General features: G+C 48.4%; 57 protein-coding genes, 2 tRNA genes, 1 pseudogene and 1 other annotated feature (1 of these 61 cut by a window edge). Of the genes and pseudogenes, 15 read left to right on the top strand and 45 right to left on the bottom strand.

Going from position 1 to position 56228, the window contains the following annotated elements; all coding sequences use genetic code 11:
* Positions 1-527 carry the 3' portion of an alpha/beta fold hydrolase gene (locus KJY73_RS18820; RefSeq protein ID WP_214345194.1) on the top strand. The gene continues 250 nt to the left of window position 1, outside the view, so only the last 527 of its 777 coding nucleotides appear in the window; its start codon lies beyond the left edge, outside the window; its stop codon occupies positions 525-527.
* Positions 528-607: 80 nt separating this feature from the next.
* Here the strand turns inward: KJY73_RS18820 and KJY73_RS18815 are convergent, their stop codons facing one another.
* Positions 608-1048 carry an Hsp20 family protein gene (locus KJY73_RS18815; RefSeq protein ID WP_214345193.1) on the bottom strand — a complete coding sequence of 147 codons (441 nt, stop codon included), beginning with the start codon at positions 1046-1048 and terminating at the stop codon, positions 608-610.
* Positions 1049-1215: 167 nt separating this feature from the next.
* On the opposite strand from KJY73_RS18815, the gene KJY73_RS18810 reads away from it, so the two are divergent.
* On the top strand, positions 1216-1848 hold the full coding sequence (locus KJY73_RS18810; protein WP_214345192.1) for a DUF924 family protein: 633 nt from the start codon (positions 1216-1218) through the stop codon (positions 1846-1848).
* 119 nt (positions 1849-1967) lie between these two features.
* Positions 1968-3104: a 1-acyl-sn-glycerol-3-phosphate acyltransferase gene (locus KJY73_RS18805; protein WP_214345191.1), complete on the top strand. Its 1137-nt coding sequence runs from the start codon at positions 1968-1970 to the stop codon at positions 3102-3104.
* A 36-nt stretch (positions 3105-3140) separates the two neighbouring features.
* Here KJY73_RS18805 and KJY73_RS18800 read toward each other — a convergent pair whose 3' ends face one another.
* From KJY73_RS18800 to hisG, 11 genes are all read right to left on the bottom strand, one after another.
* Positions 3141-3800: a 2OG-Fe(II) oxygenase gene (locus KJY73_RS18800; RefSeq protein ID WP_332874231.1), complete on the bottom strand. Its 660-nt coding sequence runs from the start codon at positions 3798-3800 to the stop codon at positions 3141-3143.
* 138 nt (positions 3801-3938) lie between these two features.
* Entirely contained in the window at positions 3939-4514 is a 576-nt protein-coding gene (locus KJY73_RS18795; protein ID WP_214345190.1) for a YceI family protein, read from the bottom strand.
* A 17-nt stretch (positions 4515-4531) separates the two neighbouring features.
* Entirely contained in the window at positions 4532-5005 is a 474-nt protein-coding gene (locus tag KJY73_RS18790) for a cytochrome b (protein ID WP_214345337.1), read from the bottom strand.
* A 175-nt stretch (positions 5006-5180) separates the two neighbouring features.
* Positions 5181-5807: a bifunctional phosphoribosyl-AMP cyclohydrolase/phosphoribosyl-ATP diphosphatase HisIE gene (gene hisIE / locus KJY73_RS18785; RefSeq protein ID WP_214345189.1), complete on the bottom strand. Its 627-nt coding sequence runs from the start codon at positions 5805-5807 to the stop codon at positions 5181-5183.
* Between the two features lie 26 nt (positions 5808-5833).
* Positions 5834-6607: an imidazole glycerol phosphate synthase subunit HisF gene (hisF, locus tag KJY73_RS18780; RefSeq protein WP_214345188.1), complete on the bottom strand. Its 774-nt coding sequence runs from the start codon at positions 6605-6607 to the stop codon at positions 5834-5836.
* On the bottom strand, positions 6607-7344 hold the full coding sequence (gene hisA / locus KJY73_RS18775; protein WP_214345187.1) for a 1-(5-phosphoribosyl)-5-[(5-phosphoribosylamino)methylideneamino]imidazole-4-carboxamide isomerase: 738 nt from the start codon (positions 7342-7344) through the stop codon (positions 6607-6609). Before hisA ends, hisF begins: the two co-directional genes overlap by 1 nt.
* A 67-nt stretch (positions 7345-7411) precedes the next feature.
* On the bottom strand, positions 7412-8002 hold the full coding sequence (hisH, locus tag KJY73_RS18770) for an imidazole glycerol phosphate synthase subunit HisH (protein WP_214345186.1): 591 nt from the start codon (positions 8000-8002) through the stop codon (positions 7412-7414).
* Positions 8002-9072, bottom strand: a complete 1071-nt coding sequence (gene hisB, locus KJY73_RS18765) for a bifunctional histidinol-phosphatase/imidazoleglycerol-phosphate dehydratase HisB (RefSeq protein WP_214345185.1) — start codon at positions 9070-9072, stop codon at positions 8002-8004. The genes hisH and hisB overlap by 1 nt, the downstream gene beginning before the upstream one ends.
* The gene (hisC, locus tag KJY73_RS18760; RefSeq protein WP_214345184.1) at positions 9069-10151 is read right to left on the bottom strand and encodes a histidinol-phosphate transaminase; all 1083 of its coding nucleotides are present in this window, start codon (positions 10149-10151) and stop codon (positions 9069-9071) included. The genes hisB and hisC overlap by 4 nt, the downstream gene beginning before the upstream one ends.
* Positions 10148-11440 (bottom strand): histidinol dehydrogenase, encoded by a 1293-nt coding sequence (gene hisD, locus KJY73_RS18755; protein ID WP_214345183.1) that lies wholly within the window; start codon positions 11438-11440, stop codon positions 10148-10150. The genes hisC and hisD overlap by 4 nt, the downstream gene beginning before the upstream one ends.
* A 2-nt stretch (positions 11441-11442) precedes the next feature.
* A complete protein-coding gene (gene hisG, locus KJY73_RS18750) occupies positions 11443-12342 on the bottom strand; it encodes an ATP phosphoribosyltransferase (RefSeq protein WP_214345182.1) in 900 nt (299 codons plus the stop codon).
* A 30-nt stretch (positions 12343-12372) separates the two neighbouring features.
* Positions 12373-12496, bottom strand: a sequence feature (His leader region).
* Positions 12497-12755: 259 nt separating this feature from the next.
* Between hisG and KJY73_RS18745 the strand changes: the two genes are divergently transcribed.
* Positions 12756-13019 carry a hypothetical protein gene (locus tag KJY73_RS18745; protein WP_214345181.1) on the top strand — a complete coding sequence of 88 codons (264 nt, stop codon included), beginning with the start codon at positions 12756-12758 and terminating at the stop codon, positions 13017-13019.
* 44 nt (positions 13020-13063) lie between these two features.
* Here the strand turns inward: KJY73_RS18745 and dsbB are convergent, their stop codons facing one another.
* Both dsbB and nhaB read right to left on the bottom strand, forming a co-directional pair.
* A complete protein-coding gene (gene dsbB, locus KJY73_RS18740; RefSeq protein ID WP_214345180.1) occupies positions 13064-13591 on the bottom strand; it encodes a disulfide bond formation protein DsbB in 528 nt (175 codons plus the stop codon).
* A 49-nt stretch (positions 13592-13640) separates the two neighbouring features.
* Positions 13641-15212, bottom strand: coding sequence for a sodium/proton antiporter NhaB (gene nhaB / locus KJY73_RS18735; protein WP_206594749.1), 1572 nt, complete (start codon positions 15210-15212; stop codon positions 13641-13643).
* A gap of 359 nt (positions 15213-15571) precedes the next feature.
* On the opposite strand from nhaB, the gene fadR reads away from it, so the two are divergent.
* Complete coding sequence (gene fadR / locus KJY73_RS18730; RefSeq protein WP_214345179.1) at positions 15572-16282, top strand: fatty acid metabolism transcriptional regulator FadR; 711 nt, start codon at positions 15572-15574, stop codon at positions 16280-16282.
* A 58-nt stretch (positions 16283-16340) separates the two neighbouring features.
* Here the strand turns inward: fadR and KJY73_RS18725 are convergent, their stop codons facing one another.
* A complete protein-coding gene (locus KJY73_RS18725; protein ID WP_206594752.1) occupies positions 16341-16922 on the bottom strand; it encodes a Fe-Mn family superoxide dismutase in 582 nt (193 codons plus the stop codon).
* Positions 16923-17166: 244 nt separating this feature from the next.
* Between KJY73_RS18725 and KJY73_RS18720 the strand changes: the two genes are divergently transcribed.
* Positions 17167-17523, top strand: a complete 357-nt coding sequence (locus KJY73_RS18720; protein WP_332874230.1) for a Grx4 family monothiol glutaredoxin — start codon at positions 17167-17169, stop codon at positions 17521-17523.
* 58 nt (positions 17524-17581) lie between these two features.
* Here KJY73_RS18720 and bfr read toward each other — a convergent pair whose 3' ends face one another.
* Both bfr and KJY73_RS18710 read right to left on the bottom strand, forming a co-directional pair.
* Positions 17582-18058 carry a bacterioferritin gene (gene bfr, locus KJY73_RS18715; protein WP_214345178.1) on the bottom strand — a complete coding sequence of 159 codons (477 nt, stop codon included), beginning with the start codon at positions 18056-18058 and terminating at the stop codon, positions 17582-17584.
* Positions 18059-18169: 111 nt separating this feature from the next.
* Complete coding sequence (locus KJY73_RS18710; protein ID WP_188697032.1) at positions 18170-18364, bottom strand: bacterioferritin-associated ferredoxin; 195 nt, start codon at positions 18362-18364, stop codon at positions 18170-18172.
* Between the two features lie 269 nt (positions 18365-18633).
* Between KJY73_RS18710 and KJY73_RS18705 the strand changes: the two genes are divergently transcribed.
* Positions 18634-19239, top strand: coding sequence for a peroxiredoxin (locus tag KJY73_RS18705; RefSeq protein WP_206594754.1), 606 nt, complete (start codon positions 18634-18636; stop codon positions 19237-19239).
* A 57-nt stretch (positions 19240-19296) separates the two neighbouring features.
* Here KJY73_RS18705 and KJY73_RS18700 read toward each other — a convergent pair whose 3' ends face one another.
* Both KJY73_RS18700 and rnt read right to left on the bottom strand, forming a co-directional pair.
* Positions 19297-20175 (bottom strand): universal stress protein, encoded by an 879-nt coding sequence (locus tag KJY73_RS18700; RefSeq protein WP_232848729.1) that lies wholly within the window; start codon positions 20173-20175, stop codon positions 19297-19299.
* A 77-nt stretch (positions 20176-20252) separates the two neighbouring features.
* Positions 20253-20891, bottom strand: coding sequence for a ribonuclease T (gene rnt, locus KJY73_RS18695; RefSeq protein ID WP_214345177.1), 639 nt, complete (start codon positions 20889-20891; stop codon positions 20253-20255).
* A gap of 154 nt (positions 20892-21045) precedes the next feature.
* Here rnt and KJY73_RS18690 point away from each other — a divergent pair, with 154 nt between their 5' ends.
* The gene (locus KJY73_RS18690; protein WP_214345176.1) at positions 21046-21912 is read left to right on the top strand and encodes a flagellar protein MotY; all 867 of its coding nucleotides are present in this window, start codon (positions 21046-21048) and stop codon (positions 21910-21912) included.
* A 34-nt stretch (positions 21913-21946) separates the two neighbouring features.
* Here KJY73_RS18690 and glpQ read toward each other — a convergent pair whose 3' ends face one another.
* From glpQ to KJY73_RS18675, 3 genes are all read right to left on the bottom strand, one after another.
* On the bottom strand, positions 21947-22945 hold the full coding sequence (gene glpQ / locus KJY73_RS18685; RefSeq protein WP_214345175.1) for a glycerophosphodiester phosphodiesterase: 999 nt from the start codon (positions 22943-22945) through the stop codon (positions 21947-21949).
* Positions 22946-22952: 7 nt separating this feature from the next.
* Positions 22953-23333 (bottom strand): lactoylglutathione lyase, encoded by a 381-nt coding sequence (gloA, locus tag KJY73_RS18680; protein WP_214345174.1) that lies wholly within the window; start codon positions 23331-23333, stop codon positions 22953-22955.
* A gap of 439 nt (positions 23334-23772) precedes the next feature.
* Positions 23773-24933 carry an alpha/beta hydrolase-fold protein gene (locus KJY73_RS18675; protein ID WP_214345173.1) on the bottom strand — a complete coding sequence of 387 codons (1161 nt, stop codon included), beginning with the start codon at positions 24931-24933 and terminating at the stop codon, positions 23773-23775.
* Between the two features lie 93 nt (positions 24934-25026).
* Between KJY73_RS18675 and KJY73_RS18670 the strand changes: the two genes are divergently transcribed.
* Positions 25027-27297 (top strand): winged helix-turn-helix domain-containing protein, encoded by a 2271-nt coding sequence (locus tag KJY73_RS18670; protein ID WP_214345172.1) that lies wholly within the window; start codon positions 25027-25029, stop codon positions 27295-27297.
* Between the two features lie 279 nt (positions 27298-27576).
* Here KJY73_RS18670 and KJY73_RS18665 read toward each other — a convergent pair whose 3' ends face one another.
* Positions 27577-28476, bottom strand: coding sequence for an alpha/beta hydrolase (locus KJY73_RS18665; RefSeq protein WP_214345171.1), 900 nt, complete (start codon positions 28474-28476; stop codon positions 27577-27579).
* A 96-nt stretch (positions 28477-28572) separates the two neighbouring features.
* Between KJY73_RS18665 and KJY73_RS18660 the strand changes: the two genes are divergently transcribed.
* Positions 28573-29448: a helix-turn-helix domain-containing protein gene (locus tag KJY73_RS18660; RefSeq protein ID WP_214345170.1), complete on the top strand. Its 876-nt coding sequence runs from the start codon at positions 28573-28575 to the stop codon at positions 29446-29448.
* 86 nt (positions 29449-29534) lie between these two features.
* Here the strand turns inward: KJY73_RS18660 and KJY73_RS21840 are convergent.
* The 11 genes and pseudogenes from KJY73_RS21840 to KJY73_RS18610 form a co-directional block, all read right to left on the bottom strand.
* Positions 29535-29701 (bottom strand): annotated as a pseudogene (locus KJY73_RS21840) (endonuclease III); the annotation flags it as partial.
* A gap of 100 nt (positions 29702-29801) precedes the next feature.
* Complete coding sequence (locus KJY73_RS18655) at positions 29802-30491, bottom strand: hypothetical protein (RefSeq protein ID WP_232848728.1); 690 nt, start codon at positions 30489-30491, stop codon at positions 29802-29804.
* Positions 30492-30601: 110 nt separating this feature from the next.
* Positions 30602-31234 carry an endonuclease III gene (gene nth / locus KJY73_RS18650; protein ID WP_214345169.1) on the bottom strand — a complete coding sequence of 211 codons (633 nt, stop codon included), beginning with the start codon at positions 31232-31234 and terminating at the stop codon, positions 30602-30604.
* Positions 31235-31307: 73 nt separating this feature from the next.
* The gene (locus KJY73_RS18645) at positions 31308-32003 is read right to left on the bottom strand and encodes an electron transport complex subunit E (RefSeq protein WP_214345168.1); all 696 of its coding nucleotides are present in this window, start codon (positions 32001-32003) and stop codon (positions 31308-31310) included.
* Complete coding sequence (rsxG, locus tag KJY73_RS18640) at positions 31996-32655, bottom strand: electron transport complex subunit RsxG (protein ID WP_214345167.1); 660 nt, start codon at positions 32653-32655, stop codon at positions 31996-31998. Before rsxG ends, KJY73_RS18645 begins: the two co-directional genes overlap by 8 nt.
* A complete protein-coding gene (gene rsxD, locus KJY73_RS18635) occupies positions 32652-33719 on the bottom strand; it encodes an electron transport complex subunit RsxD (protein ID WP_214345166.1) in 1068 nt (355 codons plus the stop codon). The genes rsxG and rsxD overlap by 4 nt, the downstream gene beginning before the upstream one ends.
* Positions 33716-36046: an electron transport complex subunit RsxC gene (rsxC, locus tag KJY73_RS18630; RefSeq protein WP_232848727.1), complete on the bottom strand. Its 2331-nt coding sequence runs from the start codon at positions 36044-36046 to the stop codon at positions 33716-33718. Before rsxC ends, rsxD begins: the two co-directional genes overlap by 4 nt.
* A gap of 94 nt (positions 36047-36140) precedes the next feature.
* A complete protein-coding gene (rsxB, locus tag KJY73_RS18625) occupies positions 36141-36695 on the bottom strand; it encodes an electron transport complex subunit RsxB (protein ID WP_214345165.1) in 555 nt (184 codons plus the stop codon).
* Positions 36695-37276 carry an electron transport complex subunit RsxA gene (gene rsxA, locus KJY73_RS18620; protein WP_206594768.1) on the bottom strand — a complete coding sequence of 194 codons (582 nt, stop codon included), beginning with the start codon at positions 37274-37276 and terminating at the stop codon, positions 36695-36697. The genes rsxB and rsxA overlap by 1 nt, the downstream gene beginning before the upstream one ends.
* A 135-nt stretch (positions 37277-37411) precedes the next feature.
* Positions 37412-37488 (bottom strand) — tRNA-Asn (locus tag KJY73_RS18615).
* A 21-nt stretch (positions 37489-37509) separates the two neighbouring features.
* Positions 37510-37586, bottom strand: a tRNA-Asn gene (locus KJY73_RS18610).
* Positions 37587-38419: 833 nt separating this feature from the next.
* On the opposite strand from KJY73_RS18610, the gene KJY73_RS18605 reads away from it, so the two are divergent.
* From KJY73_RS18605 to KJY73_RS18595, 3 genes are all read left to right on the top strand, one after another.
* Entirely contained in the window at positions 38420-39796 is a 1377-nt protein-coding gene (locus tag KJY73_RS18605; RefSeq protein ID WP_408611401.1) for an MATE family efflux transporter, read from the top strand.
* On the top strand, positions 39793-41796 hold the full coding sequence (uvrB, locus tag KJY73_RS18600) for an excinuclease ABC subunit UvrB (protein WP_214345164.1): 2004 nt from the start codon (positions 39793-39795) through the stop codon (positions 41794-41796). The genes KJY73_RS18605 and uvrB overlap by 4 nt, the downstream gene beginning before the upstream one ends.
* 134 nt (positions 41797-41930) lie before the next feature.
* The gene (locus KJY73_RS18595; RefSeq protein WP_214345163.1) at positions 41931-42845 is read left to right on the top strand and encodes a LysR family transcriptional regulator; all 915 of its coding nucleotides are present in this window, start codon (positions 41931-41933) and stop codon (positions 42843-42845) included.
* A gap of 34 nt (positions 42846-42879) precedes the next feature.
* Here the strand turns inward: KJY73_RS18595 and queC are convergent, their stop codons facing one another.
* Entirely contained in the window at positions 42880-43539 is a 660-nt protein-coding gene (queC, locus tag KJY73_RS18590; protein ID WP_214345162.1) for a 7-cyano-7-deazaguanine synthase QueC, read from the bottom strand.
* 140 nt (positions 43540-43679) lie between these two features.
* Between queC and queE the strand changes: the two genes are divergently transcribed.
* The gene (gene queE, locus KJY73_RS18585) at positions 43680-44330 is read left to right on the top strand and encodes a 7-carboxy-7-deazaguanine synthase QueE (protein ID WP_232848774.1); all 651 of its coding nucleotides are present in this window, start codon (positions 43680-43682) and stop codon (positions 44328-44330) included.
* Between the two features lie 26 nt (positions 44331-44356).
* Positions 44357-45214, top strand: a complete 858-nt coding sequence (locus tag KJY73_RS18580) for a transporter substrate-binding domain-containing protein (RefSeq protein WP_214345160.1) — start codon at positions 44357-44359, stop codon at positions 45212-45214.
* 30 nt (positions 45215-45244) lie between these two features.
* Here the strand turns inward: KJY73_RS18580 and KJY73_RS18575 are convergent, their stop codons facing one another.
* From KJY73_RS18575 to leuS, 10 genes are all read right to left on the bottom strand, one after another.
* Positions 45245-46417, bottom strand: coding sequence for a serine hydrolase (locus KJY73_RS18575; protein WP_214345159.1), 1173 nt, complete (start codon positions 46415-46417; stop codon positions 45245-45247).
* Positions 46418-46616: 199 nt separating this feature from the next.
* The gene (locus KJY73_RS18570) at positions 46617-47429 is read right to left on the bottom strand and encodes a septal ring lytic transglycosylase RlpA family protein (RefSeq protein WP_214345158.1); all 813 of its coding nucleotides are present in this window, start codon (positions 47427-47429) and stop codon (positions 46617-46619) included.
* 9 nt (positions 47430-47438) lie between these two features.
* A complete protein-coding gene (rodA, locus tag KJY73_RS18565; protein WP_214345157.1) occupies positions 47439-48554 on the bottom strand; it encodes a rod shape-determining protein RodA in 1116 nt (371 codons plus the stop codon).
* Complete coding sequence (gene mrdA / locus KJY73_RS18560) at positions 48526-50418, bottom strand: penicillin-binding protein 2 (RefSeq protein ID WP_214345156.1); 1893 nt, start codon at positions 50416-50418, stop codon at positions 48526-48528. The genes rodA and mrdA overlap by 29 nt, the downstream gene beginning before the upstream one ends.
* Before the next feature lie 21 nt (positions 50419-50439).
* Positions 50440-50910, bottom strand: coding sequence for a 23S rRNA (pseudouridine(1915)-N(3))-methyltransferase RlmH (gene rlmH / locus KJY73_RS18555; protein ID WP_214345155.1), 471 nt, complete (start codon positions 50908-50910; stop codon positions 50440-50442).
* A 6-nt stretch (positions 50911-50916) separates the two neighbouring features.
* Positions 50917-51234, bottom strand: coding sequence for a ribosome silencing factor (gene rsfS / locus KJY73_RS18550; protein WP_206594779.1), 318 nt, complete (start codon positions 51232-51234; stop codon positions 50917-50919).
* 76 nt (positions 51235-51310) lie between these two features.
* Positions 51311-51955: a nicotinate-nucleotide adenylyltransferase gene (nadD, locus tag KJY73_RS18545; protein WP_214345154.1), complete on the bottom strand. Its 645-nt coding sequence runs from the start codon at positions 51953-51955 to the stop codon at positions 51311-51313.
* The gene (gene holA, locus KJY73_RS18540) at positions 51952-52986 is read right to left on the bottom strand and encodes a DNA polymerase III subunit delta (RefSeq protein WP_214345153.1); all 1035 of its coding nucleotides are present in this window, start codon (positions 52984-52986) and stop codon (positions 51952-51954) included. Before holA ends, nadD begins: the two co-directional genes overlap by 4 nt.
* Complete coding sequence (locus tag KJY73_RS18535; protein WP_214345152.1) at positions 52986-53477, bottom strand: LPS-assembly lipoprotein LptE; 492 nt, start codon at positions 53475-53477, stop codon at positions 52986-52988. The genes holA and KJY73_RS18535 overlap by 1 nt, the downstream gene beginning before the upstream one ends.
* The gene (gene leuS / locus KJY73_RS18530) at positions 53477-56059 is read right to left on the bottom strand and encodes a leucine--tRNA ligase (RefSeq protein WP_214345151.1); all 2583 of its coding nucleotides are present in this window, start codon (positions 56057-56059) and stop codon (positions 53477-53479) included. Before leuS ends, KJY73_RS18535 begins: the two co-directional genes overlap by 1 nt.
* Positions 56060-56228 lie beyond the last annotated feature (169 nt).

Below are 56228 nucleotides of genomic sequence, written 5' to 3'. Positions count from 1 at the left end.
TATGCGCTCATTCTTTTGGTGGTGCTGTAGCGCTTAAACTTGCTCACGAACGGCCTAATGCGGTGCTGTCGCTTAGCTTGTTCGAGCCGGTCGCTTTCCATTTACTGTCACACGAATCTGCAGGTTGGCTTGAGGTGCAGGAGCTGGGGAAAAAGGTCGCGCACTTGGATGCGGCGCAGGCGGGGGCTTGCTTTGTTAACTACTGGAATGGGGCGGGCTATTTTGAGTCTATGCCGTTGGCGGTTCAGCAGGGTTTTGCTGGACAGGTTAAAAAGGTCAGAATGGACTTTATTGGCCTGACCAGCGAAGCCTACCAGCTTGCTGATTACGCCCAAATTCAATGCCCTGTATTGCTGTTAAGCGGAAAACAGTCCCGCAGTTCAGCGCTGGCTGTTGCAGATGCTCTGGTTGAGTATTTACCTAGAGTGCAGCGCTTATGGGTATCTGGTGGACACATGTCACCCATCAGCCATAGTAAAGAAGTAAATAAGCTGTTGATCGATTTTCTGGTTAAGCAGATTGTCTGAAGGTCTGTTGAGCGAGCTTGAATTATAAAAAAGCGGCTCATAAGAGCCGCTTCCAGGGAGAGAGGAAAGGGCTTTAGGGCTTAGCCTTTGTTTTCCAACAGACTGCTACCTATTTCAATCTTGCGAGGCTTTTTCGCCTCGGGGATAACACGCTCAAGGTCAATGTGCAGCAGGCCATTTTTCAAATCGGCACCCAGCACTTTGACATGGTCACCAAGCTGGAACTTACGCTCGAAGTTACGCTCTGAAATTCCTTTATGCAGGAAATTGCGCGCTTCCTCTTTTTCCGCTTTGTTGCCGGTAACATGTAAAGTGTTCTCTTCAACCTGGATTTCCAGTTCTGACTCAGCAAAGCCCGCTACCGCCATGGTGATGCGATACTTGTCCTCACCCAGCAATTCAATATTGTAGGGGGGATAAGAAGGCTGCTTTTCGTTACGGCTGGCGGCATCAATCATAGATGCAAGGTGGTCAAAACCGATGAAAGAACGATAAAGTGGAGACAGATCAATATTACGCATAGTCATATCCTCGTAAGCAATATGGGTTGTTGTAGCCCCGCAACGCGGCGGCTGATTTAATTTGTCGACCCCTCAGGCATCGACAATATCTATATAGGGTTGGCCAAGTTGCTTTCAATACAAGATCTTGAGAAATTTCAGAAAATATATCTAAGTGATTGAATAATATGAGTAATAATTTTGAGGAAACAATTCCGGAAGAGGCAGATGGGATCCTGATGTACTGGTTCGGTGAGATTCGGGATGGATTAGCTGAGTCGGGTAAGTCAGGTATCTGGTATGGCGCAGATCCCCAGACTGATAAGCATATCCGCAAGGCGTATGCCAGCCTGCTTGAACAGGCTTATCAGGGTAAACTGGATAACTGGCTGCAAACTGCCAAAGGACGGTTGGCACAGATCCTTTTGTTTGACCAATTCAGTCGAAACATTCACCGTGGGACAGCTCAAGCCTTTGCCTATGATGAAAAGGCTCTGGGACTTTGCCTGGAGGGAATAACCCTTGGTCATGATCAGCAATTATCACTAATAGAGCGGATATTCTTCTATCATCCATTGGAACATGCAGAACAACAGGATATACAGGCCTTGTCTGTGCAACAGTTTTCGCTGCTCGCCTCCCTGTATACTGAGGGCGAGCAGTTGCAAATGGCCTCAAATGCTCTGCGCTATGCCATAGAACACCGAGATATCATTGCCAGATTTGGGCGTTTTCCACATCGTAACCAGGTATTGGGGCGTGTTGCTAGTGAAGAAGAACAAAACTACCTGCAGCATGGTGGTAAACGCTTCGGCCAATAAAAGTAAGATAGTGGTATTAAACTGCTCTGTGTTAACAAAAATTTACCATACAAGGCATTGAGCTTCTGCTTGTCTACAGGTAAATTGGCGCGTTTTTTTATGGCGTGAATCGATTGTTCATGGATACCTTTGCTCAAATCCGTCCTTATCAGGACGATGAAGTTCAGACTGTGCTGCAGCGCTTGTTCAACGATCCTGAATTGTTGGATGCTTTGGTGCGTTTTCGCTTTGCCAATTGGCCTAAGTGGTTGGGTAAGCCTTTGGCGGTGGCTTTGCGCTGGCATTTGAAAAGGCGCTTTGGTGCTATTCGAACGGTACGTGATTTTCAGAAACAGCTGGAGCCTTTTATCCAGCGCATGATCGACACCAGTACGACTGGGCTGAGTATTCATGGTTTGGAGCAGCTCGACCTGACGCGTCCTTGTTTGTTTATCTCCAATCACAGAGATATTGCGCTGGACCCAGCGTTTGTCTGTTGGGCGCTGCATTTAAAGGGGCAGGATACGGTTCGTATCGCCATTGGTGACAATCTCTTAACCAAGCCTTGGGTGTCAGACCTGATGCGTTTGAACAAGAGTTTTATCGTTAAACGTTCTGTACCAAGCAAAAGGGAAAAACTGCAGGCCAGTAAAGAGCTCGCTGCCTATATCCAGCATTCCTTGCATGAAGAAAATGCGCATATCTGGCTGGCACAGCGGGAAGGCCGGGCCAAAGACGGCGTGGATAAGACCAACCCGGCGATTATTTCCATGTTGATGCTCAATAAACCTAAAGAGCAGGAATTTTCTGAGTACCTGAGTCAACTACGTATCGTGCCTGTGGCTATAGGTTATGAATACGATCCCTGCGATCTGGCAAAAGCCAAAGAATTGCATCAGCAAGCCATGACGGGACAGTATGAGAAGGAAGACCATGAAGATGTGGCCAGTATTTCTCGCGGCATTGTTGGTTACAAAGGCAAAGTCGAAGTGTGCTTTGGGCAACCGATAAAGGGGCCGCAGTTTGATTCAGCCAAACAGGTTGCTGAAGAAATCGATAAGCAGATTCGCGCGCTTTATCCGACTTTGACCACCACCCATTTGGCGGCTGAAAAACTGGGCTTGGATACCAGTCACGAGAACGCCCATTTTAGTGCCAGTCAGCTCAAGGTTGAACGTGAGCGCTTTGACCAGCGTTTGGCTGATGTGCCAGAAGAAATCCGTCAGCGCATGCTGAGCATGTATGCGGCACCGCTCAATCCTGAACATGCTGACTAAGCCAGACCCCCAGTCGGCTTAGTCCAATATTCCTAGCTAGCGGGCAGGGTCGATTGCGCCGCCGATACTGGCATTGACCCTGAACCAGCCAGCGATACTGTAGCGATCACGGTTGGCAGCTAGCACTTCGTGGGGGAAACGCTCACTTAAGAAGATCACCATCTGGCCAAACAGTGGGGTTAGTTTAAGAAAAGGGGCTTTTTGCTTTTTCTCATACATCAGCAGCTCACCACCGTCCTCGGTAGTCCAACCGGGGTTGAGATATAAAACCGTACTGAGTACACGGTTTGTGCGTCCTTTAAAGGCATCCAGATGCTTTTTATAGAAATCCCCTGGGCCATAGTGTGCGAAGTGACACTCATAGTCGAACAAGCCCATAAACAAGCGACGATTTAATCCCAGGCGCAATTGCTCCATTACCGTCAGAAACTCTTGCTGGGCATCTGTCTGACCGGTTAACCAGCGAATTTCGTCTGTGCGGACAAACTGGTTTTGCTGTTGTTGCTGCTCCCGGCCTATGCCAGCCGGTTGGAAATGTTGTCGACCATATTCAGACACCTCTAACAGCAGGGATTCGGTGATATGCGGGGGCAGCATTTCAGGCATTACCATGTAGCCTTTCTCGGCCAGATTGTCAGCGAGATTGTCGAGGCTGTGCTGACTAAGTTCGGTCGGTAATTGAATAAGGGCGCTCAAGGGGATCTCGGCACAAACTAAAATTGGCGCTTTTTACTCCGTTTTCGTCTGCTTGTCATCTGTTTTTGCTTGGGAGAGGGCGGGGTAGAGAAGATAAGGCAGACTTGGGTCTGCCTTAATCTAAAAGCTACGAGCGAATTACTTACGAATACCTTCTACATGCAATTCCAGCTCTACGGTGTCGGCTAGGTCGCCGAGTTTATGTTCAATACCGAATTCACGCATGCTGATGGTGGTTGAACCTTCGAAACCCACACGGTAGCCGCCCCAAGGATCTTTACCTTCGCCCACTTTTTCTACTTCGATAACCACTGGCTTGGTCACGCCGTGCAGCGTCAGGTTACCGTGGATATTCAACTCATTGTCATCATCCTTTACCACCTTAGTGCTGACAAACTTGGCGGTGGGGAACTTGCTGACATTCAGGAAGTCACCACTGCGAATATGTTTATCGCGTTCAGCATGGTTGGAATCTATGCTGGTGGTGTCGATATTTACTTCAATGGTTGAGGCTGTTGGGTTTTCAGCATCGTAGCTGAACTGACCATCAAACTTGTTGAAACGTCCGGTCAGCCAGGAAAAGCCAATGTGCTTTACCTTGAAATTTACCGAGGCGTGCGCGCCTTTGGTGTCGATCGCATAGTCGGCGGCATGTGCCAAAGGGGCCGTGCCCATCAGTGCCAACAGACTGGCTGCAAGTAATTGCTTCTTCATAAAAGGTAATCTCCTTATCAAGGTTTTAGCATTCGGGTTAAGGTGTTGTCTTTATCAATAACGTGGTGTTTGATGGCTGCCAGGGCATGCAGTACTACTAGACCTATCAAACTCCATGCCAGCCACTCGTGAATTTCACCTGCCAGATCTTCCTGATTTTCAACCCATTCACCGAAGCCGGGCACCGTGAACCAGTTAAATACATCAATACCGCGTGAGTCGGCGGTGGAAATCAGGTAACCACTGGTAAAAATGGCAAGTAGCAAAATATACATAAGCACATGAGTGAGATGGGACAGATTCACTTCCCATGGTTTCCCCTGTGCCTCAGGACGTCGCTTTTTGAAGCGCCACAAAAGTCGCAATAAGGTTGTTAAGGCCAACAGTATTCCGATACTTTTGTGTAGGTGCGGTGCTTCCCTATACCACTCACTGTAGTAATCCAGGTCTACCATCCACCAACCCAGCGCAAACAAGCCAATCACTGCCATTGCACTGAGCCAGTGTAAAATGATGCTGGTCCACCCCCAGCTGGTTTCGGAATTACGCAAATTACCTCCTTATATTCGATAGCAATAGCTTACGGCTTGTATATGAAAATTAATATGCCTGAATATCGAGGAATTATATCGATAAAATCGAATGAATAGGCGGGAAAGCCGGAGATTACTCCGGCTTTTGGTGACGACTTTGCAGTACCTGAATAACATCCTGAAGGCTAAGATTGCTGGCCTGCAGTAGAACCAGCAGGTGGTAAAGCAGATCAGCACTTTCATTCTTCAATTCTTCTAAATCGCCAACGGTGGCGGCTAACGCTGTTTCCACGCCTTCTTCGCCCACTTTCTGAGCGATCCGTTTGATCCCTTTGGCATAAAGACTGGCAGTGTAACTGCTGTCCGGGGCAGCCGATTTACGCAGGGCTAAAAGCTGTTCAAGTTCAGCAACAAAGGTCAGGCTAGGGGTAGCACCCTGATGCCAGCAGCTTGGGTCGCCGGTATGACAGGTTGGGCCGTTAGGTAAGGCCAGGGCAATCAGGGCATCCTGGTCACAATCACAGCTCAATTCCACCAAATCAAGGGTATGGCCTGAGCTTTCACCCTTGGTCCACAACCTTTGTTTGGAGCGGCTGAAAAAGGTCACATGACCGGTATCCAGACTTTTTTGCAGGGCTGCACGATCCATATAGCCCTGCATCTGAATTTTTCCCGAGATGGCATGTTGCACCACAACCGGCAACATGCCGTCCATTTTCTCCCAGGCCAGCGCGTCAATATTGTCTTGGTTGATAATCATAAATTCCTCACTCGTGTTGAACTGCGCTAGTCCCTGATGGGAATACCTTGGTCACGTAGATACTGTTTTAATGCGGGGATAGCGATGATGCCTTTGTGAAAAACCGAGGCGGCCAGCGCACCGTCTACATCTGCCTGTTCAAACACCGCCTTGAAGTGCTCCATGGTTCCCGCGCCGCCTGAGGCGATTAGCGGCACCTGGCAGCTGACACGAATGGCGGCGAGTTGGGCAATGTCATAGCCCTGACGCACCCCGTCCTGATTCATGCAGTTGAGTACAATTTCACCAGCGCCTCGCTGCTGCACTTCCTTAACCCAGTCTGCGGTTTGCCAGCCGGTGGTCAGAGTACGTTTCTCGTCGCCGGTAAACTGTTTGACCTGGTAGGTATTGGAGGACTGATCAAAATAGCTGTCGATACCAATAACCACGCATTGCTGGCCAAATTGGTCATGCAGCTTTGTGATCAGGGTGGGATCGGCTAGCGCCGGAGAGTTGATGGAAACCTTATCGGCGCCCATTTCCAGTACCTTGCCAGCGTCTTCTACCGATTTAATCCCGCCGGCCACACAAAATGGAATGTTAATGACTTCGGCAATCCGGCTTACCCAGCTTTTGTCCACCACCCGTGCATCACTGGAAGCGGTGATATCGTAGAACACCAATTCGTCAGCGCCTGCCAAAGCATATTGCTCGGCTAGCGGTACAATATCACCGACAATTTCATGGTTACGAAATTGCACGCCTTTCACCACTTTACCGTCTTTCACATCCAAGCAGGGGATAATACGTCTGGCCAGCATCAGTTTTGCTCCCATAGTGCAATGGCTTCAGCCAGTTCAAATTTGCCTTCCAGCAGGGCACGGCCCAGGATCACAGAGTCGACCTGGGTGCCTTTAAGTGCCTGAATATGCTCAAGGTTGCCTATGCCGCCGGATGCTTGCCAGATAATTTGTGGGAAGGCAGCTTTCATTTCCTGATACAAGGCCTGATTGGGGCCTTGCAGAGTGCCGTCGCAGGCAATATCGGTACAAAGTACGTGTTTGGCACCAGCTTCCAGAAATCCATCCAGTAAGGGGGCCAGTTCTACGCCACTGTCCTGTTGCCAGCCGTGCGTAGCAATGCATTTCTTGCCTTGGGCGTTAATATTAATGTCCAGTGCCAGTACGATAGCATCGCTACCGTATTCACGCAGCCAGCCCTTTACGAGCTCCGGCTGTTTGGCCGCCAGTGATCCAATCACCACGCGCTCAATACCAGTGCTGAGTAAGTCCTTTACATCCTGCTCGCTGCGAATACCGCCGCCAGCCTGAAACTTCATTAGTTTGCTGTCAGCCAGCTCGCGGATAAGACCAAGTTGGCGTTTGGCCGGGTCTTTGGCGCCGGTCAGATCAACAATATGCAGCCAACTTGCGCCAGCGCTGGCATAGGCTTTAGCTACATCCAGTGGTTGCTGGGTGTAACGGGTTTTTTGTTGGTAATCGCCCTGATAAAGGCGTACCACCTCACCATCAATAAGGTCTATGGCTGGAATTATCATATTTTCTCTCGTCTTGTTCGGGCCAAAGCCCGATTGACCAAAGGCGTTGCCAGTGGTCGAATCTGGATCAGCACTGGCTGATAAAATTGTTCAACAAACGGCTGCCTGCCTCGCCGGAGCGCTCAGGGTGGAATTGCACACCCATAAAATTGCCCTGGCCAATACTGGCACTGAATGGCATGCCGTAATCGCAGCGTGCTAGGGTGTAATCACATACCGACACGGCAAAACTGTGCACAAAATAGAAATAGCTGCCGTCTTTAATGCCATCAAATAGCGGGCTGTCTGGATTGGGTGTGATGGTATTCCAACCCATATGAGGTAAACGTAGGTTGCCGACCTGCATGCGTTTAACCTCACTGGCAATCATGCCAAGGCAAGCCACATGACCCTCTTCAGACTGACGGGTCATTAGCTGCATGCCCAGGCAAATCCCCAGTGTTGGCTGGGTAAGTTCTCTGACCACAGTGATCAGTCCTTTGGTTTCAATTTTTTGCATGGCAGCCGGCGCAGAGCCAACGCCGGGTAGAATGACTTTGTCAGCACTTTTGATAACCTCGGGGTCATCGGAGACCGTCACCGGACACCCCAGGCGCTCAACGGCAAAGCGTACCGAGGCAATATTGGCGCAGCCGGTATCTACAATCACCAGTTCCACTAGAGCGCCCCCTTGCTGCTCGGCAGCACATCACCTTGTTTAGTGATGGCCTGACGCAAGGCCCGGCCGAATACCTTAAACAGACTTTCTACCTGATGGTGGGCATTGCCTTCGGTGGTAGAAAGGTGCAGAGAGACCCCCATAGAGTCTGCCAAGGAGCGGAAAAAGTGCGATACCATCTGTGTCGACATTTCACCAACCCGTTCCTGGCTAAACTCAGCATCGAACTTTAAATAAGGGCGGGCCGAAATATCTAGCACACACTCGGCGCGGCATTCATCCATCGGCAGGGCAAAGCCAAAGCGACCTATACCGCGTTTATCACCTAGTGCTTTACGCAGCGCATCACCCAGAGCTAAGGCGGTGTCTTCCACTGAGTGGTGGTCGTCAATGTGCAGATCGCCGTTTACCTCAACCTGCATGTTAAAGCCGCCGTGGGTGGCAATTTGATCCAGCATATGGTCAAAAAAGCCAAGGCCAGTGCTAATTTGCGATTTGGCCTGATTGTCCAGGTCCACCTTAATACGGATATTGGTTTCCGAGGTGGTACGAATAACCTCGGCGATGCGGCCCTGACCTTTTAATTGTTTCTCAATGGCCAGCCAGTTGTTGTCCTGCCTGTCATAGCGAATACCGACAATTCCCATATTGTCTGCCAGTTGGATATCGGTGGGGCGATCACCAATCACATAGGAACGGGTAAAATCGATTTTGCCTTGTTGCAAATAGTCTTTAACCAGCCCCAGCTTGGGTTTGCGGCAACTGCAATTGTCTGCATCAAAGTGCGGGCAAATTAACACGTCGTCAAAGGTCACTCCCTGACTGGCGAACAGTTCCATCATTTTATTGTGCGGCGCATCAAAGTCCGCCTGCGGGAAACTGTCGGTGCCAAGGCCGTCCTGGTTACTGACGATCACCAGCTTAAATCCTGCTTGCTGCAGACGGGTTAACACTGGAATCACCATAGGTTCAAAGACCAGTTTTTCCAGACTGTCTAACTGTTTATCAATGGCCGGTTCTTCTACCAGCGTACCGTCGCGGTCGATAAATAAAATAGCTTGCTGGCTCATCTGGCCTTCTCCTCAAAAAAGCGTTGCATGGCGGCCACGAGCCGCTGATTTTGTTCTTCTGTGCCGATACTGATACGCAGGCAGTTTTCCAACCCTAGTTGCTTGGACTGATCGCGGATCAAAATACCCTGAGCGACCAGATCATCCATCAGCCCTTGTTTATATTGGCTGCGCAGTAAAATAAAGTTGGCCTGGCAGTCGCCAACCTGAACAAAGTCGCCCAGAGTTTGCAACTGATCTTGCAGCCGTTGTCTTAGCACATTCAGGACTTCGACTTTCTCCCGCATCCATGCCAGTCCTTGTGGTGACAGGGCCTGGGCGGCAATCTGGGCGACAGGCTCAGCCAAAGGATAGGGCGCGATGGCTTTGAGTAGCACCTGAATAATCTCAGGGGAGGCCAGGGTGAAGCCGCAGCGAATGCCCGCCAGACCAAAGGCCTTGGATAAGGTGCGCAGTACCACCAGATTCGGGTAATTGGCTAACTGCCCGGCCCAGCCCTGGCCTTGCGCGAACTCAATGTAGGCTTCGTCTACTGCGACCAGGGCAGAACCTGCAAAAAGCGCCAGTGCCTGCTCGATTTGTTCAGGCGCGACCTGCGTACCGGTAGGGTTATTCGGCGAACAGATAAATACTATTTTGACCTTACCGACAAATTCGGCCATGGCATCAAGGTTGAGGCTGAAATCCGCATTAAGCGGGGCTTTATTTACCTTAACGTTAAAGGTCTCGGCGCTGATGGCGTACATGCCATAAGTGGGTGGACAGATAAGAATACTGTCCTGCCCGGCATCACAGAACGCTCGAATTAATAGTTCTATACCTTCATCGGCGCCGCGACTGACCAGTACCTGCTCGGGCGTTACGCCAGCGTAAGCAGCATAGGCCTGTATGACCGCTTTAGGCTGGCAGTCCGGATAGCGGTTAAGCTTTTGACTGTCCAGGCTATACTCGCCGACAAAAGGCGATTCATTGGCATTTAACCAGTCTTGTCCGCCTGAGAATAAGCGTCGCGCCGACTCATAAGGCTTCAGATCTCTAAGGTGTTTCGCTTGTAAAGCGTCAATCAGGCCATCTGTCATTTTAAAGCATCCAATCTAAGGGCTACGGCTTGTTTGTGTGCGTCCAGACCTTCGGCGTCAGCCAGGCACATAATGGCTGGGCCAATCTGCTTTAGGCCTTCCTGGCTTAGGTCCTGAACGGTATAGCGGCGCAGAAAATCCAGCAGGCCCAAGCTTGAGGTATTTCTGGCATAACCATAAGTCGGCAGCACATGGTTAGTGCCGCTGGCATAGTCGCCAGCCGATTCTGGCGACCAGGGGCCAACAAAAATGGAGCCGGCATTGGTGAGTTTGTCCAGCCAACTGCGTGGATTCTCCATTTGAAGAATTAAATGCTCTGGGCCGTATTGATTTGATACTTCAACGGCTTCTGCCATATTCCGGGTCAGGATGTAGCGGCCGTGCTGCATACTTTGACGGGCAATCTCGGCCCGTCCTAAGCGGCTAAGCTGCTGCTCAACGGCTTGTTTTACTGCGCTGATTAGCGGTTCTGAATCACTCACTAATACCGCTTGTGAGTCAACCCCGTGTTCAGCCTGAGAGAGCAGGTCAGAGGCAACAAAAGCCGGATTGGCGAACTCGTCGGCGATAACCAGTACTTCAGATGGACCTGCTGGCATATCGATGGCAGGGCCGCCTGGAATTCGACTGACCTGCTGTTTGGCCTCGGTTACATAGCTGTTGCCCGGACCAAAGATCTTATCTACTTTGGCAATGCTTGGCGTGCCAAGGGCCATGGCAGCAATAGCCTGGGCACCGCCGCACAGATAAATTTCGTCTATTTCGCACAGGGTTGCAGCGTAAAGTATTTCAGCGGCCAGTGAACCTTGCTTGTTCGGCGGGCTGCACAGCACTTTACGCGGGCAACCTGCTACCTGGGCAGTCACGCCCAGCATCAATACCGTAGAGGGCAACGGTGCGGTGCCGCCGGGAATGTACAGGCCCACAGAAGCGATGGCTTGGTGTTTAAGCTCGCAGATGACGCCGGGGCTGGTTTCCACCTGGACATCCTGAGGGCGCTGCGCTTCATGGAACTTCCGAATGTTCTGATAAGCAAGTTCAATGGCAGCTTTACGTTCATTGCTGAGTGCGGCAATGGCCTGTTCGACAGCGACATTGGATAACCGTAGATCGGTTAGTTCAACTCCATCAAAGCGTTTTGCCAAGCTGAATAATGCCTCATCGGCCTCATTGGCAACCTGTTCGATAATGGCGGTCACGGCCTGGCTTAAGCTTTGATTATCGGCCAGCGCTGGGCGACGCAACAAAGCGGCTTGTTGTGGCGTGGCTAATTGATTCCAGTCTTGCATACTTAACCCAACATTTTTTCGATGGGGAGCACCAGAATGCTGCTGCAACCCAGGGCTTTTAGTTTTTCCATGGTTTCCCAGAACAGGGTTTCGGTGCTTACTACGTGCACAGCGACACTGGTTTCATTGCCGGCCAGAGGTAGAAGTGTCGGGTTCTCTGCACCAGGTAAAAGCTGTTTCACCTGCTCTATCTTATCCTTTGGTGCGTGCAGCATGATGTACTTGCTTTCCCGCGCTTGCATTACGCCGTTAATGCGGGTCAGTAGTTTGTCGATAAGTTGCTGTTTGCTGTCCAGCATGTCGCCACTGCGTTGAATCAGTACGGCCTTGGAGCGGAAAATGACGTCCTTTTCTACCAAGCCATTGGCTTCCAGGGTTGCGCCGGTACTGACCAGGTCGCAGATGGCATCGGCTAGTCCGGCGCGCGGGGCGACTTCAACCGAACCATTAAGCATGACGGCTTTAGCATCGACATTCTGCTCGCGGAAAAAGCGCTCCAGCAAAAAGGGGTAGGTGGTGGCGACTTTTTTACCTTGCAGAGACTGCACGTTTTGGTAATCCATTTCATTCGGTACCGCCAGGGACAAACGGCAACCGCCAAACTCTAAGCGTTCCAGGGTCTTATATTGGAACTGTTTACCCTGGGCCTGTCGCTCAAGCATTTTTTCTTCCAGCTCGTTTTCGCCGATGAAGCCCAAATCAACCACACCATCCATCACCAAACCCGGAATGTCGTCATCTCTGACTCGCAGCAGATCGATGGGCAAGTTGGTGGCATGGGCAATCAACAAGCGGTCGCGAATCGACAACTTGACGCCGATAGCTTTGAGTAACTCCATACTGCCTTCGCAAAGGCGGCCGGATTTCTGTACGGCAATTCTGAGTCTGTTGCGGTCTGTCATATTTCCTACCTTAATTTTCACGAGCCCTAAAACGAAAAACCCCCGGAAGTTGCCTTCCGGGGGTATCTAAATCTGGTTCGATATGCCACTGGAAGGTAACCATAGACCTTCCAGCACGAACCTGAAAGGTTATGCTATATGATGGTGATGATGAATCGCTTTCAGGTTCTGAGTAATCATGTTGCTAATTAATTATTCACGCTATCTTTGTTCGGCCTTTAACTTACTGCATGGCATGGTCCTAAGGCAAGTGGAAATTGGTGCAAAAATTGACATTGGTTAAAGCAAAAAAGAATAAGTTGTTAGAAATTGATGGCACAAAACCCAAAAACTCGAGTCCAATGATTAAATGTGTTTAAAATATGACCGATAAAAGAGTGACTTCAGACGAGAAAAGAGCGATGGGAGTATAGATGGTTAGCGATTTATTGTTTCCAATCTTGCCTAAGCAGGGAAAAACGAACCCAGTTCAGGATGAACAGCGTGTCGAGCAAGTCAGTAAAGAGGCCAAGCTTCGTTCGCTTGAAGAAGATGACCGAAATCTGACGGCTGAAGAGCGGCAAAGTCGGCAACAGCAGCAAGAGCAGAAGGGCAAGAAAAAAACAAAACAGGAAGCGGAAAAGCCGGTTGAAGGGGAAAACCGAGCAGGTCCCGGGCACCTGGATATTTATATTTGACCGCAAAGAAAATGGGCCAGCATTGTGTTGCCAGCCCTCAGTATTTATATGTTTTTGAATCTTGCCAGTCTGGCGACAAGTGTTGTGGCCAGTAGTGCTGTGTAAACCGCGAAAATCACGATCATCCACTGCGGCATACTCATGTCCATAAATGACCAGTCAATGTCCCCACAATCACCTGTAGCGGCGAAAACTTGCGGGATCCACTCATGCAGAGGCAACCAACTGGGAAAGTTGGGAACAATTTCGCAGACAGTAAAAAATGGGTTCGCAGCAGTTTGAATATCCACATGTTCGATAGCTATCAGTAATCCCCAAATGGCTGATACAGCCCATAGGCCAAAGGCCAACAGTCGTCCAAACCAGGCTTTGTATAGAAGCATGCCAAACAGACCGGCAAACAGCAGGCCGAATACCGCATTGCGCTGATAAATACACATGATGCAAGGCTCAAGGCCCATACCATACTGGAAGTACAGTGCAGTGAGTTCCAGTATCAAAGCTGAGATAAACAACAATGCCCAGGGCCAGCGTTTGGTTGGCCATTCTGCTATTTGAGAAAACAATTGCATACGCTCTCTTATCAAAAGTGAAAACGCCTCTTGCGAGGCGTCTGATTAGTTATTCGTGAGGCATCTCAGAAGGACTATGGTGATTAATCCACTCCATGTGATATAGCCACTCAGTCGACTCCAATAAACCAAAATAGGTTGCAGCCAGCCCGACTAGGGTAAGCACTACCGTGTAGGGCAAAGCCATATAAACCATTCGACCGTATGACAATCTTAATAATGGCGCTAATGCCGATGTCAGTAAGAATAAAAACGCAGCCTGACCATTAGGCGTAGCAACACTTGGTAGGTTAGTCCCGGTGTTAATGGCGACGGCCAGCATATCAAACTGGTCACGAGTAATATGACCGTGTTTCAGGGCGGTACTGACTTCAGTGATGTACACGGAGCCCACAAACACGTTGTCACTGACCATGGACAATAATCCGTTAGCCAGATAGAACATGACTAACTGAGTTTTGCCTTCAAAGGTTAATACCCAATCGATAACAGGAGTAAATAATCCCTGATCAATAATGACGGCCACTACAGCAAAAAATACGCAAAGTAGTGAAGTAAAGGGCAAGGCTTCTTCGAATGCCTTACCAATTTGATGCTCGTCAACAACGCCGCAGAAGGCAGTCGCCAGTACGATAACTGATAGACCAATTAAGCCTACAGCAGACAAGTGGAAAGCCAGACCAATTACCAACCACACGGCAATCAATGACTGTATCATTAACTTTGCGGTATCGCGCTTAGTGCGCTGCTTGTCTACGTGATTACTGTAGTCAGCAAGGATAGTGCGTACGGTCTCGGGAAGCTGTGCACCATAAGAGAAAAGTTTGAATTTCTCCAGCAAAATGGTGGTCAACAACCCAGCGATCAACACTGGCAAGGTAATAGGGCCCATGCGTACCAGGAATTCAACAAAGTTCCAACCAGCCTTATCAGCAATAATCAGGTTTTGTGGTTCACCCACCATGGTAGTAACGCCGCCCAGTGCCGTACCAATTGCGGCATGCATCATCAAATTGCGCAAAAAGCTGCGGAAACCTTCCAAGTCTTCTCGACTGGGCATAGGCATGCTGTCATCCGCGGTGTGATCGTGTTCGTGATGATAGTCTTTGCCAGATGCGACTTTATGGTAGATGGAGTAGAAACCGGTAGCGACACTGATAATCACCGCAATCACGGTCAACGCATCTAAGAAGGCGGAAAGTACCGCCGAAGAGAGCGTGAATGCCAGCGCAAGAGCCGTTTTGCTGCGCAATCTGATCAGAAGCTTAGTGAACAGATATAGCAACAAATCTTTCATAAAGTAGATGCCTGCCACCATAAAAATCAGCAGCAACAGCACCTCAATATTTACCACTATTTCGTGCTTGATATGTTCGGGGCTGGTCATGCCGATAAACACCGCTTCAATGACCAGCAAGCCGCCGGGTTGCAATGGATAGCATTTCAATGCCATAGCCAAGGTGAAGATAAACTCTAGTATGAGTGCCCAACCCGCTAAATACGGACTGACCTGAAAGAGCAGGGGGTTGATGATTAAAAACGCAATAATGGCCTTTTTATACCAGTCAGGCGCATTTCCGAGAAAATTTCTGAACAGTGCGACGACCATGGATTGTTGCATGCTATGTGGTCCTTTCAGTGAGTAGGGCGGATTACATGTCGGAGGTGCCATCGGCTAAGCATTAAGGTCGGATCTTCTTGTCCGCTATGCAATTCCCTGATGTATTTAGCCGCTGGGTTCCCTGCGAGGGAATCCGGCTTAGAATGTTTTAATGAGAAGTGTACAAAAAAGCAAGCCAATTCTTATGCTTACCCCTTATATTACGGTGAGTGGAAAGGGCTTCAATCTGTGTGAGGATGGCGGGAAAAAGCTGTTTTTCAGGCACTTTTTGGCGCCACAGTTAATTGGTTCAATTAGCAATGACATCTGGTACAATCAGTTGGATAACAACAATTAATCGGTGTTAAGCGAGCTTTTGCATGATCTATAAATCCCAAAGTCCAGCCGGATTTGCCGAAGAATATATTGTCGAGTCAATTTGGAGCGGCAGATTTCCTCCCGGTACTATACTGCCTGCTGAACGCGAATTGTCCGAACTGATTGGGGTGACACGCACAACCCTGCGTGAGGTTTTGCAAAGGTTAGCTCGCGATGGCTGGTTAACTATTCAGCATGGCAAACCAACCAAAGTGAATAACTTCTGGGAGACCTGTGGTCTGAATATCCTCGAAACTTTGGCTCGTCTGGATCAGGATGGCATTCCAGAGTTGGTAGATCACCTGTTGGCTGCTCGTACCAGCGTTAGTGCAGTGTTTATTCGTGGCGCCATTAAGAACTCTCCGGAGAAAGCGGCAGAAATACTTAAAGGTTATGCCGATGTAGCGGAAGATGGCCAAGCCTTTGCTGACTATGATTATCAGATTAATCATGATTTGGCGCTGGCTTCAGGTAACAAAGTTTATGTGCTGATGATGAACGGATTCAGAGGCTTATACGCTCGAATTGGTGGTTACTATTTCTCCAATAGCAAATCTCGAAACCTGGCACGAGACTACTACGCGCAACTGCTTCAGCTTGCCCAAACTGGCGCTCATGAGCAGGTTCCTGGCCTGATCCGTAAATATGGTATTGCCAGCGGCAAGATATGGCATGAGATCCGTGAGGAAATGCCACAAGATTTGGTGGACTGAGAATAAGTGCCCGTAAAAAAAGCGCCGTAAGGCGCTTTTTTTGTGACTGATTTATTGCTTAGGCGAAGTTTTGCGCAGCAAAATCCCAGTTGATCAAGGCCCAGAAGCCTTCCATGTACTTAGGACGCAGATTGCGATAGTCAATGTAGTAGGCGTGTTCCCACAGATCCACTGTCATCAGCGGGGTTACACCTGCTTCAGTCAGCGGCGTACCAGCATTGCTGGTGTTAACGATATCCAGGCTGCCGTCTGCCAATTTTACTAACCAGGTCCAGCTGGAGCCGAAGTTGTTAACGGCTTTATCGTTGAAGGCTTCTTTAAAGGCTGCAAAAGAGCCCCACTTGGCATTGATGGCGTCAGCCAGTGCACCGCTTGGCTCGCCGCCGCCGTTAGGGCTCAGGCTGTGCCAGTAGAACGTGTGGTTCCAAATCTGCGCGGCGTTGTTGAATACGCCACCTTGAGAAGTGCGAACAATCTCTTCCAGTGATTTATTGGCGAATTCTGTACCTTCAATCAGGCCGTTCAGCTTAACCACGTAAGTGTTGTGGTGTTTACCGTAATGATATTCCAGAGTCTCAGCAGAGATATGCGGTTCCAGGGCATTTTTTTCGTACGGCAGGGGCGGAAGTTCGAAAGCCATGTAAATTCTCCATGTTGGTCAAAAAGACGACACAAGGCAAAGTGCGCGATGCATCGTTGTTTATAAAGTTATTGGTTTATTAATTAGTCTAAAGCCAATAGGGGCAAATAGCCAGTTAACTCACCTTCTGAATATGAGGCTTGTCGCTGGAAAAACAAGATGTCCAAACAAAGCCATGGGCCGCCCCTTGAAAAGGGGTATAATGGCCTCAAATCGGTATTAACCTAATTAAGAGGCAGTTATCGTGGAAACATTGGAAAAAATCAAACAGCAAATCGCTGAAAACCCTATCCTGATTTATATGAAGGGCTCTCCTAAGCTGCCCAGCTGTGGATTTTCGGCGCAGGCTTCTCAGGCGCTGATGTCTTGTGGCGAGCCTTTCGCTTATGTGGATATTCTGCAGAATCCAGATATCCGTGCGGAGTTGCCTGCTTACGCCAATTGGCCGACTTTCCCTCAGCTTTGGGTTGAAGGTGAGCTGGTGGGTGGTTGCGACATTATGCTGGAAATGTTCCAGCAGGGTGAGTTACAGCCATTGGTAAAAGAAGCGGCGGCCAGAGCCAAAGCTAACAAAGATGCTGAACAAAGCGACGCTGAATAATTTTTTGCGCGGCACCGCGCCACGTAGAATAAAAAAGGGGCCTTGGCCCCTTTTTTGATTAATCATCGTCGTGCATTTGCGACTGGTTGTAGTTCTCGATACCGAGCTTGCTAATTAACTGCAGCTGCGTTTCAAGCCAGTCAACGTGCTCTTCCTGGCCATCTAGTACTTTGCCAAGTAGATCCCGGCTAACGTAATCCTGCACAGATTCTGCGTACTCAATGGCGCTGCGCAAGTCTGGAATGGCTTTATGCTCGAAGGTTAAATCGCAATTGAGCATTTCTTCGGTGTCTTCACCTATATGCAGTTTTCCCAGGTCCTGCAGGTTCGGAATACCATCTAAAAATAAAATTCGCTCAATCAAATCGTCGGCACGTTTCATTTCCCGGATAGATTCGTGATATTCCTTGTCGGCCAGGCCTTTTAAGCCCCAGTTCTTGAACATACGGGAATGCAGGAAATATTGGTTGATTGCCACCAGTTGATGACCCAGTACTTTATTCAGGTGTTTGATAAGGGACTTATCGCCTTTCATAGCCGGACTCCGTGACGTGCTGTTTTGCAGATATGCAAAAACCAGCGAGCTAAGATTTGTTCATTATAGAGAACAAAAACTTAAGCGTCACCGCACAATTCGGATTTGCTGTTAGCAGACTTCCTTGAACAGCGATTCATCAACTATGGTATTGTCGATAACCTGCTGTGCCAGTTGCACACATTTGCCACATTGACTGCCCACGCCAAACTGCTTACGTAAGTCACGCATATTTCCAACGCCTTCTTCGCGAACGGCGCGGGCAATTTGTTTGTCGGTGATACCGTGGCAGAGGCAAACGAACAAAATACAACTCCTATAACATTACAAATGATAATAATTGTTATTAGAGGTTTTGCCAAGTGATTTATTAATCATCAAACAAAATTGGCTAATGGGGAGCGTGATTTCGGGGAATGACATACCGAAGTACACTAATTGGACATTTATGCATTTAACTGTACTTTTGCTCTTGGTTTGCTGCACTACTGCCCTTATCTTGTGTTCTAGTCTTTTATTAGCTTGTATCCCATCAGGGTGACAAGCAGAACATCAACCAAGAAATGGAGAAGATGATGAGTGTATTAGTTGGTCGTCCTGCCCCGGATTTTACCGCTGCTGCCGTACTGGGCAATGGCGAAATTGTTGACAGCTATAACCTGAAAGATGCCATCAAAGGCAAGAAAGCCGTTGTGTTTTTCTATCCTCTGGACTTCACCTTTGTATGTCCTTCAGAGCTTATCGCTTTTGATAAGCGCTATGATGAGTTCAAACAGCGTGGTGTAGAAGTGATTGGTGTGTCTATCGACTCTCAGTTCAGTCACAATGCATGGCGTAACACCCCAGTTAACCAGGGCGGTATTGGTCCTGTGAAGTACACTCTGGTGGCTGACGTGAAGCACGAAATTTGTCAGGCTTATGATGTAGAGCATCCTGAAGCTGGTGTGGCGTTCCGTGGTTCTTTCCTGATTGACGAGGAAGGTAATGTACGTCACCAGGTCGTCAATGACCTGCCACTGGGCCGTAACGTTGACGAAATGCTGCGTATGGTTGATGCGCTGAACTTCCACCAGGAGCACGGCGAAGTATGTCCAGCCGGCTGGCAACAAGGTAAAGAAGGTATGCAAGCAAGCCCTGAAGGCGTTGCTAAATACCTGGCTGAGAACAGCGACAAGCTGTAATTGCCCGAAGATAAAAAAGCCGCGTTATCGCGGCTTTTTTTTGCTCTTCATCCCGACTTAGGGTTGCATGGCAATGATGTCTGTCTTCAGCAACGACAGAATATTTTCTGCCGTATTGCCCAGCAACTTGCCTTTTAACCCTTTACGCCCGACTGTACCAATGGTGACTAATCCGGCATTAATATCTGCCGCGACACTAGGGATCACTTTGTCTGGGTCGCCGGCCTTAATGTGCACATTTTCTGGATTAAGTGGAAAATCACCGGCCATTTTTTGAATCAAGGGCATATATTGCGCCTTGGCGTCACTGGCCATCTGCTTGCCACTCAGTCCCATTAAATCTTTCAATACCGGCGACATAGGCAGGCAATATACACAGTGCAATTCGCCACCAAAGTGTCTGACCCAGTCAATACCCGTGCTGAGCAGTTGTTGGTTTAGGGCCTGCTTGCTTTGCAACTTGCTGCCTAAATCCAGCGCCACCATGACATTATGCTGTTTCTTCCATTTCTTTTCTGAAACAAGCAGTACAGGTACCTGACTGGTTCTAAGCAGATGCCAATCCGTGGGGGTATAGAACATGCCTTCGCTGCGTCGCCCTGTCTTAACAATCAGGTCGTGCTTGTGCTTGCGGCTGAATTCTTCTGTCCAACTGGCAATGTTCTTTTCCCAAATCACCTGACAGGTGACTTGCTCGGGGTTGAGGTCCTGGTCCTTAATCTGGCGTTCCAGCCATTGCTGACGCTGCTCTACTAAGCTTTGCTGAATGGCCTTCTGCTGACTGGCACTGAGGTTGTCGGGTAAGTGTTTCAGTTGCTCATAGACAAAGCTAAGTACAGTTACCTTCGCATTCTGGGCATCGGCAATCAGCTTGGCTTTGGCCAAGGCCTTGGGCTTACTGCCTGGCAGATCTGCAATCACCAAAATCTGTTTCATCAGCACATTCCTTTTTGTTTTCAACCAGGTAAATCTGGCTCGGGTAGCTGAGTTATATCAGAAACAGAATCAACGGCCTAGCTTTGTTCGATGGCTAGCGGCCAGCCGCCCAATTCCCGCCATTTGTTGACGATAATACAAAATAAATCGGCGGTTTGTTCTGCATCATATAAGGCCGAATGGGCCTGTGCCTGATCAAAAGCCAAACCAGCGGCTTTACAGGCTTTAATCAGTACGGTTTGTCCAAAAGCAAGGGCTGACAGACTGGTAGTGTCAAAAGAGACAAATGGATGAAAGGGCGTGCGTTTGATCGCCGAGCGGTTAATGGCGGCATTGACAAAGCCCTGATCAAAGGCGGCGTTGTGAGCAACAATGACCGAGCGTTGGCAGTCTGCATCTTTTTGCGCTTTGCGGATTTGCTTACAGAGCTCTTTCATCACCTCTGTTTCGGGCAAGGCTCCGCGCAGGGCACAGTGAGGATCGATACCATTGAATTCCAAAGCGGCGGGTTCAAGGTTAGCGCCTTCAAAAGGGGCAACATGGAAGTGAATGGTTTTATCACGTACCAGTTGGCCATTGTCGTCCAGTTTCAAGGTGACTGCAGCAATCTCCAGCAAGGCGTCAGTGAGAGGATTGAATCCGGCGGTCTCGACATCTATAACGACAGGGAAGTAGCCCCTGAATCTTTGCTTGAGTTGTTGCGTTTCTGCTGTCATCTTTTACTCTGTTTACTCTTTGGCTACGGCATCCGCCTCATCTGGGCCGCGATTATGACAAGTCTGGCCGAGGCTATCCAGTGAATGCGCAATATGCAGGTCAAGAACCTGGCATAACGGCCGATATCTGGATAAGGAATTGGACAGAGACGCTATGAATAAACTCTTTTGTGTTCTACTAGGTTTTCTGAGCGTGCCGGCGTCAGCGGGGTTGCGTCACTATGCCGCACCTATCGAAACGTCGTCCTGGCAGCTCAGTAGCCAAAGCCGCTTGCAGTGCACCTTGAAGCACAATGTGCCCGGTTATGGCGATGCCATGTTTACCAGTATGGCCAGTAAGCAGTTGAATATGGAGTTTGAACTGGACATGCTGCAGCTCCCCAAAAACTATGGTGTGGCAGCGGTATATTCGGTTCCGCCCAGTTGGATGCCAGGTATGATGCAACGCCAGATCGCTGAAATGCCTATCCGTAAACAGTACAACGGTGATTTGCCTGAACAGGCCGCCTGGACCATTTTATCGGAACTGGAAAAGGGCTTTTGGCCGACTATTTATTACCGGGACTGGTACAACGAGCAGGATCGCGTCGCAGTTGGATTGAATGCCAGCAACTTCCTCGACCAATATCGGCAGTTCTCACAATGTGTGGCAAATCTGCTGCCATTTAATTTTGAAGATATTGCCTACACTGTGCTGTCTTATCAAAAAAGCTCGGCTGAGTTTACCCGTGGTTCGCGCAAAAAGCTCAGCATGATCAGTGATTATCTGAAGGAAGACACCAATATTGAGTTGGTGCTGCTGGATGCCTACACAGACAGCTACGGTGGCAGTTCGAGTAATATGCAGTTGTCTATTCGTCGGGCCGAGCGGGTCAAAAAATTCTTCGAAGAGCAGGGCGTGGATGCCGAGCGAATCAAAGTGACAGGCCATGGCGAGCGGCGTCATGTGGCGGAAAACAGTAACGAGTTATCGCGGGCTAAGAACCGGCGGGTGATTATCCGTATGGAAAAAGGGCTGTGATTGTCTATTAAGAATAAGGGCGCCAAGAGCGCCCTTATTTTTGTTTGCTTTGCAGATAATCAACCACTTTATCTGGAAAGTCGGTAAAGATGCCATCTACTTTCAGCCAGTCAAACACCAGAGTCAATGCTTGCTGCCAGTTCATATTAGGCGGTAGCTGGTCGGCCCTTAAGGTGTAAGGGTGAATCTTCAGAGCAAGGGCTTTGGCATCCAGCAGCAACGAGGTCGGTTGTTTGGAGCTAAAGTCAACCAACTGAGGTAACCAAGGTCCTATACCATCGGCCACTTTTGCAATGTCTTTGAGGCCCGGAGGGGAACGCAGGTAGGCGTAGTCGTTATCGGACTCCTGCCAGCTATTTTCCGCCAGCAATTGTACCAGGCTGGTTTTAAGCCCCAATTCATTGCGCAGTCTGCGGGTTTCGTTAAAGTCGAAGCACTGCACAATAACATTAGCCTCAGCGTGATTGAGGTTGTGCTTTGCCAACATCGCCATAAAAATCTTACTGATGTCCTGCCCGGCAGCTCTGTGAAACGCGGGAGATTTTAGCTCAGGATACAAGCCAATATTCGTGCCGCGGCTGCGATTGAGTTCTCGGATCAGGGTAATCTGTTGCTCGAAGGTGGCGATGCGGAAAAGTTCAGCATTACTGCCATCCTCCTGGTAACGGTTGGCAAATACCTGTAGACCTTTTTCATCGCGCCTTTCCTGCACCCGCAGGGTTTTTAATTCCGCCAGGGTGAAATCAATCGCATAGAAGCGACCATCTGTGCGTTTTCGCTGCGGGAAAATATCCGCCACATTAGTTACGGTATCCAGATGGATATCGTGCAGCACCACTAATATCCCGTCCTTGGATAGCACCAAATCCTGCTCAATATAATCCGGCCGCATACCATGGGCCAAAATGACCGCAGGCAGGGTATGCTCGGGCAAATAACCGGATGCACCGCGATGGGCTATTACCACTGGCCTGGCGATGGCCGCCAGGCTCAATGTTGACAGCAGGACTAAGGTAATCAACGTCCTTATCATGTGTTTTTTATTCCTGAATCAGTTCGACCGCATAGCCGTCAGGATCGCGCACAAAGGCGATAACCGTAGAGCCACCTTTGACCGGCCCAGGTTTGCGGTAGACATCTGCACCGCGACGCTCAAGCTCCTCGCATACGGCGTAAATGTCGTCGGCGCCGATAGCGATATGGCCATAAGCAGTGCCCATATCGTAGCTGTCTTTGTCCCAGTTATAGGTGAGTTCGAGGACAGTGTGCGTATCTTCCTCACCGTAGCCAAGGAACGCCAAGGTGTATTGATACTCAGGGTTTTCACTGGTGCGCAATAACTTCATGCCAAGTAACTCGGTATAAAATTCAATGGAACGCTCCAGATTGCCAACGCGCAACATGGTATGCAGTAATCTCATTTGTCTGGTCCTTTTGGGTTTACGGGAAGTGTAAAGGGCGTATATGTCAGTTTTATCTCTGTACGAGCAGAGATCTTCAATTAAACAGCCGCCACAACGGGGCTCTCTTGCAATGCAAACATGGCAATTGCAAAAAGTAAGCTTGCAAGGTGAGCCATTTTAAACGCTTTTGGCTCGGCATTTAGCATTTTTTACCGGATGGCAATGACGTTTTCATGCCGGCATACTTTATGCGGTAAGAATCTTCTCAAGAACCTAGCCCTAACACTTTGAACCAAAGAACCGAGCACAAACATTGAGCATATCGCGCAACTTTCATGGTCTGATGCTCGACTGTTAAACACGTTGTTTAGGCATGCAAAGGCTTCACAGGAAAGCCTTTGTTGCGTAATGCTTTGCTATTGAACTTATCTCTTTTTATTGGTTTATTGAGTGTCGGCTAGTTGTCGTGAAGCTTATTCAATATGTGCGCCCTGAAGGTTTTATAGCTGTTGTTCTCTACGTTCTCCGTTGCGCTTATCTCTAGTGCTTTGGTGACCGCTTCTAAGGCCTTTTTATCTTCCCCATTTGCTTCATACGCATATGAAAGTCGAAAGTGCGCATCAGATACGTTGGGAAAAAGCCTAGCAATAGATTCTAGGACCTTCACCGCCTCATTGTATTCTTTATTGTTAAAATGAATTTTCGCGGCTTGACGATACACTGAATACTCTGGGTTTATCTCTGTGCCATATTTTTTTGATAGCATATTGTAGCATTGTGTTATCGCCGCTATCCCTTTATCTATAACATCTTGTGGGCACTTCAGCTTTTCATATAAATTTCTATACGCTTTATTATGGCCGACCATTGATGTGGTGTTGTGGTTTTCATTTTCAATCAAATCGGCGTGATAACTGAACCCAAATCTTTTGTTTTTATGCAATAATTCTTTGTATTTCTCGAATGATGACAGCATGTCTCCACCTTCATCGGCTAGATTTAAATACAAATAGTTGTTTAATTCCGATGTTTTTTTGTGGAATTTTTCTGCGTCTCTAAAAATAACACTTTGATGCCACCATAAGCTTGGACTAAACGCAAAGTGAGCTTGAAATAAGTCTGGTCTTGTTTGTAGGGAGTAAACTGTAAGTAGGCCGCCAAGAGAATGACCGGATAGGACTTTGAATCCAGTGGTTCTATAGTTTTTATTTATGTGAGGTATAAGTTCCTTTTGCATGAAGTCCAGAAAGTTATCAGCACCACCAGAAATTCCCCACTGGTTGTAGCTTTCATCATAAGTGGGGGTGAAGTCTTTCGTACGATTAGTGTTTTTTATCGCTACGATAATCATTTCGTTGGCCATATGGGATTGAGTGAGCAGGTCAAGTGTTCCCAATGCGTGATTAAAATTTCTTAACCCATCGGTTAAGTAAAGAACAGGATAATTTAAATGTTCATTTTGATAGTATCCACTAGGTATATATATCAGTAAATCACGCTGCTCAAGCAATATATCTGAATATAATGAATCAATCTTTGACGTACCGCGCGGGGTGGCGTTGACATTTCCTATATGCGCAAGAATGACCAAAGTAATAGCGCAGATGAGCTTAATCATATGACTCTCTTTCTTGTTGATGAATGATTGGATGATACTCTGTGACTAACACTAAAAAGTAATGATGTTTAGAAGAAAAAAAGTGACGAAAAGGTGATTTTTCGCGTTTTAGGCATGTTGGTAGCACATGTCGTTAAAAGACAAATTGCATTTCCACTTAAATTCATTTGTGATAGAGTCTATTCGTATGATTTATATGGTTTTTTAGGGATTATGGTAAGGCTTGGTGCTTACATACTTGATGTGAATCAGGGGCGGTTGTTACGTGAAGATGGGGCTGAGGAAGTCGCCATTGAGCCTAAGTTATTTGAGTTATTGGTACTGTTTGTTGAAAGAGCGAACACTAATGTATCCAGAAAAGATATTTTAGACAATTTATGGGCTGGTTCACTTGTTACCGATAATGCTATCAATAAGTTAGTCGCCAATCTTCGAAAAGTCTTGCATGATGATGCAAAAGATCCCCGTTATATTAAGACAATTTCTAAACGTGGTTATCGGTTAGTTTGCGAAGTTATTCCTTTAAGTCCTGCACTTTTAAATGAAGTTGGTCTAGAAAAATCTGATTGTAAGTTTGATTCTAGCGTACATGAATTATCTGAATTGAAAAGTAAGGGGGAATGGGTAAAGTATTTTTTTATCTTTGTTTTTTCTCTTTTTGCATTTTACTCTTTATATTTTTTTAACGAAAATGTAAAGAGTGGTGAAGGGTTCTCAATTGCACTGACTCGTGCCCAAGGTGTTGAGAAATCCCCATTCGTTTTTCGCGATAAAGTGCATTTGTATTATCTCAAGGAAAATGAAGATGGTAAAAGTGATCTCTGGGTAAGTAACATTAAAACGGGAGTGACCAAACGCTCAGAGTTGCATGATAATATCAGCGGTATAATTGCTGTTGTCGAAGAAAATGAAAATGACTATGTTGGTGTAATATATCTAAGTAAAAATAAGGGCTCTTGTAGCGTTTACAAGGATTTGATATCCAGTCCAACTAGCGAGAATCAAATATTAAAAGAAAGTAAGTTACTGTTTGATTGTAGTGATAGGAGAATTAAAGATTTAGACTATCACAGTAAAAATAGAACTATCTATTATACCGCTCAACCAAGAAATTTTTGGCCAAATCAAATTTATATTTTTGACTTGGAAAAAGCTAAACACAGTTTAATTGCTCAGCCGGAGCCAAGCGGTTGGGGCCATCATAGTATTGATATTTCCCCTGATGGGAATAAACTTTTGATAATGAGCACTGATAGCGACCATAAAACAAAATTGCTATCAATGAATTTGTCAAATGGTGAGGTTGTAGAAGGCGCAAAATTTTCTCGCCCTGTCTATGAAGCAATTTGGCATCATGATTCTGAACGCATTTATCACTATTCTTCACCTCCCAATAATCAGATTGTTCAAAGTGATTTTGATGGAAGAAACTCAAAGGCGATAGTGAGTATATCTGAACAGTTTTCTTCTAAGATGTCGCGTTTCCCTGATGGTAAGAATGTGCTATTTAGTACAAATTATAAAGACTTCGACAACTTATGGATTAATGCTCCTGAGAATTATACTAGAGTAAGTAATTCAACGGTTTTAGATTTATTTCCGGCTTTTTTTCATCATAAAGACCAATATTTGTTTTTATCAAACCGTAGCGGTCGGCTGCAAATTTATTGGGGTGAATATCAATCAGATCAGCCCCAAATAGTATCAAATTTTGTCTTATCTTATTCATTTGGAAATTTGTCTATTTCATCCGATGATAAAAATATATTATTGAGCGTGGATAATAAGATTTATTTGGTTCCTACAGATGATCTAAGTAATGTTAAGCATATCACAAGCTTTAAAAAAGAGAATTTAGTATATAAAAGTAACAACCCAATTATTGCGATAGACTGGATTGGAAATGAATTTATTGCCGTAACTTTGGCTAAAAAAGGTGAACCGGAATTGGTTGTATTGGATCTTTCCGGTAAGAGAGTTACGCTGCCAAAGGGCCTCTGGGGGTATGGGCTTACAGATGGTGAAAAAACAGAGAGCTATTATTTGGTAGACGCGGAAAGTAACTTTTTATATCGCGCTACTCCTATCGCATTGAATGGCGAGACTATTGTTACTGATGAGTTGATAAATACCAACATTATTCTTCCAACTGAATTCTATCATGTGAAAGTTGATAATGGTTTTTTATACTATTTTACTACCGAAAAAGATGAAGAGTATCTGCATATAGTACCGATTGATAATAGCGACGAAGAAAAGCGATTCAGGTTTAATGAAATGTCTTCGTACGATGTTAGTAAGGGAAAAATTATGGTCAGTGATAAGGCAAGGAGCGAGGGAGATATACATCAGACCATGTATTAATAAGTAGAAGATTATTGGTATGTAAAATTTTAAGTTAGTTCAGTTAATCCTTTGATAGATATTTTTTGTTTCTATTTTAAAATTAGACAGCCTGTTACTTTGGATTTTTTGTAATCCATTTCATCGCATTTTCACAAGAGGTAGGCTGTGCTGTCGCTAGTACACAATAGAGTGTGGGAAGCAACGCCAAGCCAGTCAAAAGCAAATCAAGTTCTATAACGGTGGGAGTTTGAAGCCTTTGCAGGTCATTCTTGCTGCGAATTAAGACACAATGACATGTTAACTCTCGCTAGGCTTATACAACTCGATAAGTCCATGGTAGAAAGCCAGAAATAATACCGTGCTATGTTGCTCTTCTGGGAAGTATCTTGAGGTTACTCTTAGCTTGTCATTGTTAATAGATTGCAGTTTTTCTACAAAGTCATTTCCCCAACGTCGGTTTGTGACGCCTAACTCCCCCAAATGGTCGTTGTTTGCGAAACCAAAAAATGCGTTTATTTCTTTGTTCATTAATTTGTTGAGTGATTTTTTAAGCGCATGATTTAAATAGTTATTATCCCAAACGAAAGTGGCATCAGAGATGAGGTAGTCATCGAACATGTCTGGGCGTGTTAATAGTAGGTGGGTTGCAAATAACCCGCCGAATGACATACCTAAGATGCCGCGTTGGCTGGAAACTCGAAAATTGCTTTCAATGTAAGGAAAGAGTTCATCCTGCAAGAAGTCAGCGAAGGTGTCTGCGCCGCCACTGTTTTCAGACAATCTGTCCAGAACTTTACCTTTATAGGTTAAATCACCTTGGGTGGGGGTGAGATCGCGGCTTCGGTTGGTATTAGGGATGGCAACGACGATAAACTCGGGGATTTGCTGACCCAAATCAGCGTTGGAGAGTGATTCAATCATGCCGCCTATTCCACGCATCCTGGTGGAGTAACCATCGAGAACATACAGAACAGGATAGGTCTGTTGCTTTTTTTCTGAGTATGAGCGTGGCAAGTGCACCGCAAAACGCCGAGGTTCTTTCATTACTGTGGATGTCATTTCATACCAAGTACCACTGCTAATTGACCCCACAGTCTTAACGTTTTCAGAACCAAAGGTTGCGAGTGACACCGCACTAAGTATGAGCAGGGCAAGGGACTGGAGTGTTTTATTTGTCATGCTTTTAACTTGTCTCATGGATTAATTTCTGCGACTTTATCAGCCTACTCTTCTTCGATATTGGATAATCTTGCGCTGTTTTAAGGCGTTGCAGGTGCAACTAAATATGAAGGTATGCTGAAATTTCACTCAGAAGACAAAGATCCACAAGTCAAATTAGGTTTACAGCAACAAATGGCTGAAAGCCTCACCCGAGGCGTCGGCTTTCGGGTGTGGAACGTTGAACCTAATGAAGTTGAATATCAATATGACAAAGGACACACCCTTAGCCTTTATCTTGACGGCGGACAGGAAACATTTCGTTGTGACCAACCCCACCTAAAGGGGCAACGCGGTAAACTCTGCTTGATGCCTCAAGGACACTTTAGTCGTTGGTGTTCGCCTAAACCCATTCGAATTGCCCATTTATACTTGCCTGATCAATTCCTTCGCCAAGAAGCCGAACGACACTTGAATCTTGATGCTCGACTATTAAACCTAAGAGATTTGGTCTATCAGACTGATGAAGGTTTGAGTGGAACTATGCTGTCGCTGATACAGTTGCTAAAGAATGCTGACAGAATTGAGCCGCTTTATGCAGAACAATCGCTACATACCGTGACTTCTCTGCTGTTAGAACGCTACAGTGACAAAAGCAGTGCAACAACAAAGTTGCGGGCTGGTCTGTCGGCATCAGACCGATTGCTGATCAAATCGTATATTCATCGATATCTAGGAGAAAAGCTTACGCTGAGTTTGCTGTCTGATTTGGTCGGGCTTAGCCCGTTTCATTTTGCCCGCCTATTTCGACAAAGCTTTGCTGACTCTCCGGCGAACTATATTACCAGGCAACGGGTCGAGCTCGCCAAACGCTTGTTGAGAGGTCAGGAACGTTTGACGGATATTGCTTTTACCTGCGGTTTTTACGACCAGAGCCACTTTATCCATCATTTTCAAAAAATGGTCGGTATATCCCCCAATAAATACCGTCGTACTATTCGAAAAAGCTAAGCCGTTTCTGTCTCAAGTATTCAAGATAGGGAGGTCGTTACTAGCTACAGTTAATTATGCTTTGATTGACGATCATCTCCATGGCGCTATTCGACCTTCTCCTTAAATTCACACAAATCTTCAATCAAACAGGTGCCGCAGCGGAGTTTTCTGGCCATGCAAATAGTGCAGCCATGTAATATTAACCTAGGTTGTACATCTACATTAAATTCGGCTGGTACGACGCTAGCAGTTTTTGTTCAACCTTATCGATCATTGCTTTAGCAAAGAGATGGCAACCCTGAATAGTTTGTTGGCACCAACAATGGGTGAACTGCTGGACGACAGTAAAAAATGTGTGACTTACTACCCAGTTAACCTTGGGAGTCTAAGCCCAACCGTTTATTCTCTCGTTGAAAAATACCTCGAATAACATCACCGTCAGACGGCTCCTCTTTGAGTGATTCCGGGTTCCACTGGCTTCTATGGGTGTTGAAAAAATCGCCACCATAAATATGAATGCCCCCCGTAAATCGTAATAATGGATTCGTCACTGAGTGGATGGCATTGTTAGGTAATGCTGCGGCATCTTTGGCAAATAGCGCCTCTGCGCCATAGGCTTTAATACCATCAGATGATCTCTTCCATAAAATATTATCTTCACGCCCGGTATATATACCGATATTCGCCCACATGAGGTGATTATGTGGCATCAAGTTCATCTGTGGTGTCCAGGTTGCCGCAAATATAGTCAGTGTCGGTGAGCTTAGCAGAACATTCAGCCCAGCCCTTTTGGGCTCCCCGAGCGCATTGATAACCGCGTTTGGAGTAGATACCGCTCTTTTCAATACTTCCTTTACGCCCGCTTGCGAGTCAGACTCGTTATTCGCCGCTATACAATCTTCAACAAATCGCTCTATATCCATTCTTTCTCTGCCAATTGAAGTGGGTCTGGTAGAACTGGCAAAAGCCATTGGCAAGATAAGGAAACTGGAAATTGCTGCAACTCCGGCAATTACCTTTCTTCGTTGACTACTTTGGGGAAGTCCCTCAATGCTGGCCATCGCCTTAACTCAGTAATTAGGAATAGCCGCCGATAACGGCCAAACCAATTGTTAGAGGAGGCTAATAAGTATAGCTTGTCTGTTTAACTTCACCGGCGTTAGCAGCAGGGCTAGTCGACTTTTTCCTTAAACTCACACAAATCTTCAATCAGGCAGGCGCCGCAGCGGGGCTTTCTGGCGACGCAGACATAGCGGCCATGTAGGATAAGCCAGTGATGTACATCTACTTTAAATTCGGCTGGTACCACTTTAAGTAGCTTATTTTCTACCTCTACCACATTTTTGCCCGGTGCCAGATTGGTGCGGTTGCTGACTCTGAAAATATGGGTGTCCACGGCTATGGTCGGCCAGCCAAAGGCGGTGTTGAGTACCACATTCGCTGTTTTACGGCCAACGCCGGGTAGGGCTTCCAGGGCTTCACGATTTTCCGGCACGATGGAATTGTGCTGCTCGATCAGAATTTTGCAGGCTTTTATAACGTTTTCGGCCTTGGCGTTATACAGGCCGATGGTTTTGATGTACTCCTTTAAGCCATCAACGCCGAGGGCATAAATGGCTTCGGGGGTATTGGCCACCGGAAACAATTTGTCAGTGGCTTTATTCACACTCACATCGGTCGCCTGGGCTGAAAGGGTAACGGCGACCAGTAATTCAAATGGCGATGAGAAATTCAGCTCCGTGGTGGGATGCGGGTTCTCATTGCGCAGGCGGCTAAGTATGTCGATACGTTTTTGTTGATTCATGCTTAGTTCTTATTATTTTCTCGTAGCTCGTAGCTCGTAGCTCGTAGCTCGTAGCTCGTAGCTCGTAGCTTGCTTACTGGCTTTCTGCGGTCACCCGCGCTCGTTGCACAACTTTGGCCGGCTGCTTTTGTAATTGTTCGAAGCGCTTATCCAGAGCGTTTTTCAGGGCAATAAGCAACCCCATGCCGATAAAGGCTCCCGGTGGAAGAATGGCCAACAGAAACTTATGCTCGGTAACAAATAAGGTCAGTTTGAGGCTCAGTGCCCAATCACCAAACAAGGTTTCCGCGCCGCTGAACAGAGTGCCACTGCCGAGAATCTCACGCAATGCACCGAGCGTAACTAAAACCAGGGTAAAGCCAATGCCCATCATTAAACCGTCAAAAGCGGCATAGCCAACCGGGTTTTTTGATGCGTAGGCTTCCGCCCGTCCGATAATGGCGCAGTTGGTCACGATCAACGGAATAAAAATACCCAAAGCCAAATACAGGTTATAGGTATAGGCATTCATCAATAGCTGGATCACGGTAACAAAGGCAGCGATGACCATCACAAAAATGGGAATACGTACTTCGTTGGGCACCAGATTTCGTACTAATGATACCGTGGTGTTGGAGCCGATTAATACCGACGTGGTGGCCAGCCCCAAGCCCAGGCCATTGATAAAACTGCCGGTAACCGCCAGTAGCGGGCATAAACCCAGGAGTTGAACCAGGGCCGGGTTATTTTTCCAAAGCCCCTGCCAAGACAGGGTTTTGAGCTCACTCATGGTGGTCTCCGCTATCTGAATTATGGGGCTGGCATTGATTGGGGGCTGCAAACAGCGTCTGCTGCTGCTCGGATGCCAGTAACAAGGCATTTTTAACGGCTTTTACCATAGCGCGAGGGGTAATAGTGGCGCCGGTAAATTGATCAAACTGGCCACCGTCTTTTTTCACTGCCCAGTTTTTCTGCTCGCCATTGTCCATCCCTTTGCCGTCAAAGCTCAAGATCCAATCGCTGATCCTGATATCTATTTTGTCGCCAAGTCCGGGGGTTTCCTGATGCTTAAGTACCCGAACCCCAGTCACTTTTCCTGCCAGGTTGACGCCCACCAATAAATCGATATCGCCGCTGTAGCCATCTGGTGTCATGGTTTGCAGCACCAGGGCAACAGGCTCACCTTGTAAACGGGCGCGATAAACGGTCTTGGGGCTGTCATCGCCGAGCAAATTGGCATCGGTGACCAAGGTACAGTCATGTTCAATATCATTGTCGTGCAGTGCAGGAGGCACAATGCTGCCAAGAATTTTCTGCAGCTGTTGTTGCTCCTGGCTTTTTATGCGCGGCGCGGTTAATTCATTGGTTATGGCTATCAGACCTGTGGTCACTAGCGCAAAGGCGGTCAGTGTGATGCCACTGCGTTTCAGATGGGTCTTCATCTTTTCTTGCCTCTGCTTTGATAACCATAAGTGCGAGGGCGGGTGTAGTAGTCAATCAGCGGTACCGCCATGTTCATTAGTACCACGGCAAAGGCAATAGCATCCGGATAGCCGCCCCAGGTACGGATAACAATCACCAGTAAGCCTATACCCGCACCAAAAATCAGGCGGCCTTTGTCTGTGGTGCTGGCTGACACTGGATCGGTGGCAATAAAAAAGGCCCCCAGCATAGTGCCGCCACTTAGCAGATGAAACCAGGGAGAAGCAAAGAGATCCGGGCTGGCGAGATGGATCACACCGCCAACCAGTAAGATGGCGCCCAGCATACTCACGGGAATCTGCCATTTGATGGCGCGCAGTTTGAGCAGCACCAAACCACCGGCCAGATAGGCCAAATTAATCCACAGCCAGCCAATGCCGAATCCATCAGCAAATTGTACCTTGCTGGTGGCTTCTTGTAGGGTTAAACCCAGGCCAATATCGGTCTTAACACTGTCTAGCGGTGTCGCCATGGTAAAACCGTCAGCACCCATCCTAAGTTGACTCAGGCTGTAACCGTCGGCAGTGAATCCGGTGAATATCACGCGTAGCGCATCAAAGAAATCGTACCCTTGTTCGGCGAGTGCCACGGGTGGCATCCAGGATGTCATAGCGACGGGGAAGGATACCAATAGTGTGACATAGGCCACCATGGCCGGGTTAAACAGATTAAAACCAAGCCCGCCATACAGCTGTTTGGCAATGCCTATGGCAAAGAAGGCACCAATTGCGGTTATCCACCAAGGGGTTAGCGGCGGAATGCAAATAGCCAGCAGTAGGGCTGTAAGCAGTGCGCTGCCGTCGGCCAACGCTCGTTCAAAGTCTTTCTTACGAATCTCTAATATGGCCGCCTCAATACCTAAGGCAAACACTGCAGCAATAGCAAACTGGATCAGGCTTCCCCAGCCAAAGAACCAGCACTGCAAAGCAAAGCCGGGCAGGGCACAATAGCAGACTAGCCGCATTAACTGAGCGGTGCTGCGCTGCTGATGTTGGTGGGGGGAGCTGGCTAATCTAAGGCTCATTCTTCAGTGTTTTCCTGCTGGTTAGCGGCACTGCTTTGCGCATTTTGTTTGGCTTTACGTGCTTTGGCTTTGGCAATAGCGGCGGCCACACGCTGCTTCTTCTCTTCGTTTATGGTCACCTCAGGAGCCACTGCTATCCCTGGTTCTTCATCGGTTGGCTTGGCGGCTTGGTCTTTTTGTACCTTGCGGGCCTTGGCTTGTTCTATGGCTGCCGCAATGCGCTGGGCTTTGGGATCGTCAGTCTCGGCCTTGGTATTGTCCGCTGCAGCTTTGTTTGCTTTGCGAGGGGCCCTGGGAGCTCTTACCGGCTTTTCTTTGGCTTCTGCCGGTGTGTCACTCTGGTTACTTGTGCTCGCTTCCTGAGCGGCTTTTCTGGCCTTGGCTCTGGCGACAGCGGCGGCCACTTTGGCCTGTTTATCGGTTTCGGCTGGCGCGCTGTCAGAGGCTTGGGTATTTTCAGCAGCTTGTGCGGCTTTTTTAGCCTTGGCTCTGGCGACAGCGGCGGCCACTTTGGCCTGCTTATCAGTTTCGGCTGGCGCGCTGTCAGAGGCTTGGGTATTTTCAGCAGCTTGCGCGGCTTTCTTAGCCTTGGCTCTGGCGACAGCGGCGGCCACTTTGGCCTGCTTATCGGTTTCGGCGGGCGCGCTGTCAAGCGTTTCGGTATTTTCAGCAGCTTGCGCGGCTTTTTTAGCTTTAGCCCTGGCGATGGCGGCCGCGACTTTATCTTGTTTATTTTGCTCTGGTAGCTGCTCCGCCGGCGCGACTGTATTGCCTTCGGCTGCCTGAGCTTCTTTTCTGGCTTTGGCACGGGCAATCGCTGCGGCAACTTTGTCATTACTACCAGAATCGGATACAGGCTGTGCTGCATCTTGACGCTGTTTGGCTCTGTCTAGCGCTTCGGCAGCATTTGAGGAAGCTTGTCCACCCTTGGCCGCCATGGCCTGACGGCGCGCCTCGGCGGCTTGCTGGTGTTTAAGCTCGCGCTCAGTTTTCTCTTGCTCCAGGCGCTCTTTGCGTGCTTCAAATCTGTCTCTGGCTTTATCGGCTTTTTGCTTTTCTTCTTCTTGCTGGCGCACCTGCGCTTTTGCCACTCGGTAGTAATGTACCAGTGGGATCTGACTCGGGCACACATAAGCACAAGCGCCGCATTCAATGCAGTCGAACAGATGGTAGTCCTGCGCTTTGTCCAGCTCTTTGGCTTTACTGTGCCAGTAAAGCTGCTGCGGCAATAAGCTTACCGGGCAGGCATCGGCACAAGCACTACAACGGATGCAGGCCTGCTCTTCCTCGGGCAGGGTCATCTCCTGATCGGTGGGGGCCAAAATACAATTGGTGCTTTTCACCACGGGGACCTGGTCGGATACCAGGCTAAAGCCCATCATAGGCCCACCCATAATCAGGCGTGGGGTATTTTGCCGCTGTGCCTGGTAACCGGCTTGAGCAAGCAGATGATTGACCGGTGTACCTAACAATGCCCACACATTGGATGGGCGCTGCATCGCCTCGCCGGTAAGAGTCACCACGCGCTGTATCAGCGGTTTTCCGGTAAAAATGGCATCAGCTACCGCAAAGCAGGTGCCGACGTTTTGCATAATCACGCCCACATCAATGGGGAGTCTGCCGTGGGGCACTTCACGGCCTGTTAATACCTGTATCAGCTGCTTTTCGCCGCCAGCAGGATATTTAGTTGGGATAGGGCAGACGATGTAATCCGGATTTTCCTGACAGGCCACCTGCATGGCCTGGATTGCCTGAGGTTTATTGTCTTCGATGGCAATAAGTACATGGCCGGGATTAAGCAAGTGGCAAAGTACATCAATGCCCTGACGGATTTGCCAGGCATGTTCGCGCATTAAGCGGTCATCAGCCGTTATGTAGGGTTCACATTCCGCGCCATTAATGATCAGGAACTCGACATCCTTTTTGGGGCTTACCTTGATATGAGTGGGGAAGCCCGCGCCACCCATACCGGCAATCCCTGCATCACAGATGGCTTCTATAATCTTGATCTTGGGTAACTGCTGATAGTCGGGCAGGGGCGTTAGGCTGTGCCACAGGTCTTGGCCATCCGGGGTGATTTCCACGGTTAGCTCCGCCATGCCAGACGGATGCGCGGAAACATGCGGGCCAATGGCGGTTATCTGCCCTGAAGTCGGCGCATGAATCGGCAGTGAGAACGGATTAGTGCTGCGGGTCAGCGCTTGCCCTTTTAAGACCTGGTCGCCTACGGCAACCTGTAACTGTCCTTCGGTTCCTATGTGTTGCTTAACCGTCAGATACAGGCGTTCAGGCAAACCCGCTTTACCGATAAGATCTTGATTGGACATTTCTTTGCGTCCCGGTGGATGGACTCCTCCGGGAAAATCAAAAAAACGGCCCTGGCGAATTTTGTCTATCAATGATTGCAATGTACTTCGCTCTTCAATCTAGGGTTTTTACCGGGATAGCATCTAACTGCCAACGCCATGAGGCTGCCGTTGGTTTAACCGGCAGCATATCAATACAGTCCACTGGGCAGGGCTCAACGCATAAGTCACAGCCCGTGCATTCCGCAGATATAACGGTATGCATTTGTTTTGAGGCACCGACTATGGCATCGACAGGACAAGCCTGAATACACTTAGTGCAACCAATACATTCGTCTTCACGAATAAAGGCCACCTTCTTTACGTCGGCCTCGCCATGTGCGCCGTCCAGGGGCTTGGCTTCCACCCCCATTAAATCGGCCAGTTGCTTTATTGTGGCTTCACCGCCCGGCGGACATTTGTTGATGTCGTCTCCATTGGCAATGGCTTCTGCATAAGGCCGACAACCCGGGAAACCACATTGTCCGCACTGAGTTTGCGGTAAAATGGCGTCAATTTGTTCTACCAGAGGATCGCTTTCCACTTTAAAGCGAATGGCGGCGTAGCCAAGCACCAATCCAAAGACTAATGCCAGCAAACCTATGGCAATAAGTGCATACAACAGCGTCATCAGAGTTTGACCAAACCGGTAAAGCCCATAAAGGCGAGTGACATCAGACCTGCGGTGATCATGGCAATGGACGCCCCTTTAAATGGGGAGGGGACATCAGCGGCAGCCAGACGTTCACGCATGGCAGCAAACAGTATCAGTACCAAGGAAAATCCAGCGGCGGCACCAAAGCCATATACCACGGATTGCATAAAATTATGCTGTTCGCGAACGTTTAACAGGGCAACACCCAGCACCGCACAGTTTGTGGTGATCAGGGGCAGGAAGATCCCTAACAACCGGTAAAGAGTAGGGCTGGTTTTATGCACAACCATCTCGGTAAATTGCACCACCACAGCTATCACCAGAATAAAACTTAAGGTGCGCAGATAGCCAATGCCCAGAGGCAGCAGAATGTAGTGTTCGACCAGGTAGCTGGTCAAAGAAGCTAGCGTCAATACAAAGGTCGTGGCCATGGACATGCCAATAGCCGTTTCCAACTTGCCAGACACGCCCATAAAAGGGCAAAGGCCGAGGAAATTGACCAATACAAAATTGTTTACCAGCACTGTGCCAATAAGCAGCAGGAGATATTCAGTCATGCCTAATACGGGGATTCGAATTGCTGGCGCTATTATCCGTTTTTACGACCAGATTAACAACTTGATATTACTAGGGTTATTATGGGTACAACTGAGGTGTTATAAGGCTTGGAGGTAACTTTAGGAAATGTGGAGTGGCTCCCCCTCCCCGACTCGAACGGGGGACCTGCGGATTAACAGTCCGTCGCTCTAACCAACTGAGCTAAGGGGGAACAGAAAATTGCAAGTGAATTTGGCTCCCCCTCCCCGACTCGAACGGGGGACCTGCGGATTAACAGTCCGTCGCTCTAACCAACTGAGCTAAGGGGGAGCAGATATTCACTGTTGAAAGGGTTTGACTGGTTAGTCAGGCTGTTTCAACGGAGGCGAATATTAATGAGCTGCCTGATGGGTGTCAACAACCGAATCAATAAATTTTACTAGTTTATGACTGTTTGCCTATTTGCTAGGCAATGAGTGCTTCTCATCCGTCAGCGCGAATTAAGAACGAGGAAGATCAAGCTGGAAATGGCTTCTCACTGCGGTAATGATCGGGGGATCGCTATTAGGCATAAAAAATGACCTATTAGCAGCATTTGTTATTACAAAATCCTTGCTGACTGTCTAAATAAACAGTGTTTAACAAAACTGCAACATAGCACTCACGTCCCAAAGGTTAGTGGCGACTTACCATTTTTTGTCCACAGCTGGATGAAAAACGCGAGCTCACTGGGCGGGCATGAGTTATCCACTAAATCTGTGGATAACTATGTTGATGAATCGGGAAGAAATGCGCTGAGCGCAGTAAAAATGCTGTCAAGGGGCTAAGGCATGAAAACTTGTTTATTTTGAGAAAAACAAGTAAAAACATATAGATAGCCTATTTCTTGGTGAATGGTTGGACATCTTGGCCGATTTTTGCTCGCGATCACGTATTCCTTGTTAGTTGTTTTAATCAAGGGAAATTAAATTTTCCTTTAAATCAGTCGATTAAATGGATAACGCAAGTTCTATTTTTATAGCGCTTGACTTAGCCCGCCGTCATCGATTGCTAAACCTGAAAGGGGAAATGCTCACATTTCTACACAAATGCTGACTGTCTATTGGATGGTCTTCTGATGGATCCTCCCTTATTATGTGAGCCCCTTTTAAAGACTGAGCGATATTGTGCGATCTTCTGCCAGCCATGATTTGATAAACCAGCCTATTGCCAGCACGCTGAAAAGAATGACCCTTCCCATGATTATGGGCATGGTGATGCTGATGACATTTGGTTTGGTCGACACTTTTTTTGTGAGTTTACTTGGCACCGAAGAGCTTGCGGCAATCAGTTTTACTTTTCCTGTTACCTTTACCCTAATCAGTTTGAATATTGGCCTGGGAATAGGAACATCAGCCACTATCGCTCGTTATCTGGGGTCGGGTAATGCACATCTGGCCAAGGAGTTTGGTACCGGCGCATTGATGTTATCCTTTTTGCTGGTTGGAATTTTGGCCGTAGCAGGCTTTCTAACCATTGATCCGGTGTTCCGTTTACTTGGGGCATCCGAATCACAACTTGTGCATATTCGCGACTACATGCACATCTGGTATGTTGCCGGTGTGTTTTTAGCCTTACCTATGGTGGGCAACGCGGTACTTCGCGCCTTCGGTGACACCAAAACACCCAGTGCTGTTATGGCCGTTGGGGGACTGATTAACGCTATATTAGATCCTTTATTGATCTTTGGTTGGGGGCCATTTCCCGCACTAGGTATACAGGGTGCCGCTATCGCGACCATGATAGCCTGGATGTTTGGCTGCGTTTATATTTTGTATCTGCTGGTAGCACAAAGGGAACTGGTTCTGCCTCGCTTGTTGACGCTCAGTGAGTTTCGCATGACCAGTCGTGCTGTGCTAAAGATTGGCTTACCTGCTGCGGGTGCCAATATGCTGACGCCAATCGCCAATGGCGTGTTAACGGCTATTGTCGCCACTTATGGTGCTGAAGCGGTGGCTACCTGGGGGGTAGGTAATCGTCTGGAGTCCATAGCTTGTATTGTTGTATTGGCACTGTCGATGAGTTTGCCGCCCTTTATCAGCCAGAATTTCGGAGCTGGCCGCATTGACAGGGTTAAAGAAGGCTACCTGCTGTGTATGCGTTTTGTCATGCTGTGGCAGTTTGGGATCTTTTTATTACTCTGGATTGCCTCTCCGTTAATTGCGATGGCTTTTGCTGAAGAGCAACAGGTGGCAGAGCTGATCCAACTGTTTTTAATGATAGTGCCGCTCGGTTACGGTCTTCAGGGCATTATCATTCTGACTAACTCGTCCTTAAATGCGATGCATAAACCCATGAGTGCGCTGCTGCTTAGCTTGCTGAGGTTGTTTGTGTTTTTCGTACCTATTTCCTATTTGGGCAGTCGCTTGTACGAACTGCCGGGTATGTTCGCTGCCGGAATATTGGCGAATTTGCTGACTGCCCTGGTGGCGTTTTTCTGGTTTAAACGATTGTTGGAAGAAGAATATCAGTTGCAGCAGACACAGGAGGTCGCAGGATGAACCGAGGATTTGAACTCAGGGCTAGCTACCGTCCTGCTGGCGACCAACCTAAGGCCATAGAAGCACTAGTGGAAGGGCTGGATAGTGGCCTTGCGTGTCAAACCCTGCTTGGGGTAACGGGTTCCGGTAAGACCTTTACCATGGCCAGTGTGATTGAAAAGGTGCAGCGACCCACGCTGATCCTGGCACACAATAAGACCCTGGCCGCCCAGTTATATGGGGAGATGAAAGAGTTCTTCCCTAACAACGCAGTGGAGTATTTCGTTTCTTACTACGATTACTATCAGCCAGAAGCCTACGTACCTACTACAGATACGTTTATTGAGAAAGATGCGTCTATCAATGACCATATCGAGCAGATGCGCTTATCGGCGACCAAAGCCCTGATGGAGCGGCGAGATGTCGTGATTGTCTCCAGTGTGTCAGCCATATACGGCTTAGGCGATCCCGAGTCCTACATGAAAATGCTGTTGCATTTGCGTCAGGGCGATCTGATGGATCAGCGCGATATTCTGCGTCGCCTGGCTGAACTGCAATATACCCGTAACGATGTGAGTTTTGAGCGCGGTACTTTTCGTGTACGTGGGGATGTCATCGACATTTTTCCCGCAGACTCAGATCGTCAGGGCGTCAGGGTCGAATTATTCGACGAAGAGATTGAGAAGATCAGCCTGTTTGATCCGCTCACTGGCGCTATTGAAAAGTCCGTGGCGCGCGCCACTGTCTTTCCTAAGACTCACTATGTTACCCCCAGAGAGAAAATCCTGGATGCCATAGAGCATATCAAGGTGGAATTAAAGGAACGACGTGAGCAGCTAAAAAGCGTGAATAAGCTGATTGAAGAGCAACGCATAGCACAGCGCTGTCAGTTTGATGTCGAGATGATGCTGGAATTGGGCTACTGCTCTGGTATTGAAAACTACTCGCGCTATTTATCCGGCAGGGCACCAGGCGAACCGCCCCCGACCCTGATCGACTATTTCCCTGCTGACGGTTTGCTGTTTATTGATGAATCTCATGTAACTGTGTCGCAGATTGGGGCCATGTATAAAGGCGACCGTTCGCGCAAGGAAACGTTGGTAGAGTACGGTTTCCGTCTACCGTCTGCACTTGATAACCGGCCGCTTAAGTTCGAAGAGTTTGAACAAATGTCGCCCCAGACCATATACGTGTCAGCTACGCCGGGAAAATATGAACTGGAGAAGTCTGCTGGCGACATTGTGGAGCAGGTAGTCAGGCCTACTGGCTTGGTTGACCCTGAATTGGAAGTCCGCCCGGTAGGTACCCAAGTGGATGACCTGCTCTCCGAAGTGCGTAAGCGGGTTGCGGTGAACGAACGCGTATTGGTTACTACGTTGACTAAGCGTATGGCAGAGGATCTGAGCGATTACCTGGATGAACACGGGGTCAAAGTGCGTTATCTGCACTCAGATATCGATACGGTTGAGCGAATGGAAATTATCCGTGATTTGCGTCTGGGTAAGTTTGACGTGCTGGTGGGTATTAACCTGTTACGCGAAGGTTTGGATATGCCGGAAGTCTCGCTGGTGGCCATTCTGGATGCTGACAAGGAGGGGTTTCTGCGTTCCGATCGATCATTGATTCAGACTATCGGGCGCGCGGCTCGCCACCCTAATGGCCGGGCGATTCTGTATGGCGATGTTATCACCGGCTCGATGCAGCGGGCCATTGACGAAACCAATAGGCGTCGTGAGAAACAGCAAGCTTATAATGAAGCACATGGTATTAAACCGCAGGCTTTGAATAAACCTATCACCGATGTTATGGATCTCGGTGATCGCAATCGTAGCGAGCGCCTGGCGAAAGTGGCAGAAAGATCCAAGGGTTATAAAGCGAATTCGCCCGATAAGCTGCTGCATGAAATTTCTGAACTTGAGACAAAAATGTTCAAACACGCCAGAGAACTGGAGTTCGAACAAGCTGCTGCGGTAAGAGACCAGATCGAGCAATTACGCCAGCAATTAGTCGCTATTTCGTGACAAATAAGCCAATATCCGCGACAAGTACCGGTTACAGGGTGATGAAATATACCTGTAACCGATAAATTGTTGTTTGCAAGGCTGGTCTAAACAAGTGTAGTATCTTTTGGCATACCTATAAGATCTGGACCCATATGCTAAACAGACTACAAGAATCTGATATCAAACTGTTGCGGGTGTTTTACGCTGTAGCGTCCTGTAATGGCTTTACCGCGGCTGAACCTGTGTTGCGTATGCAACGCCCCAACATCAGTGCTGCAATCAAAAAATTGGAAGAGCGACTGGATTTGGTGTTGTGTCATCGTGGTCGCGGTGGTTTCCAAATGACCAAAGAAGGTGAAGTGGTTTTTCAGGAAACCAAGCGAATTTTTAATGCCTTCGACAATTTTGTTTTCAATCTCAAAAGCTTGCATGATGACTATTCAGGTCATATCACCCTAGTGCTAATGTCCAGCTTGCCGATGAGCTTGTCTCAAGCGGTTAGTCAGGCGGTAAAAAGTACCATGCAGAAGTTTGATGACATTCATTTCAATATCCAAACTCGTCTTTACAATGAAGTCGAGCACGTGGCGCTGTCTGGGGAATGTCATTTAGTGGTATCCAGCTATGATATGGTGAAGCCTGAATCCCTGGTATTTCATCCCCTAGGTGTGGCTAACAGTGGTGGACTTTATTGCCACGAGTCGCACCCGCTAGCCAAGTACCGGGATGAATTTCCAGATAAGGTACGCCTAGAGGATTATGCCTCAATCGGCATCACAGGTTTATCCTCATCGAACTACATTGGTGAGAATCAGCGCATGTCGATTCACACCTTCTCCGATTCGTTTGAGTCCTGTATGGCGGCGATACTGACGGGGAATTATCTGGGACTACTCCCACACTCACTGGTTAACAACAACCCTGGTTTGGGGCTGGTGCAGGTAGGTGGAATAGACTTTAGCTTTAAGCACGAGTTTTATGCGATTAACGGTAAAAACACCATACTGAATCCCGTGCTGAAACACTGTATTCGAGAGTTAGCCTATTTCGCCAGTAAGAATACCTAATAAAAAGCCGCCTAAGGGCGGCTTTTTATTATGGCTATTCGTAGGGCAGGGGGTCGGTGACTCCGTTTTCGGCAAATGCCTCTAACCTTTCATTACAGGCGCCACATTTCCCGCAGGCTTTTTCTCTGCCGTTATAGCAGGTCCAGGTTTGGCTGTAGTCTAATCCCATGGCAAGTCCGTCAGTGAGAATAGCTATTTTGCTTTCATGCAAATAGGGGCTGACTATTTCCACTGGCTCATAGTTAGCGATGGCACATACATCATTCATTTTAATCACGAATTCCGGACGACAGTCAGGGTAGATGTTGTGGTCGCCGGAGTGAGCACCATAATAGACTTTGCTGGCACCAAGCGACACAGCGTAGCCCACTGCCATGGACAGCAGGATCATATTGCGATTGGGCACCACAGTGTTTTTCATGTTCTCTGCGGCATAATGGCCTTCAGCCACGTCAATATCTGTGCTGGTTAGTGAAGAATTGCCAATTAGTTGATTAATCGCACTGATGTCCACCACCTTGTGGTGAACGCCCAAGGTTTCACATACCTTGGCGGCATAGGCCAGTTCTTTCTTGTGACGCTGACCATAGTCAAAGGACAGTGCATATACCTCGAACCCTTCACGATGTGCTTTGTTGAGTACCGTAAAGGAGTCCATGCCTCCGGAAAAAATCACTACTACTTTTTGTGCCATCTGGCTGCCTTCTCTATAATCTGCCAACTTGGTGCTAATCATACCAGTTTTGTCCGACCAGGCTCTATGTTCAGGGGCGGTCGGTATCGCTTATTTACATGCAGGAATATCCTTTGAGCAACAGCCTGAAAATCAATGAAATGTTCGAAACCATTCAGGGCGAGGGCAGCTTTACCGGCATGCCGGCAATTTTTATCCGTCTGCAGGGCTGCCCGGTTGGTTGCCCCTGGTGTGATACCAAGCATACCTGGGAGGTTAATCCTGAGCGCGAGCAAAGTGTTCAACAGGTGCTGGTTAAACAAGCGCCGGATGATAGCTGGTTCAGCGAGACAGCTGATGGCATTCTCAGGTTGTTTGCCACGCAAGGGTATGTGGCAAAACATGTAGTGATCACTGGCGGTGAACCTGCCATGTACGACCTCAGACCGCTGACAAGCGTACTGATTGATGCAGGGTATTCCGTGCAAATTGAAACCAGTGGTACCTTTGAAATCCTGGTAGATGATAAAACCTGGGTCACCCTGTCGCCTAAAGTGAATATGCAGGGCGGCTATGAAATAGTCGATCAGGCATTAGCACGCGCAGATGAGATTAAACATCCCATCGCCATGATCAAACACGTCGAAGAGTTAGATGCTTTGTTGGCAAGACCGGCGACTAATCCCGCCGCACAAATCTTTCTGCAACCTATCAGCCAGCAAAAACGCGCCACAGATTTGGCCGTAGCGACCTGTATTCAACGCAATTGGCGTTTATCCCTTCAAACCCACAAGTATATAGGCATAGAATAGCTTTATGCTGTTGTGAAGAGAGTAACATGTTGAAGTCCAAATTATTGTTGGCATTTGCAGGATTATGGTTTAGCAGCACAGTGGCTGCAGCCACCTGGAATATAGTTTATCCAAGGCCCATGTCGGAGCTGGATGATCGTACTCGTTATCCGGTTGAGCTTCTTACCCTGGCCCTTGAGCACACCGGGGTTAACTTTAATCTGACTGCCAGTGACCGAATCATGTTACAGGGTAAAGCCATCAGTCAGCTTGAGTCTAACCGCGAAATTAACGTGCTGTGGAGCATGACTGACAACCAGCGCGAAGAAGACCTGTTACCCATTCGTATCCCGATCTTTAAGGGCCTGATTGGCTTACGCTTACCTCTGGTCAAAATTGGCAGTCGTGCCAACTTTACTAATATCAATAACCTTGAAGGGTTGCTGAATTTCAGGCCAATTTCCGGCAGTGACTGGCCAGATACGAAGATTTTGCAGGCCAGCGGTTTTGAAGTGGTATTGGCTGAAGACTACGATCAGTTGTTCACTGTGCTGGAGCAGGAACGTGGCGATTTTCTTCCGCGCTCTGTCGTTGAAATCTGGTATGAGTTTGAATTGCATGTTGATCAGCAACCACTGAGCATTGATCGCAATGTGGCACTTTACTATCCCACCGCAACGTACTTCTTTGTTAATCGTAAAAATGTCGTGCTGGCTAAGTTGATTGAAAGCGGGTTGGAAAAAATTATTGCTAACGGCAAGTTTGATGAGCTCTTTATGTTTGAACATAAAGCCATGCTGGAAAACGCCGGGTTGGAGAAACGCACTATCTTGCATCTGGATAATCCGATTCTTCCAGCGCAGACGCCGCTGACAAGAAAAGAACTTTGGTATCCGGTACCATAAAAAAAGGGGCGTATGCCCCCTTTTTTATCTTTAGCCGTCTAGGCCTACACTCATTTTAGCCCAGTCCATCAGGCGCTTGAATAGTCCGCCTTCCTGAACTTCTTGCAGAGTTACTAACGGGTACTGGGCAACATCTTCGCCATCCAGTTGTAGATACAGAGTACCCACCACTTCACCCTTAGCCAATGGTGCTTCCAGCTTTTTGTTCAGCTCAAAGTTGGCCTGAAGGTTTTTACGTTGGCCACGGGGGATGGTGATAGGTGTGTCTGCGCTTATACCCAAATCCACCGTATCTTTGTCGCCCATGAAGATCTTGTGCGAAACAAAACTCTCGCCAGCCTTGTAAGGGACGATGGTTTCAAAGAAACGAAAACCGTACTTTAACAGCTTACGATTTTCTTCTTTACGGGTGCGCTCGCTGTCGGTACCCATTACCACAGAAATCAAACGCATATCATCCTGAGTGGCGGATGTGATCAGGCTGTAACCTGCATCATTGGTGTGACCGGTTTTGATACCGTCAACATTCAGGCTTTTGTCCCACAGCAAGCCGTTACGGTTGTATTGTTTGATGCCGTTGTATTCAAACTCTTTAACCGAGTAAACCTCGTAAACCTGAGGCACATCGCGGATGATTGCTTCTGAAAGCAAAGCCATGTCACGAGGTGTGGTGTAATGGTTAGCATCATCCAAGCCATGACTGTTAACAAAATGGGTAGAGGTCATGCCCAATTTTTCTGCATAGCTGTTCATCATGCTGGCGAAGGCTTCTTCACTGCCGGCAATGTGCTCTGCCATAGCGACGCATGCATCATTACCCGACTGCACAATAATGCCGTGGATCAAATCAGATACTTTGACCTGCTTGCCCACTTCAATAAACATTTTAGAAGATTCAGGGAAGTTCTTAGCCCAGGCATTCTGAGAAACGGTGACCATATCATCCATTTTGATGGCACCGCTTTTCAGCTCCATGCCAATCACATAGGCGGTCATAATTTTGGTCAGGCTGGCGGGTGCTAGACGAATATCCGCATTGCTTTCGCCGATGACTTTGCCGGTATTAAAGTCCATCAGGACATAGCCCTTGGCAGCAACTTCTGGAGGGCTCGGAATGACCACGGCCGCATAAGAGAAAGTACTGAAGAGTAGGAAGATGAAACTGACAACTGATGTCGTCGAAGAAAGTTTGGTTTTAAGCATTACCCGTCCACTTTATTGTATCTGTCATGTTCTATTGCACACCGATTCCTGACGGTTACGGTGTCAATCACAGCTGGAGCGACAATATAACATTAATCACTTGTCTTGTGCCGCCAGGTTAGCGAGTTTTAGAGTGTATTTAGCCGAAAAAGTGCCGCAACTTAGCTTAATTGTCCGATTATTCTTGCTGTTAAGGGCGCTAGTGTGGTGCATACAACGGATAGGCTTTGTCATAGCCGTTCCGTTTAAGCTCTTCCATCAACTGTCTGGCATGGCCTTCGTCATCGAGCGGACCTAATCGCAAGCGATAAATACCATTATCCTGAGGCACGTGAGTGGGGAGTTGATAAAGCGTTTCCAACCCTTTGGCTAGCTGCTCAGCACGTGCACCATCAGAAAGAGCGGCAACTTGTACAAACCAAGCTTTGGTTAGGCCATCGACAGGTTTTAGAGGCGGTAATTGAGGCTCCCCGGCGATCATCACTGTGCCATCTGGTTCCACATGAATGGCATCCAGTTTAACTTTGGTTGTGCCCGTCTTAAGCATATCCAGTTTCATCGCAGCAGCGTAGGACAAATCAATGATTCGCCCACCGTGAAAAGGACCTCGATCATTAACCCGTACTATGACCTGTTTGTTATTGACCAGGTTGGTCACTCGTACAAATGAGGGAAGGGGCAGGGTTTTATGTGCTGCCGTCATGGCATACATATCGTAAACTTCGCCGTTTGAGGTCAAATGCCCATGAAATTTCTGACCATACCAGGAGGCTTCACCTTGTTGTTGAAAGTCTTTGGCTGTTTCGATGGGGGTGTAGTGCTGCCCAAATACCTGGTATGGGGCATTGCCACCCCGGCTTTGGTCTTCATAAGTCGGCACCGCGTCATGCAATGAAATCTCGGTGGGCAAACGATGTGGTGCAGAATCATGCCGCTGACTGTAGCGTCCTGTGGGAGCTGTACTGCAAGCTGCAATTAGAGTTGTCAGGGAAATGGCCAACAATAGTCTCATGTTGTTCTTCTATCTTGATAACAGACGTCTTTGTGTACCAATGGCCATCAGCATGCCAAAACCCGCCAGCAATGTCACCATGGATGTACCGCCATAGCTGACTAACGGCAGTGGAACACCAACTACCGGCAAAATGCCCGAAACCATGCCCATGTTGACAAATACATAGACAAAAAAGGTTAGCGTGAGACTGCCTGCCAACAACTTACTGTATGCCTCTTGGGCTCGGGTGGCGATAATCATGCCACGTACAATGATAAAACAATATAAAACTAGCAGCAGCAGGATGCCGGTAAAGCCGAATTCCTCGCTGAAGACTGCAAAGATAAAATCAGTGTGACGCTCAGGCAAAAACTCCAATTGTGACTGTGTACCATGCAGCCATCCCTTGCCAGAAAAGCCACCCGAGCCAATAGCAATTTTAGATTGAATAATATGATAGCCGGAACCGAGAGGATCCGACTCGGGATTCAAAAAGGTCAGTACACGTTGTTTTTGATAGTCTTTCATTAGGAAAAACCACATCACAGGTGCAAAGGCGGAGGCCAATACGGCCACTGAGCCAATTAGCTTCCAACTCATGCCCGCCAAAAACAGCACAAATAGTCCAGAGCTGGCAATCAGCAATGAGGTGCCCAGGTCCGGTTGTTTGGCGATAAGTAGAGTGGGGACGACCAGCAGTAAAAAACCGCCGACAATATGCAAGAGTCTGGGGGGCAAATTAAAGCGGCTGATATACCAAGCCATCATCATAGGCACCGCCAACTTCATGATTTCAGATGGCTGAAAGCGCATAAAGCCGAGATCCAGCCAGCGCTGCGCGCCTTTACCTACTGTCCCTATGGCTAACACTGCCACCAGCATTAATATGCCAACCACATAAAAATGCACGGATAAGCGGCGGTAAGCAAGAGGAGGGATTTGTGCGACCACTAACATCACAGTGAGTGCCAGCGCCAAGCGAATTAACTGTCGCTTGATCAGATCCCAGTCTTGTCCGCCTGCGCTATAGATAACAAACAGGCCCACGCCCATAAGGGTAAGCAGCCCCAGCAGCAATGGCAGGTCAATGTGTATCTTTTGCCAGATACTTCGCTTATTCGGATCTAACTTGGTTTTCTGCATGAGACTCAAGTGGGTGGATGGTAAAGAAATAGTCCATTACCTGGCGTGCAATAGGGGCTGCTTGAGAGCTGCCACCGCCGGCGTTTTCCATGGCAACAGTAACCACTATCTGCGGATTATCATAAGGTGCATAACCTATATACATGGCGTTATCCCTATGATGCTCAGCAATCTTTTCAGCATCATACTCTTCGCCTTCGGCAATACTAATGACCTGTGCCGTACCGGTTTTACCGGCGGAGATGTACTTAGTGTCTTTGAACGCTTTGCGTGCGGTGCCATGTTCACGATTGACGGTGCCGTACATGGCGTCCATCACTACATCCCAGTTCTCAGGATGTTTTAATACCAGTGGCGCCAATTCGCGAGGTTCATTCAGTTGCAATTGACCATCCACATAGCGTCCACGCAGCAACTGGGGTACGTAACGTGTGCCATGATTGACCAGCACGGTTACAGATTTAGCTAATTGGAGGGGGGTGGTGGTCCAGTAACTTTGGCCAATACCCACCGATATAGTATCGCCGATATACCAGGGCTGATTATGTTTTGCGCGTTTCCAGCCGCGGCTGGGCATGTTGCCGTCTGATTCCTCGTATAAGTCTATGCCGGTATAATCGCCAAATCCGAATTTAACCATCATATCGCTGATGCGATCTATGCCCAGTCGGTAGGCTAAGTCGTAGAAGAAGGTATCACAGGACACTTCAATGGACTTAGTGACGTCCACCCAGCCGTGCCCCCATTTTTTCCAGTCTCGCCAGGGACGCTCAACATTTTTGAGCTGATAGACGCCGCGGTCAAACATGCGCGTCTGCGGGGTAATGACTTCTTCCTCCAAGCCCAGCAGGGCTAAGTGAGGCTTAACCGTTGAGGCGGGAGGATACTGGCCTTGTGTGGCGCGATTAATCAATGGCCGATCTGGAGACTGTAACAACTGGCGATAATCTTTGCTGCTAATGCCATGCACAAACAAGTTAGGGTCGTAGCTGGGGTTACTGTACAGTGCCTGCACTGCACCGTTGTTAGGGTCTATAACCACCACAGAGCCGCGGTATCCGGCCATCAGATCTTGTATAACTTTTTGTAGTTTAACGTCGATATTCAGAACAATATCATCGCCGGGGATCGGGGGTTGAAATTCCAATGTGCGAATGATTCGCCCCTGGTTGTTAACTTCCACTTCCTGATAACCAACCTGGCCATGTAGCCTGTCTTCATGGAACTTCTCGACACCTTGCTTGCCGATATTGTAAGTGGCGGCATAGTTGTCTTCCTGCCCAGCCTCTACCAGTTTTTGCAGATCTTTTTTATTGATCTTAGCTACATAACCAAGCATATGGGTAAGGGTATCCCCATAAGGGTAATGTCGGGTCAGGCGTGCTTCGACGGATACCCCGGGGTATCTATGTTGTTTGGCAGAAAATTTGGCCACGTCTTCATGACTAAGACGGGTCTTTAATGCTACGGGTTTAAAGCGGCGCTGGCTTTTCAGCTCTTCGCGAAAATCTTCAATATCCTCAGACGAGATATTTAACAGTTCAGCGAGCTCTGCCAGTGTGCTATCCAGGTTCTCGACTTGTTCGGGGATGACTTCCAGGCTGAATGAGGGACGGTTCTCGGCCAGCAATTCGCCGTTTCTGTCGTAGATCAGACCGCGATTTGGAGCGACCGGCAACACTTTAATTCGATTGCCGTTGGAGCGGGTTTGGTAATCCTGAAAGCGGGTAACCTGTAAATAATACAGATTACTGATAAGCACACACAACAAGCCGAGTATACCAAGCAAGGTAATGACGGTCCGCCTGGCAAACAGATTTGCTTCAGCACTATGATCTCGGATAGTTATGCGTTTTGGTGGCATTAACGACTAATTTTCCACACCTCACTCCCTATGATAGGGGTGATTATTATTCAACGACCAGGCCCGGTAAAGACTTTCCGCCAGCACAATACGCACCAGCGGATGAGGCAGGGTCAGGGCTGAAAGAGACCACTTTTGCTCGGATGCCTGTATACATTGCGGCGCTAATCCCTCTGGCCCGCCGACTAACAGACTGACATCCCGCCCATCCATTTGCCAGCGCTGCATCTGCCCAGCGAGCTGGCCGGTATCCCAGGGCTTGCCTGTTACCTCGAGCGTCACGATACGGTTTCCTTTGGGGACGGCTGCCAGCATTTGCTCGCCTTCTTTGTGTAAAATGCGCTGAATATCTGCATTTTTGCCACGTTTCCCGGCGGTTATCTCTACCAATTGCAGCGGCATATCTGACGGAAAGCGCCGGGCATATTCGTTATAGCCCGTTTCCACCCAGTCCGGCATTTTGGTGCCGACAGCGATAAGTTGAAGTTTCACCTCAGCTTATCCCCAGAGTTTTTCCAATTGGTAGAAATCACGGGCTTCATCCTGCATCACATGCAAGATCACATCGCCGAAATCCACCAGCACCCATTCACCTGTGTCCTGACCTTCGATGCTAAGTGGCGTGATGCCAGCTTGCTTAGCTTCGATGACCACTTTTTCCGCAATGGACACTACATGGCGTTTGGAGTTACCTGAGCATACCAGCATGGTATCGGTGATGGTGGATTTCTCGGCCACATCCAAGTCCACAAGGTCGCGGCCTTTCATATCCTCGACTTTATCAATAACAAATTGTTTGAGCTGCTCGTGTTCCAAAGGTTCTCCTTACAAGACAAAAAGGCTCAATTCGCGGTTGAACCGCAGTAAAAAATGGGCGCATATTCTAGCATGCCTAACAAGGCGCCTGATACAGCTTGTGTTGCTGAATATAGGCCAGAACGGCTGGGGGCAACAAATCCGGCTCATGGCCGCCCTGGGCAAGCGTTTGACGCAACGCGGTGGACGACTGATGTATCGCGCGAGTTGCGGCCAGCAGAATATGACCATAGGGGGTGTCTTTCAAACGCTCTGGGTTATCCGTCTGGTGCTGAGCCAAGAGGGCCTGAATGGTCGGATTAAACTCGGCGGGACAGTCTCCTCGTTGGCAAACCAACAGGTGGCAAAGCTTGAGTAACTCTGGCCAGTGATACCAGCTGTCGAGACTTTTTAATGAGTCCATGCCTATGATAAAAACCAGTGCCGCCTTTGGCGATTCCTGACGGAACTGCCGCAGAGTCTCAACTGTATAGGAAGGCGTATCTCGCTCCAACTCTCGCTTGTCCACCGAAAACAAAGGCCAATCCTGGCAAACCAGTTCCAACATGGCCAGCCGATGTTCTGCACTGACCTTGGGCCCGGATTTATGCGGTGGAATATGGCAGGGCAGCAGATGAACCTTGGTTAGCCCAACCTGTTTGGCTGCATCAGAAACGGCATGCAGATGGCCCATATGTACGGGGTCAAAGGTGCCGCCAAATAATGCAATGACCTCACTCATGTATACTCCAGAGGGATACCCTGAAGTGGCATGGGAATAAATAGCAGGCAAAGGTGGCATAATTCAATATAAGGTCTGGTCAAGGCTGACTGCTTAAGCGCCTGGTCCAGACTGGCTAGCTTGCCTTGCATCTGCTGCAGATGCTTAGCATCCAAACGCTGGAGGGCTTGCTGATAGAGAGACTGTCGATTGCTCCAGATTTTGTACTTGCTCCAGAGGCCTGAGAGGTTCTGTCCCTGGCTGCGGGCAAACTGCAAATTTGATAGGGTCTGCCATTCACGTACCAAAGCCCATAATACAATGGTCGGTTCTATTCCTTCGCTTTCAAGCCTATACAGCATCTTTACGGCTTTTTGTGCATCGCCTGCCAGTAATACATCCACTAGTTGAAAAACATTAAAACGGGATTGATCAACCAGCGCTTGCTCGGCCTTACTCTGATCTAACTGACCACCGGGATAGAGGAGCGCAAGCTTGTCGATTTCCTGGCGGGCGGCCAGCAAATTACCCTCACAATAGTCGCTTAGAAGCTTAGTGACATCGGGTGTGGCTTGCAGGCCAGCACGGCGAAGACGGTCGGTTATCCAACCGCTTAGCTGTTTGCCTTCCAGCGGGTAGCAGGGAATATAAGCACCGTGCTTGTCGAGGTGTTTAAACCATTTGGCATTTTGCACATCTTTGCCAATACGTGGCCCATGCAAAATAAGTAACACATCGGGGTTTTGCTGCTCAGCTAGCTGTGTGAGCACTTTTGCCCCTTCAATGCCTGGTTTGCCACTTGGCATCTCAACTTCGATAATCTGTCGGTTGGCGAACAAGGAAAGGGTTTGACTGGCCTCCAGCAACTGATTCCAGTTAAAACTAGTGTCCGCAACCAATGAGGTTCGCTCATCAAAACCTTGCTGACGAGCCTGTTGGCGAATGGCTTCCAGACTTTCCAGTTTCTGCTGCGGCTCATCACCAAAGATCAGGTAACACGCTGCCAGGCCTTTATTCAGAGCATCTTGAAGGCGATTGGGATAAAGCTGCATCAGGGCTGCTGTTCGGTTAGCTGGCTCAACTGACGAATGATGCGATCAGCCGCTTGCTTACGCAGCTCGTCAAGGATCAGATTCAGTTCCCTGGACTTCGCCAAGACGGCATTTGGGTCATCCTGGTACTCACGGTTCAAGGTGAATTCCACCAACTGAGCGTCCTGTCCCGGTAGCCTGACTTCGAAACGCACATGATAATTGAGTTCGTACTCGGCTACCTGGCCGGTAGAAAACAGGGATAACAGACTACGCTCCAGTTGTTCGGGATAAAGGTAGAGGGTAATTTCCTGCTCTTGTGGTGCAGGTAATACCTGCACCTTGTATCCCTTTAAACTGGTCTTTAATACACGTGGCAGTGGTGCATGCTGATTGTCGCTGGCGACATGTACCTTAGTCACTTTGTCGCCCAGTAAGCCGGTTCCACGTAAATGGAACCCGCATGCACTCAGCAGCAGCGCTGCAATCAGTACGACACTCAGCCTGCCCATTAATTAGCCACAATATTAAGTAGTTTGCCGGGTACGTAAATTACCTTACGCAGTGTTTTACCCTCGGTATGCTGGCGCACATTCTCTTGCTCCAGGGCCTGGGCCTGCACTTGCTCTTGCGTAGCATCGGTGGCCACTGTCAGCTTGGCCCGCACTTTGCCGTTGACCTGTACTACGATAAGTTTTTCATCTTCTACCAGCGCAGATTCATCTACCTGTGGCCAGGGGCTGTATTCGATGTCTTGATGACCAAGCTGGGTCCACAAACTGTGACAAATATGTGGGGTGATGGGGTTAAGCAGGGCCAGAATCACTTCGATACCTTCACGCATCACTGCCAGATCCTGCGCTTCTTGCTGCGGTGCACGTTGCAGGTGGTTAAGCAGTTCCATTACCGCGGCAATGGCGGTATTGAAGGTTTGGCGCCGGCCGATATCGTCTGACACTTTGGCGATAGTCTTATGCACCTCACGGCGCAGGGCTTTTTGGTCAGCATTCAGTGCGTCGGTATTTAAGGCGCTGACCTCACCGGCGGCCAGATGATCTTGTACCAGTTTCCACAAACGTTTCAGGAAACGGTTGGCACCTTCTACTCCTGACTCTACCCATTCCAGGGTTTGCTCGGGCGGTGCAGCAAACATGGTAAACAAACGTATGGTATCTGCACCGTACAGGTCGATAACTTCCTGCGGATTGATACCGTTGTTCTTTGACTTGGACATTTTGGTCATACCGCCATGGATCACTTCCTGGCCGTCACTGCGCAATATGGCGCGCACAACTCGTCCTTTCTCGTCTTTTTCTACATCCACATCAGCAGGGGAGTACCAGGTTTTGGCACCTTTGGCATCTTCGCGATAGAAAGAGTCCGCCAGCACCATACCTTGACACAGCAGGCGCTTAAACGGCTCATCAGACTGCACCAAGCCTTCATCACGCAATAACTTGTGGAAGAAACGTGAGTAAAGCAAATGCAAAATAGCGTGCTCAATACCGCCGATGTACTGATCGACCGGCAACCAGTAATTGGCTTCCTTGGCATCCAGCATGCCCTGCGAGAACTGTGCTGAACAGTAACGGGCGTAATACCAGGACGACTCCATAAAGGTATCGAAGGTATCGGTTTCACGCTCAGCAGGCTGGCCTTGATAGGTGGTTTTTCGCCACTCTGGATCGGCCTTGATAGGTGAGGTGACACCATTCATTACCACATCTTCAGGCAAACGCACCGGCAATTCATCTGCAGCCACGGGCACAGATTCACCGTTTGGTAAATTTAACATTGGGATGGGGGCACCCCAATAACGCTGACGAGATACGCCCCAGTCACGCAAACGATAGTTTACCTTGCGCTGGCCTTTACCCTCGGCACTTAACTTATCGGCAATCGCGTTGAAGGCTTGTTCTGAGGTCAGGCCATCGAATGCACCGGAATTGACCAGCAGGCCTTTTTCCGTGTAGGCCGCTTTGGACAGATCTACGTCGTCGCCATTGCTGGGGGCAATAACTTGTTGGATCTTCAAGCCATATTTTGTGGCAAATTCCCAGTCACGCTGATCGTGGCCAGGAACGGCCATTACTGCGCCGGAGCCGTAATCCATCAAAACAAAGTTGGCAACCCAGACAGGTACGTCTTCACCTGTAATAGGGTGAACAGCGGTAATACCTGTGGCACAGCCTTTTTTGTCCATGGTCGCCATATCGGCTTCAGCCACTTTAGTGTTCTTACACTCTTCAATAAAGGCGGCTAAAGACGGGTTTTGCTTGGCCGCTTCCAATGCCAGCGGATGCTGGGCAGCCAGGGCAACATAAGTGACGCCCATCAGGGTATCTGGACGCGTGGTGTAGATATCGAAGCTGGCGTCGCTGTCTTTGACCTGGAAGGTCATTTCAATGCCTTCAGAGCGACCAATCCAATTGCGCTGCATGGCTTTAACCTGATCCGGCCAACTTTCCAGTTTATCCAGGTCAGCCAGCAACTGCTCAGCATAGTCAGTGATTTTGATAAACCACTGTGGAATTTCTTTTTGTTCGACCAGTGCCCCAGAGCGCCAGCCACGACCGTCAATCACCTGCTCATTGGCCAGTACCGTTTGGTCGATGGGATCCCAGTTGACCGTGGCGTTTTTCTTATACACCAAGCCTTTTTCATACAGGCGGGTAAAGAACCATTGCTCCCAGCGGTAATAATCCGGTTGGCAGGTGGCCAGTTCACGATCCCAGTCATAGCCAAAACCCAGCGACTTCAACTGGTTTTTCATGTAATCAATATTGGCGTAGGTCCATTTGGCCGGTGCGGTTTTGTTGTCGATGGCGGCATTTTCCGCTGGCAGACCAAAGGCATCCCAACCCATAGGCTGCATTACGTTCTTGCCTTGCATGCGCTGGAAACGGCTGATCACATCGCCTATGGTGTAGTTACGTACGTGGCCCATATGTAGACGGCCACTGGGGTAGGGGAACATGGAAAGGCAGTAGAACTTCTCCTTGTCGTTATCTGGCAGGGCCTTGAATAGACCGCTTTGTTGCCAGTACTGCTGGGCGTCTTTTTCTATCTGCTGGGGATTGTACTGTCTTTCCATCAATCTTGGGTTCCGAACTACAAAAGTTGATAAAGGTGTAGCCCCATAGAATACTTCACTGGGGCCATCAGGAACAATAGCAAGGGGGCATTTCTCTGGCTTTGACGGTGAGTGAGCGGGCTTTGCCAGCGAATTTTGTTCGTGTTGATGGAGATTAGATGATTCTTAG

It is taken from the genome of Bowmanella yangjiangensis (assembly GCF_018531185.1).
Taxonomy (GTDB): domain Bacteria; phylum Pseudomonadota; class Gammaproteobacteria; order Enterobacterales; family Alteromonadaceae; genus Bowmanella; species Bowmanella yangjiangensis.
This window is presented reverse-complemented; position numbering and strand designations above follow the sequence as displayed.

Excerpts from the sequence above, each read along its gene's own strand:
- KJY73_RS18815 (WP_214345193.1), bottom strand. The coding sequence starts at position 1,048 with ATGCGTAATATTGATCTGTCTCCACTTTATCGTTCTTTCATCGGTTTT.
- KJY73_RS18810 (WP_214345192.1), top strand. The coding sequence starts at position 1,216 with ATGAGTAATAATTTTGAGGAAACAATTCCGGAAGAGGCAGATGGGATC.
- KJY73_RS18805 (WP_214345191.1), top strand. The coding sequence starts at position 1,968 with ATGGATACCTTTGCTCAAATCCGTCCTTATCAGGACGATGAAGTTCAG.
- KJY73_RS18795 (WP_214345190.1), bottom strand. The coding sequence starts at position 4,514 with ATGAAGAAGCAATTACTTGCAGCCAGTCTGTTGGCACTGATGGGCACG.
- KJY73_RS18790 (WP_214345337.1), bottom strand. The coding sequence starts at position 5,005 with ATGGCAGTGATTGGCTTGTTTGCGCTGGGTTGGTGGATGGTAGACCTG.
- hisIE (WP_214345189.1), bottom strand. The coding sequence starts at position 5,807 with ATGATTATCAACCAAGACAATATTGACGCGCTGGCCTGGGAGAAAATG.
- hisF (WP_214345188.1), bottom strand. The coding sequence starts at position 6,607 with ATGCTGGCCAGACGTATTATCCCCTGCTTGGATGTGAAAGACGGTAAA.
- hisA (WP_214345187.1), bottom strand. The coding sequence starts at position 7,344 with ATGATAATTCCAGCCATAGACCTTATTGATGGTGAGGTGGTACGCCTT.
- hisB (WP_214345185.1), bottom strand. The coding sequence starts at position 9,072 with ATGAGCCAGCAAGCTATTTTATTTATCGACCGCGACGGTACGCTGGTA.
- hisC (WP_214345184.1), bottom strand. The coding sequence starts at position 10,151 with ATGACAGATGGCCTGATTGACGCTTTACAAGCGAAACACCTTAGAGAT.
- hisD (WP_214345183.1), bottom strand. The coding sequence starts at position 11,440 with ATGCAAGACTGGAATCAATTAGCCACGCCACAACAAGCCGCTTTGTTG.
- hisG (WP_214345182.1), bottom strand. The coding sequence starts at position 12,342 with ATGACAGACCGCAACAGACTCAGAATTGCCGTACAGAAATCCGGCCGC.
- KJY73_RS18745 (WP_214345181.1), top strand. The coding sequence starts at position 12,756 with ATGGTTAGCGATTTATTGTTTCCAATCTTGCCTAAGCAGGGAAAAACG.
- dsbB (WP_214345180.1), bottom strand. The coding sequence starts at position 13,591 with ATGCAATTGTTTTCTCAAATAGCAGAATGGCCAACCAAACGCTGGCCC.
- nhaB (WP_206594749.1), bottom strand. The coding sequence starts at position 15,212 with ATGCAACAATCCATGGTCGTCGCACTGTTCAGAAATTTTCTCGGAAAT.
- fadR (WP_214345179.1), top strand. The coding sequence starts at position 15,572 with ATGATCTATAAATCCCAAAGTCCAGCCGGATTTGCCGAAGAATATATT.
- KJY73_RS18725 (WP_206594752.1), bottom strand. The coding sequence starts at position 16,922 with ATGGCTTTCGAACTTCCGCCCCTGCCGTACGAAAAAAATGCCCTGGAA.
- bfr (WP_214345178.1), bottom strand. The coding sequence starts at position 18,058 with ATGAAAGGCGATAAGTCCCTTATCAAACACCTGAATAAAGTACTGGGT.
- KJY73_RS18705 (WP_206594754.1), top strand. The coding sequence starts at position 18,634 with ATGAGTGTATTAGTTGGTCGTCCTGCCCCGGATTTTACCGCTGCTGCC.
- KJY73_RS18700 (WP_232848729.1), bottom strand. The coding sequence starts at position 20,175 with ATGAAACAGATTTTGGTGATTGCAGATCTGCCAGGCAGTAAGCCCAAG.
- rnt (WP_214345177.1), bottom strand. The coding sequence starts at position 20,891 with ATGACAGCAGAAACGCAACAACTCAAGCAAAGATTCAGGGGCTACTTC.
- KJY73_RS18690 (WP_214345176.1), top strand. The coding sequence starts at position 21,046 with ATGAATAAACTCTTTTGTGTTCTACTAGGTTTTCTGAGCGTGCCGGCG.
- glpQ (WP_214345175.1), bottom strand. The coding sequence starts at position 22,945 with ATGATAAGGACGTTGATTACCTTAGTCCTGCTGTCAACATTGAGCCTG.
- gloA (WP_214345174.1), bottom strand. The coding sequence starts at position 23,333 with ATGAGATTACTGCATACCATGTTGCGCGTTGGCAATCTGGAGCGTTCC.
- KJY73_RS18675 (WP_214345173.1), bottom strand. The coding sequence starts at position 24,933 with ATGATTAAGCTCATCTGCGCTATTACTTTGGTCATTCTTGCGCATATA.
- KJY73_RS18665 (WP_214345171.1), bottom strand. The coding sequence starts at position 28,476 with ATGAGACAAGTTAAAAGCATGACAAATAAAACACTCCAGTCCCTTGCC.
- KJY73_RS18660 (WP_214345170.1), top strand. The coding sequence starts at position 28,573 with ATGCTGAAATTTCACTCAGAAGACAAAGATCCACAAGTCAAATTAGGT.
- KJY73_RS18655 (WP_232848728.1), bottom strand. The coding sequence starts at position 30,491 with ATGGCCAGCATTGAGGGACTTCCCCAAAGTAGTCAACGAAGAAAGGTA.
- nth (WP_214345169.1), bottom strand. The coding sequence starts at position 31,234 with ATGAATCAACAAAAACGTATCGACATACTTAGCCGCCTGCGCAATGAG.
- KJY73_RS18645 (WP_214345168.1), bottom strand. The coding sequence starts at position 32,003 with ATGAGTGAGCTCAAAACCCTGTCTTGGCAGGGGCTTTGGAAAAATAAC.
- rsxG (WP_214345167.1), bottom strand. The coding sequence starts at position 32,655 with ATGAAGACCCATCTGAAACGCAGTGGCATCACACTGACCGCCTTTGCG.
- rsxD (WP_214345166.1), bottom strand. The coding sequence starts at position 33,719 with ATGAGCCTTAGATTAGCCAGCTCCCCCCACCAACATCAGCAGCGCAGC.
- rsxC (WP_232848727.1), bottom strand. The coding sequence starts at position 36,046 with ATGTCCAATCAAGATCTTATCGGTAAAGCGGGTTTGCCTGAACGCCTG.
- rsxB (WP_214345165.1), bottom strand. The coding sequence starts at position 36,695 with ATGACGCTGTTGTATGCACTTATTGCCATAGGTTTGCTGGCATTAGTC.
- rsxA (WP_206594768.1), bottom strand. The coding sequence starts at position 37,276 with ATGACTGAATATCTCCTGCTGCTTATTGGCACAGTGCTGGTAAACAAT.
- uvrB (WP_214345164.1), top strand. The coding sequence starts at position 39,793 with ATGAACCGAGGATTTGAACTCAGGGCTAGCTACCGTCCTGCTGGCGAC.
- KJY73_RS18595 (WP_214345163.1), top strand. The coding sequence starts at position 41,931 with ATGCTAAACAGACTACAAGAATCTGATATCAAACTGTTGCGGGTGTTT.
- queC (WP_214345162.1), bottom strand. The coding sequence starts at position 43,539 with ATGGCACAAAAAGTAGTAGTGATTTTTTCCGGAGGCATGGACTCCTTT.
- queE (WP_232848774.1), top strand. The coding sequence starts at position 43,680 with ATGTTCGAAACCATTCAGGGCGAGGGCAGCTTTACCGGCATGCCGGCA.
- KJY73_RS18580 (WP_214345160.1), top strand. The coding sequence starts at position 44,357 with ATGTTGAAGTCCAAATTATTGTTGGCATTTGCAGGATTATGGTTTAGC.
- KJY73_RS18575 (WP_214345159.1), bottom strand. The coding sequence starts at position 46,417 with ATGCTTAAAACCAAACTTTCTTCGACGACATCAGTTGTCAGTTTCATC.
- KJY73_RS18570 (WP_214345158.1), bottom strand. The coding sequence starts at position 47,429 with ATGAGACTATTGTTGGCCATTTCCCTGACAACTCTAATTGCAGCTTGC.
- rodA (WP_214345157.1), bottom strand. The coding sequence starts at position 48,554 with ATGCAGAAAACCAAGTTAGATCCGAATAAGCGAAGTATCTGGCAAAAG.
- mrdA (WP_214345156.1), bottom strand. The coding sequence starts at position 50,418 with ATGCCACCAAAACGCATAACTATCCGAGATCATAGTGCTGAAGCAAAT.
- nadD (WP_214345154.1), bottom strand. The coding sequence starts at position 51,955 with ATGAGTGAGGTCATTGCATTATTTGGCGGCACCTTTGACCCCGTACAT.
- holA (WP_214345153.1), bottom strand. The coding sequence starts at position 52,986 with ATGCAGCTTTATCCCAATCGCCTTCAAGATGCTCTGAATAAAGGCCTG.
- KJY73_RS18535 (WP_214345152.1), bottom strand. The coding sequence starts at position 53,477 with ATGGGCAGGCTGAGTGTCGTACTGATTGCAGCGCTGCTGCTGAGTGCA.
- leuS (WP_214345151.1), bottom strand. The coding sequence starts at position 56,059 with ATGGAAAGACAGTACAATCCCCAGCAGATAGAAAAAGACGCCCAGCAG.